We start from the raw sequence: 44,819 nt of genomic DNA on the forward strand, positions 1-44,819 counted from the left end.
ATTATCGCCGGTGATATCCGGACGCACCGGAAAACCGGCCGCCCCCAGAGCATCTCGCAGCCCGTCGGCGGCCGCCAGATCCGCGACGGTGATCTGCACATCGATCACATCCTTGGCGGGCAGTCCCGGTACCGCGGTCGAGCCGATGTGGTCGATCCGCGATGCTGCCGGACCGCACGCCACCTGCAGCCGGGCGATGAGTCGCTGCGCCTGTGCCGCCCACTCCGGATTCGCGGGTACGACGCGCAGTTCCGTGCGCCGCGCCGGTGTCGCGGTGCGCAGATTCTCCTCGAATGGCACCAGCCGTTGCGTCCACAACTGCCGTACCACCGGATCAATGGCCCCCGGCTCGCCGCTATTGTCCAACAACACATCCGCGACCGCGTAGCGTTGTTCATCGGTGGCCTGCGCCGAAATTCGCGCCCGTGCATCCGATTCGGAAACGCCCCGGAATTCCACCAATCGGCGTATCCGAGTTTCCGCGGGCACATCGACGATCAATACGAGATTCATCAGCGGCGCGAGACCGTTTTCCACCAACAGCGGAATATCTTGAACGAGAATCGCATCCGACGGCGCGGCCGAAATCAATTCCGTGGTTCGTTTACCGACCAAGGGATGGACAATGGAATTCAACGTCGCGCGCGCATCGTCGTTTCCGAATGCCTTGGCCGCCAGCGCCGGCCGGTCCAGACTGTCGTCGGCGGCGAGGATGTCGGGGCCGAACGCCGCCACCAACGCCGTGAGACCCTCGGTACCCGGCTCGACGACTTCCCTGGCGATCGCATCGGAATCGATGATCACCGCGCCGAGATCGGCGAGAATCCGCGCTACCGTCGACTTGCCCGCTCCCATGCCTCCGGTGAGGCCGATCCGTAACATTCGACCAGTCTCGCATCCACGATGTCGCGCCGAACGCACCCCCTGTGCCCGCAGTTCACTCAATCGGCTCGAACACCCACTCTCGCCGCACATTCCACCGCCTGAAACACCATTTGCCCGATCCGTGACTAGGCCGAGACCATCTCGCAACATTTTCGTTCGATTCCCGATACTGGACCATGACTTTCCGACACGCCGAGGCAATTACTCGTGCAAAATACTGTGCCGAACACTTTCGTTCGACTAATCTTCGCCGTGGCGATCCAGGCCAACACCAGCAAGCAAAGGAAAACTATTGGGCACCAAAATCAACCAGGCGGGTCGCCACCGCCTCGGTAAGGCAGGGGGCATGCATTGCATCAAGCACCCCGCCGTCGCGGCCGCGCTCGCCGAGCACCGCCGATCGTGGTTCACCGCTTTGATCAGCCCCGCCCGGCACAGCTTCGCGGCCATGCGAAAACGCTCCGTTGCCGCCACCGCGTACTGGGCACCTGCGACCGCCACCTGACTTCGGCTGCCCATTTGGCCATAGACCTCCAATGACCCGGCCCGCTCAGGGCTGGGTCATTTCGTGCGTCCGTCACCATCCGCGGCTTCCTCTTATGCTTGGAGGAGCGGCAGGCGAGGACACCGCCTACCCCCGCACGATGCCGCTCGGCCGGCGTCGGGAGCCGGACTGCTGGGTCGGCATCTGGTTCGGCGGCACCGGATACGGCACACCCGAGGTCGCGGTGCCCAGTGCGATATTCGGACCGCACTGGGCGATCGCGGCATCCATCTTCGGCTTCGGATCACTCAGCACCGGCTTGGCCGCGTTCGGGGTCGAGCCGAAATCGAAGGCCGAGGTCATATCGCCGGTGACGCTGCGGCGCCATCGCGTCAGATTCGGCACCTCGACACCGAAGCGCGTCTCCAGCAGCCGCAGCTGCGAGGTGTGATCGAAGGTCTCCGAGGCGACCAGCCCGCCGCGGCTGTACGGCGAAATCACCAGGCCGGGAACGCGATACCCCAAACCGATCGGACCGGCGTTACCCTTCGACGCCGTCACCCGATCCAGCGGCACGGTGACGAATTCGCCCGGTGTGCCCGCCGGTGCGGTCGGCGGGGTGACGTGATCGAAGAAGCCGCCGTTCTCGTCGTAGCTGACGATCAGCGCCGTCTTCTCCCACACCTTCGGATTGGAGGTGAGGATATCGAGCAACTGCACGATGCCGTACGCGCCGAAGGCGGCGGGCAGCGCGGGATGTTCGCAGTTGATCAGTGACGGAATCACCCATGAGACGGCGGGCAGCGTGTCATTGGCGACATCGGCCTGGAAGTCGTTGGGGTACACCGGCGCAAGGCCGCGCCGAGCCAATTCGGAATTCGGATCCGTGGATTGGGTGAAGCAGCCGAGCATGCCGTCCAGGATCACCGAGGACAGCGGGCCGACATCGCGGTTGTTGTAGATCTTCCAGTTGACGCCCGCCTCGGAGAGGTTCTCCGGGTAGGTCCGCCAGCTGTAGACGTGTTGTGGGATCAGCGTGGGCGTCTCCAGCAGCGGCCCACCCGCCACACCGTCCGGGTCGATGGTGGCGCTGATCCAGTACAGCCGGTTCGGGTCGGTGGGGCCCAGGACCGAACAGTGGTAGTTGTCGCAGATGGTGAACGCATCGGCGAGTTCGTGGTGGATCGGGATGTCCTCGCGCAGGTAATAGCCCATGGCCGCAGGTGCGTTGGCCGGGCCAACACTGTCGATGGACATCGGCATCCACTGGTCGTTGGCGCCGCCGTTCCAGGCCCGGTGCAAACCACCCCAGCTGTGGTCCAGATCGTTGATGCATTCGCCGTCGAGGGTCGCGCCCCGGGTGGTGTCGAGCCGGAACGGGTTCACGAAGCCGTCCGGGGTCGGCCCGACGCCAGGCGTCCATCCGTACTGCTGCCAGGCCTTGGATGCCTCGCCGAACCCGCGCACGCCGGACAAGGTGCCGAAATAGTGGTCGAAGGAACGGTTTTCCTGCATGAGCAGCACGAAATGCTCGATATCGCCGAGGCCGCCGGTGCCGGCCGGATCGGCGGCATAGGCACGTTCGATGATCGGGTTGGCCCAAGACGCCAGTGCGCCCACCGCACCTGCCGCAGCGGCCTTCGCCAGGAACTGCCTACGGTTGAGACCGCTGAACGGACTCGCTGCGCACATGCGTACTGTTCCCTCTCCTCGGGCTGATTCGTCGCCTTGATCTTGCCAGCGCGCTCCCGAGCCGCCTGCACCCTATCGCCGCGTTCCAGATCGAGCAGGTCGCCCTGCAGCACCGTCGGCTACGCCACCGCTTGGTCGAGAAAATCGTTCTTGCCCGGATTGCTCCCCAAGCGCGGGCACACCGCCGCAACACGAAGGCCCCGGTCTGATCGGACCGGGGCCTTCGCTATTTGCTCTACGAATCAGGCGTTGCCGGAGAGCTTCTCGCGCAGGGCCGCGAGCTGGGCGTCGCTGGCAAGCGAGCCGCCAGCGGGCTCGGCCTGGCCGGAGGACGCCTGTGAACCACTCTCGGAGGAGTAGTTGCCCGACGCGCCGCCACCGTTCGCGGCCTCGGCCGCGGCGTCGGCCGCCATCTTCTCCATCTGCGCGGTGTGCATCTTGTGGCGGCGCTCCGCTTCGGCGTAGCGGCCTTCCCACTCTTCGCGCTGCTTGTCGAAGCCCTCGAGCCACTCGTTGGTGTCGGGGTCGAAGCCCTCGGGGAAGATGTAGTTGCCCTGGTCGTCGTAGCTATCGGCCATGCCGTACTTCGACGGGTCGAACTCGGCGTGGTAGTCCTCGTTCGCCTGCTTCAGCGACAGCGAGATCCGACGACGCTCCAGGTCGATGTCGATGACCTTGACCATCGCGTCGTCGCCGACCGCGACGACCTGGTCCGGAACCTCCACGTGGCGCTCGGCCAGCTCGGAGATGTGTACCAGGCCCTCGATGCCCTCTTCGACGCGCACGAACGCACCGAACGGAACCAGCTTGGTGACCTTGCCCGGCACGATCTGGCCGATCGCGTGGGTGCGGGCGAACTGACGCCACGGGTCTTCCTGGGTCGCCTTGAGCGACAGCGAAACCCGCTCGCGGTCCAGGTCGACGTCGAGGACCTCGACGGTGACCTCGTTGCCGACCTCGACAACCTCGGACGGGTGGTCGATGTGCTTCCAGGACAGCTCGGAGACGTGCACCAGACCGTCGACGCCGCCGAGATCGACGAACGCGCCGAAGTTGACGATCGAGGAGACCACACCCTTGCGGACCTGGCCCTTCTGCAGCTGGTGCAGGAACTCGCTGCGGACCTCGGACTGGGTCTGCTCGAGCCAGGCGCGGCGGGACAGGACCACATTGTTGCGGTTCTTGTCCAGCTCGATGATCTTGGCCTCGATCTCCTTGCCGACGTACGGCTGGAGGTCGCGGACCCGGCGCATCTCGACCAGGGAGGCCGGGAGGAAACCGCGCAGGCCGATGTCCAGGATCAAACCGCCCTTGACGACCTCGATGACGGTGCCCTTGACGGCCTCGTCCTTCTCCTTGAGCTCCTCGATGGTGCCCCACGCCCGCTCGTACTGCGCCCGCTTCTTCGACAGGATCAGGCGGCCTTCCTTGTCCTCCTTGGTGAGAACAAGAGCCTCGACCTCATCGCCCACGGAAACGACCTCGTTGGGGTCGACATCGTGCTTGATGGAGAGTTCGCGAGAGGGGATGACGCCTTCGGTCTTGTAACCGATGTCGAGCAGGACCTCGTCGCGATCGACCTTGACGATGGTTCCTTCGACGATGTCGCCGTCGTTGAAGTACTTGATCGTGGCGTCGATGGCGGCGAGGAAGTCCTCGGCGGAGCCGATGTCGTTGACGGCTACCTGCGGCGAGGTGACGGTGGTGGGCATATGTCGGTTTGCTCCGGACGGATTGTGGTCGGTTGCGGACATTGGAACTTTCGGTACGCTGCGATCTCACCGCGATGACGCGACGTGACGGACATAATGAACGTACCGCACGCAAACGCTTGTGAAACTCAGCACGGGTGCCCTATTACTTCAGTACAGCTGCCTTCGCAGACTGTTACTGCAATGACACCCGTACGGCAGACCCAAGACACTCGCGCGTTCAGCGTACGCGACCTTGGTCCAGCCGGGCAAACCGGTCTCCTACGCCACGCCGGGATAGTCTGACGGCGTGTCGGAAGATCGTCATGCGCAGGCAAACGCACTGCTCGGGACCGCCGCGACCGCGCGGACCAGAATCGGCTCGGCCGCCAGCCAGCGGGCCAGTCGGCGCTGGTGGGACGCCGATGCCGACGAATACCACGAAACCCACGCCGAATTTCTCGGCGTGGATTCCCCCGGGGGCGAGTTCATCTGGTGCCCGGAGGGCCTGCACGAGGGCGATATGCATTTCCTCGGCGAGCTCGCGGGTCAGCGGATTCTGGAGATCGGATGCGGATCCGCCCCGTGTTCGCGCTGGCTGGCTGGACAGGGGGCGCAGCCGATCGGGCTCGATCTGTCCATGGGGATGCTCGGGCGCGGACTCGCAGCCATGGCGCGCGGCGGGCCGCAGGTGCCACTGGTACAGGCGGGGGCGGAGGCCTTGCCATTCGCCGACGAATCCTTCGACCTGGCGTGTTCGGCCTTCGGCGCCGTCCCGTTCGTCGCGGACTCCGAACTGGTGATGCGCGAGGTTGCCCGGGTATTGCGACCGGGCGGTCGCTGGGTGTTCTCGGTAAACCATCCGATGCGCTGGATATTTCCCGACGACCCCGGGCCCGCCGGTTTGACCGCCTCGATCCCGTATTTCGACCGCACGCCCTATATAGAGGTCGACAGCGAGGGCACGCCGACCTACGTCGAACACCATCGCACCATCGGCGATCGGGTGCGCGAGATCGTTGCCGCCGGATTGCTGCTCGATGACATCGTCGAACCGGACTGGCCGGAATGGCTGGAGCGAGAGTGGGGTCAATGGAGTCCGCTGCGGGGTGAGTTGTTCCCCGGCACCGCCATCTTCGTCACCCACAAACCGGGGTAACTCGTCAGAACCCCGGGAGGGCGGCGAAGGTCGGATCGAGCCAGGTGGATGTGCCCCAACCGCGGGCGCGCGAGAGCGGATGATCGGGAAGCGCTCATCCCCGGCGCAGCTGTGGCACCTGCGCCGCCGATGCGCGAGCCCAGGTCACCGCCGATGTGCAACCAGATTTCCTAGCCCGACTCGACGAACTCGCGCACTGACACATCGTCGCACCGAACACCGACGATGCCGAACACCCGTCGGAATTCGGCATCGTTGCGGCAGAGCTTATCTCGCTGTCCGGCTACTCGTCGGCCGGTTTCGCCTTCGGGCTGCGACCCGCTTGTTTCAACGCGAGGCGCAGTGCGTACTCGATCTGGGCATTGATACTGCGCAGATCGTCGGCGGCCCACCCGGCGATGGCCTCGTGCACCGCCGGGTCCAGGCGTAGCAGGATCTTCTTGCGCTCGGCCATGCGGCTCAGGAGTAGAGCGAGCCGGTATTGACCACGGGTTGGGTGGCACGGTCACCGCAGAGAACGACCAGCAGGTTCGAGACCATCGCGGCCTTGCGTTCCTCGTCCAGTTCGACCACGCCCTGTTCGGCGAGCCGGTCCAGCGCCAGGCCGACCATGCCGACCGCGCCCTCGACGATGCGGGTACGGGCGGCGACCACCTGGGCTGCCTGCTGCCGCACGAGCATGGCCTGGGCGATCTCCGGTGCGTAGGCGAGGTGGGTGATCCTGGCCTCGATGACCTCGATGCCCGCCATATCGGTGCGGTCGCGCAGTTCGACGGTCAATTCCTCGGCCACCTCGGCGCCATCGCGCAGGCTGGTGGTGTGCTGGTCGTGCGCGTCGTACGGGTGGGTCGTGGCCAGATGCCGCACCGCCGCCTCGGATTGGGTCTGCACATACTCCTCGTAATCGTCGACCGAGAAGGCGGCCTTGAAGCTGTCGACCACTCGGTAGACCACGACGGCCGCGATCTCCACCGGATTGCCGTCGGCGTCGTTGACCTTGAGCTTCTGGGTCTCGAAGTTGCGCACCTTCAGCGAAATGCCGCGGCGGTCGCTGAGCGGCACCACGGAGTAGAAACCGGGTTCGCTCAGCGAGCCGATGTAACGGCCGAAGAACTGAACAACCTTGGCCTCGTTGGGATTCACCACGGTGAGCCCGGTGGCCAGCAGCAGTAGCACCACCACAACAACGGTCGCGATGATCGCGCCGACCAATGCGGGCACATTGTCGTTGTGCGCGGACGCGACGTATCCGGCAATGGCGCCGCCACCGACAAGGAGCGTGAGGACAAACCATGACACCAGCACGAGAAAGCCGTTGACGTGGAACGCCGAACGAAGCTTCATGACATCCTCCGAATATCAAAGTGATATCACAAAGATAGCATGGAACCGCCCCCGACGATAGGCGCCCGGGACGGTCGCCGCGATCAGTTCGCGGGTGCGATATTGCGGTTGAAGCCGAACACGGTATCTGCGACCGCGCCTGTACCGCCGCGAGATTCGAACCCGATATCGCCTTCGAGGCCGCCGCTCCCCCGGCTGTTACTGCGGCTCGCCGCCCGCGGTCTCGGCATTGCGGTGGTGCCCGCGCTGACAGCCGAAGAGGCCGCGGCATCCGGCGTGCGGACGCTGCCGATCACCCAACCGGAACTGCGCGGACAACTCGCGCTGACATGGCGGCGCGATCGCCCGGGCACTCCGGCCGCGAAAGTCCTGCTCGGACAACTCCGTATCGGCTTGGGCGGCCGCTGAATTCAGAGCAGCCGGGACAGAAAAGCCCTGGTACGTTCTTGTTTCGGGGCAGCGAGCACCTCGCGCGGATCACCCGCCTCCACGACCACACCGCCGTCCATGAACACCAGCTGGTCGGCGACCTCACGAGCGAAACCCATTTCGTGGGTGACGACCACCATTGTCATACCGTCGGCGGCGAGCTCGCGCATGACCTCGAGCACCTCACCGACCAATTCCGGATCCAGTGCCGAGGTCGGCTCGTCGAAGAGCATCAGCTTGGGATCCATCGCCAGCGCGCGGGCAATGGCGACGCGCTGCTGCTGGCCGCCGGAAAGCTGGGCGGGATAGGCATTCGCCTTGTCCCCCATGCCGACTCGGTCCAACAACTCGTGCGCACGCGCGACCGCGTCCGCCTTGTGGATGCCCTTCACCTGGATGGGAGCCTCGATAATGTTCTCCAGCGCCGTCCGGTGCGGGAACAGGTTGAAATGCTGGAACACCATGCCGATATCGCGGCGCTGCTTTGCCGCATCGCGCGGGTGCATTTCGTAGAGTTTGCCGCCCTTTTCGCGATAGCCGATGAGATCGCCGTCGACATAGAGCCGACCGGCGTTCACCTGCTCGAGGTGGTTGATACAGCGCAGGAAGGTCGATTTACCCGAGCCCGACGGCCCGATCAGGCACAGCACATCCCCGCGCCCGACCTCGAGCGAAATGCCCTTGAGCACCTGCAGCGCACCGAAGTTCTTGCACACCCGATCCGCGCGAATCATCGGCGCTGCGCCGGCCGGCTCTACCTTGTCTGTCGTCGCGCTCATGCCCGCGCCTCGCTGGCGCTCGGCTCCGGCATGACCGCGAAGGCGGCTGTGTCCATCGTTCGCTCGCTACGCTCGCTCATTTCGCCTTCACAATCGTCTGAGCGTCGGCCAATTCCTGCAACTGCTTGGCGGTCAGCTGCCGCGAGGCACCCCGCGAGTAGTAGCGCTCCAGGTAGAACTGCCCGATCATCAGCACGCTCGTAACCGCGAGATACCACGTGGCGGTGACCAATAGCAACGGAATCGGCTGGAAATTCACGCCGTAGATATCGCGGGCCCGCCCATAGAGGTCGGTGCTCAACGGGATAGCGGTGACCAGCGAGGTGGTCTTCAGCATGCCGATCAGCTCATTGCCGGTCGGCGGGATGATCACCCGCATCGCCTGCGGCAGCACGGTCCTGCGCATGGTTTGCGACCATGACATGCCGAGCGCCGTCGAGGCCTCGCGCTGCCCCTCACCGACGGAATTGATTCCGGCACGGACGATTTCGGCCATATACGCGGCCTCGTTGAGACCGAGACCGATTACCGCGAAAGTGAATGCGGCCTGCAGGCTCTGCACGTCGATCCGAACGAATTCGGGCCCGAACGGCACTCCGAACTGGATCGACTTGTACAGCGACGGGAATAGACCCCAGAACACCAACTGCACGAAAACCGGTGTGCCACGGAAGATCCAGAGATACATCCAGGCCGTCGAGCGCAACACCGGATTCGGCGAAAGGCGCATCACCGCGAGCAACGTACCCAGCGCGACCGCGATCGCCATCGCCAACACGGTCAGTTCGAGGGTGACCACCGCGCCGGAGGCAATCCGGCTGTCGAACAAGTACTTTCGATAGGTCCCCCATCCGTACGCGGGATTGGTGGCCGCGCCGTAGATGAACAACCCGAGCAGGGCGAGGATGATCGCCGCGGCGATCCAGCGGCCCGGCCTGCGAAGTGGAACGGCCTTGATCGGCTGCGGTTCTGCCGTGTCGATCGGCCCGCCGGGCCCGGTGTTGTCGCCGGGCGCCGACGTGATTTCGGATGACGACATGGATCAGCTCTCGGCGCCGTTGATGACCGACTTGGTGATCGCGCCTTCCTGTACACCCCAGTTCTTGGTGATCTCCAGATACTTACCGTTGTCGATCAAGTGCTGGACGGCGGCTTGCAAGGCCTTGCCGAGCGCCGACCCCTTGGGGCTGGCCCAACCGTAGGGCGCGGAGTCGAAGACCTTGCCGGCCGCCTCGATCTTGCCGTCGCTCTTCTTGATCGCGTACGCGGTCACCGGCGAATCCGCCGACATCGCGTCGACCTGGCCGAGCACCAAGGCGTTGGTCGCCGCGCTCTGCTCGTCGAACGGCTTCTTGTCGATGGCGGGCTTGCCCTGCGCCTCGCACTTCTTGTTGCGCGCCGGAATCTCATCGGTGTCCTGAACCGTGGTGGCCTGCACCGCGACCCGCTTACCGCAGGCGTTGTCCGGGTCGACCGGCTTACCCGTCTGCTGCGCCCACTGGCTGCCCGCGTTGAAGTAGGTGGTGAAGTCGACGCTCTGTTCGCGTTCCTTCGAGTCGGTGATGGAGGACATGCCGACGTCGTAGGTGCCCGCCTGGATCGCGGGAATGATCTTCTCGAAGGAGGATTCGAGGTATTCGGCCTGGAGACCGAGGGTCGCCGCGACCGCGTCCATCAGGTCGACATCGAAGCCCACGATCTTGCCGCTCGGATCCTTGTACTCGTTGGGCTGATAGGGGATATTGACTCCGACGACGAGCTTGCCCGACTGCTTGATCTTGTCCGGAAGCAGCGCGGCGGCTGTGTCGACCTTGTCGATACCGGAAACCTTAGCGACCGCGGGCGACTCGTCCTCGGAGTTACTACAGCCCGTCAACACCAGTGCACCACTGGCGAGTACGCACATCGCTTGCAGGGCGCGCCTGCCAAGAACCGATCGAACAGACACAGCAGCCCTCCACATTTCGGATTCGAGAAACCTGGGTGTCACCACCCGTTTGGCAATCTAAGCGATCGTGGCGCTTCGTGCTGGACAGTAGCGGAGAATTATCCGTTCTGTACGAAACACTCCGAGCACAGCAAACGCTCAGCCACCGGCGGTGGGCCCCACCGGACGGTCCGATTTTCGAACGAGTCGAGTCCCTGGTCGACCCCACCGATGTGTTCAACGCCGGTGCACTCTGGCGCAGACCTGCTCGGTGAATTCACTGGTCGAGGCGAGGCCGCCCAGGTCGCCGGTGGCCACTCCGGCGGCGAAAGTCCCCGCGACGGCGCGTTCGATGCGTTCACCCGCGCGCGACAACAGACGGTTGTTGTCGCGAATACTCAGCCAGTGCAACAACATTGCCGCCGAGAGTTGCAGCGCCACCGGATTTGCGCGGTTGTGTCCGGCCAGTGCCGGCGCCGCGCCGTGCACCGCCTGGGCCATCGCCTTGGTCGCCGAGCAATTCAGCGATGCGGCGATGCCGAGCGAGCCGCTCAGCTCCCCCGCGAGATCGGACAGGATATCGCCGAAGAGGTTCTCGGTAACCAACACGTCGTAGTCGTGCGCAGCCCGGACCAGATGGGCGGCGACCGCGTCGACGTGTTCGTCGTCTACCTGGACCCCTGGGTAGGCGTGGGCGACGTCATAGCAGACATCGCGGAATAGGCCCATGGTCATGGGCAGCACATTGGCCTTGTGCACGACGGTGACCCGTTGGCGACGTGCCGCCGCGAGCCGCAACGCCTCATGCGCGATCCGCTCGCAGGCCCGCCGGGTGATCAAGCCGACCGCCATCGCCACGTCGGGGGTGGGCCGGAACTCGCCCGACCCGGCGAACATATTGCGGTCGGCGTAGAAACCCTCGCTGTTCTCGCGGACGATCACCAGGTCGATATCGGGAGCGCTCGCCGTGATACCGGCGAAGGCACGCGCGGGGCGGATATTCGCGTACAGGTCGAAGCGTTTGCGGATGACACCACCGGGGGCGATCCGATGTTCGGGCGGGTAGGCGGCATTGTCGTGCGGGCCGAGGATCCAGGCGTCGAGTCCGTCGAGGGCCACGAGGGTCTGATCCGGCAGCGGATTGCCGAATTCTTCGATGGCGCGCTGCCCCATCGGCAACTCAACCCAGTCGACCGCGGCCGCACCGGCCGCAGCGAGTGCTTCGTCGACCACCGCGCGGGTGGCGCGGACCACCTCGGGGCCGATGCCGTCACCCTCGATGAGGCCCAGTCGCATGGTCGACATATCACGATTCACCGGGCCATCCTCCCGCGATGCGGTTCGATCTCCGACAACTGGGCCGTGTGTTCACCGCGCATCGGGCCGCGCGGACGGCTAACCTCTCGTGAACTATGGTGCAGTCGGTCGAATTGTTATTGGACGACGTGGCCGATGGGGAGATCCGGCGGCAGTGGCAGTTGCTCGCGGATGCGGGCATTCCCAGTTTGGCCGGTAAAAATGTCGAATCCAACCGGCCGCATATCACCGTCGCGGTGGCCAGACAGATCTGGCCGCGCATCGATCACGTGCTGGACCAGCTGACCTTCCGGCCGATTCCGATACGACTCGGCGGCGTGCTCGTCTTCGGTGCGCGTCATCCGATCCTGGTCCGGATGGTGGTGCCCTCGGAACAGTTGCTCGCACTGCAACGCCGTATTTTCGCCGTCGTATCGCCGTGCCCGGGCATACCGGCGAATGTACGACCCGACGAATGGACGCCACATATCACGCTGGCCAGGCGGGTGCCGACGCAGCATTTGGGCGAAGCGATCCACGCCGTCGCCAGAGATCGTGATTTCTCGGCGACCGTGGTGGGTATCCGGCGGTGGGACGGCGACCAGCGGCGCGAGTGGCCGGTCGCCCGAGGCGGATAGCGGCACGGTCGGAAGATAAATAACGCGCCGGACGTTATAGCTGGCGACTACGACACGAGAGGACGTCATGGCCACCCAGACGCTGAACCAACAGAATTTCGATGAGATCGTCACCGGAAACGACGTGGTACTCGTCGATTTCTGGGCCGAATGGTGCGGTCCGTGCAAGAGTTTCGCCCCCACCTTCGAGGCCTCCTCAGACAAGCATCCGGATGTCGTGCACGGCAAGGTCGACACCGAAACCGAACAGGGCCTGGCCGCCGCCGCCAATATCCGCTCGATTCCGACCATCATGGCGTTCCGCGAAGGCGTGCTGGTCTTCGCCCAGCCGGGTGCCCTGCCGCCCGCCGCGCTGGAGGATCTGGTCACCCAGGTGAAAGCGCTGGATATGGACGAGGTACGCAAGCAGCTCGCCGAGCAGCAGGCCGGTCAGTAAGCTCCGGTTCGCGCCACCGCCGGGCCGTTCACATTCTGTGGAATGTGAACGGCCCATTGTGTTTTCGGCTCGCTCAGGCGCCTAGTTTGTTGACGCCCGCGATCATGGCACGGACCGTCGATTCCGCGCCGTCTTCAGCCAGCGCGGCGCCCCAGCCCCGCCTGCCGTCGCATTCGCACTGTACGAACGTGGCGGTGCCGACAGCAGTGCGGCGCTGGTGGAATTGCAGGATCTCGACCGGATAGCCCTCCTCGTAGAGGGCCGAGGTCATCGCGGCGACCGGGCTGCCCGCGGCGATCACCGTGCGCAGGTGGTCGGCGAATTCCAGGGTGGCGGTGAACTCAGCGCTGCGCCTGCCCGCGGGCGACCAGTCACCGACCCGAATCGGGCCGGAGTGCTCGCAATAGCGGTGGTGGAACTGCGCCGGGGTCAGATCGGCGCATTCGGCGCGCAGTGCCTTGGGGGCAGCGGCGATGAACGTGTGGGTGTCAGGAGCCAGGATGGTCATGGTGCGTAGGTCTTCCCGATTATTGTCTTCTCAATTGACAGAGGGGACCAGCAGTAAGTAATCAGTAGCCCGCAGCGAGGGGGCCGGTCCGAATCAGACCCCGCTACGGCGGGTTACTACGAGAAGTCGCCGAGTCGCCACCATCGCGGTAAGCGGAATTAGCACTGCGCTGTCGCGGTCTGCGACATGGAGCGCGGCGCTGCGGCGGTCGGCAGGATTCGGCACGCGGACCAGAATAGGGCGATTTTCACTCGATAGCAACCACATCTGTCACCCGGTCGCGCCTACTCGCGAGTATCATTCGCGCAGCTCAGAGGTGTAGTAGCGAGGGTGGATGGCAAGCCGCGGTAACGGCGGTACTTTCGATCACCTAGGGTCAGTGCGCGGCGGAGTCCCAGCTGCGTCCGGTTCCGACCGAGACGTCCAACGACACCGAAAGGGTGATCGCCGAGGACATCTGTTCGCGGGCGAGTGCGTCCAGGGTGTCCCGCTCCCCGTCGGCGACCTCGAAGACCAGTTCGTCGTGGATCTGCAGCAGCATGCGCGAGCGCAGGCCCGCTTTTTTGATCGCCTTGTGCACATTGATCATCGCGACCTTGATGATGTCGGCGGCGGTGCCCTGAATGGGTGCGTTGAGGGCCATGCGTTCGGCGGCCTCGCGGCGCTGACGGTTGCTGGAATCCAGATCCGGCAGATAGCGGCGGCGACCGAAGAGGGTCTCGGTGTAGCCGACCTTGCGTGCCTGCTCGACGACCTCGTAGAGGTAGTCGCGAATGCCGCCGAAGCGGTCGAAGTAGACCTCCATCTGCTCCTTGGCCTCCTGCGTGCTGATCTTCAGCTGCGTCGAAAGGCCGTAGGAGCTCAGACCGTAGGCGAGGCCGTAGGACATCGCCTTGATCCGGCGGCGCATCTCCGGTGTCACCGCCGACAGCGGGATATCGAAGGCCTTGGAGGCGACGAAGGTGTGCAGATCCTCGCCGGAGTTGAAGGCCTCGATCAGGCCCGCGTCACCGGAAAGGTGAGCCATGATGCGCATTTCGATCTGGCTGTAATCCGCCGTCATCAGTGACTGGTAGCCAGGGCCGACGACGAAGGTGTCGCGGATCTGGCGGCCGGTGTCGGTGCGGATCGGGATGTTCTGCAGATTCGGCTCGGTCGAGGACAGCCGGCCGGTGGCGGCGATGGTCTGGTTGAAGGTGGTGTGGATGCGGCCGTCGTCGGCGACGGATTTGAGCAGGCCGTCCACGGTGACCTTGAGCCGGGTGGCGTCGCGGTGCTCGAGCAGATGCCGCAGGAACGGGTGCTCGGTCTTCTCGAACAGCGATTCCAATGCGTCGGCGTCGGTGGTGTAGCCGGTCTTGGTGCGCTTGGTCTTCGGCATATCGAGTTCGTCGAAAAGCACCACCTGCAACTGCTTGGGCGAGCCGAGGTTGATCTGCTTGCCGATCACGCCATAGGCGGCATTGGCCGCATCGGTGACCTTATCGGCGAATTGGCGCTGCAGGGTCTCGAGCTGGTCGATATCGACCGCTATGCCTGCATTTTCCAGTTCGGCGAGCACGCCGAGCAGCGGCAGTTCCATATCGTCGAGCAGTGCGCTGGATTCGATCTGGCGCAGTTCGCCGTCGAGCGCCTCGGCCAGGTCGAGAACGGCTCTGGCGCGCAGCATTTCGGACTGCGCCAGCTCGGCGTCGACGGTGTCGGCATCGTCGAGCAGGGACAGCTGCGGGGTTTCGTCGGTTTCGGCGCGCAGTTCGCGGTGCAGGTAGCGTAGCGAGAGATCGTCGAGGTTGAAGCTGCGCTGGCCGGGGCGTACCAGGTAGGCCGCCAACGCGGTATCGCTGGTGAGACCCGCGAGGGTCCAGCCGCGACCGCGCAGCGCGTGCATCGCGGCCTTGGCCTCGTGCAGCGCCTTCGGTACGGCCGGATCGGCCAGCCAAGCGCCGAGTGCGGCTTCGTCTTCCGGGGTCAGCACGGCGACATCGATATAGCCGCTCTCGCCGTCCGCGGCGGCGATGGCGAGAGCGCGCGCGTCACCGTTGCCGGGCGTATTGGTGCCGACCACCGAAATACCGTGGCGGACACCGACTTTCGCATGTTCAGTGAGCCACGCGCGGACCGCGCCGACCTCGAGCGCGCCACCGCTGATCTCGAAGCCGGATTCGGCCTCCGGCTCCGGCGGCGCGAGGGTTTCGAAGAGCCGATCGCGCAGTACCCGAAACTCCAGGTCGTCGAATAGCTGGTGGATCTTGTTGCGATCCCAGGGCTGCTGGGCCAGTTGTTCGGGGGTGTAGGGCAGCGGGACGTCGCGGACCATCTCGGTGAGCTGGCGGTTGAGCACCACACTGCTGAGGTTGGCACGCAGCGCGTCGCCGACCTTGCCCTTCACCTCGTCCACCTTGTCGACGAGGGTGGCCAGATCGCCGTATTCGCGAATCCACTTGGCGGCGGTCTTCTCCCCGACGCCCGGAATGCCGGGCAAGTTATCGCTCGGGTCGCCGCGCAGGGCCGCGTAATCCGGATACTGGGCCGGAGTGAGCTGGTATTTGGTCATCACCTCATCCGGGGTGAACCGGGTGAGATCGGAGACGCCCTTGCGCGGGTAGAGCAGCGTGACCTCATCGCTGACCAACTGGATGGCATCACGGTCGCCGGAGACGATCAGGACCCGGAACCCCTCGTTCACGGCCTGGGTCGCGATGGTGGCGATCAGATCGTCGGCCTCGAAGCCGTCGATCGCCATCACCGGGATGCCCATGGCACCGAGCACATCCTTCGTGAGTTCCACCTGACCACGGAACTCATCGGGCGTGGCATTGCGCCCCGCCTTGTACTCCGGATACGCCTCGGTGCGGAAGGTCTTGCGACTGACATCGAAGGCCGCCGCGATATGCGTCGGCTTCTCATCCCGCAGCAGATTGATCAGCATCGCGGTGAATCCGTACACCGCATTCGTGGTCTGCCCGGTGACCGTCTTGAAATTCTCCGCGGGCAATGCGAAGAACGCGCGATAGGCAATCGAATGCCCATCCAACAGCAACAACGTCGGCTGCTCACCGGATGCCACGGCTGCGCCCGCCGCCTTGGAGGCGCTGGAACGCTGATCAGTAGTCGCTGGGGTCACGTGCAAGAGTCTAGGGAGCCCCACCGACAATCCACAGCGGCGCCACCCCCTCGTGACGAGAGCCCACCGAGCCGTCCGTTCTCCGCCAGAAGCGGTACGCCCCGGCGGCAATGAGCCGGACCTGGGCATCCTTGGATTTCATCACCTCGCGAGGAAGCGCTCAGCGGTCACAGTCCGGACACGAGTTCGCGCAGCACCGGCAGGCTGACCGAGCCGGACCCGAGCACCACATCATGGAATGTCTTGATATCGAAGGCGGCACCGAGCCGTTCGGCGGCCTGCCGGCGCTGCCTGCGAATCTCGAGCTGACCAATCTTATAGGCCACCGCCTGACCCGGAATCGCTATATAGCGGTCGATCTCGACCTCGATCTCGCTCAGCCCGACCGGTGCGTTGGCCACCATGAAGTCGATGGCCTGCCGGCGGCTCCAGCCCTTGGCGTGGATTCCGGTATCGACGACAAGTCGGCACGAGCGCCAGGAATCGGCGGCCAACATGCCGATGCGTGCCAAATCGTCTTCGTACAAGCCCATTTCATCGGCCAGACGTTCGGTATAGAGCGCCCACCCCTCGACGAAGGCGGTATTGGCGAAGGACTGTCGTTGGAATCGCGGTAGCTCATCGAGTTCATTTGCGATGGTGAGCTGCAGGTGGTGGCCCGGAATCGCCTCGTGGTAGGCCACCGCCGCCGTCTCGTAGCGGCTGCGGTCCGCCGGTTCGTGCTGGTTGACGAAGTAGGTGCCGGGCCGGGAGCCGTCCGCTGCGGGCGGAAAGTAGTACGCGGCGGGCGCATCCGCGGCCAGGAATTCCGGGACCGCGACGATATCGCAGGATTGCTTGGGCAGGCGGCCGAACCAGTTGCCCATCTCCGCGACCGCCGCACCGAGCGCGCGTTGCGCATCGGCCATGATCTCCTCGCCGCTGACATAACGCAGTTCGCGATCCTCGCGCAGGCGGGTGAAGATTTCGGAGGTCTCGGTGGTACCGAAAAGCCGGGCACCGACCGCGGCGTATTCCGCACGCAGCAGCGCCAATTCGGACAGCCCGAGTTCGTGGATCTCGTCCGCGCCGAGATCGGGCAGGGTGGTGTGGCGGCGCAACTGCCGCCGGTAGATGTCCTCGCCGTCGGCACCCAGCCAGCACAGACCGCATTTATCATCCGGGCGGGCGGCGGGCCGCAATTCGTCGGCCAGTACGTCCCGATAGCGTTGGAAAGCCGGGCGTATCACGTCGCGGGCGACCTCGGTGAGTTCGGCGCGCCAGGCGGCTTCCCCGTCCCAGTCCACCGGTCCGGCGAAGGTGACGAACGGATCGGTGGCGATATCGGAGGCCAGGTAGCCATCCAACTGGTTGAGCGAACGCTCGATGGTGATGCGCGCGGGCGCTCGGCCCGCGGCCAGGCCGTTGCGGAACTGCTGGACGGCCTGATCGAACAGCGTGCCGAACTGGCGATACCGCCGGATCAGGGCAAGCGCGTGTTCGGGCTGTGGCGCGTTGGTCTGGGTGGCCATCATCAACATGCCCGCGTGTACCCCGTCCATCTGGTCCGATGCCAGTTCGGTCGGCCGCCACGCCACATTGTCGATGGCCGTATCCAATTCGGTGCGCAATAGACCGCGCGTGACCCGGTCGGTCGCGTTCAGCTTTTCAGCGTCGAGACCGGCGATCTGATCGCGCAGCTCGCGCAAGGTCGACAGGAGCCGCTGCTCGGCCTCCGGCGACAGATTCTCGACGTGGTCGTCGAAGCGGTGGTCGCCGAGCAGGGTGGCCGTACTCGGCGCGGCCGCCAGCACACTGTCCCAATAGCGGTCGGCCAGATTCGTCAGTTCGTCGTGCCCGTCCACAGCGCCATTCCTCCAGTAGTGGTCGTTGGGCTCGCCGGCGCCCAACACTGGCCAGCGTTCGATGTGCACGGCGAAGACCGAGCGCCAGCTCGGCCTGCCGTGCACATCCCGCCATCATGCCTCGAGGCAGCCACGGACGGTCCGACCGTGTCGGTCAGCCCACGCCCAGGTAGGCCGACTTCACGGCGGGATCGGTGAGCAGATCCCCGCCGATACCGCTCTTGGTGACCGCACCGGTCTCCAGAATGTAGGCGCGATCGCTGCGGGTCAGCGCCTGCTGGGCATTCTGCTCGACCAGCAGCACCGTGGTGCCCTGCTGGTTGATCTCGCTGATGATCCGGAAGATCTGCTGAATCACCATGGGCGCCAAGCCCATCGACGGTTCATCGAGCAGCAGCAGGCGCGGGCGGGCCATGAGCGAGCGGCCGATGGCCAGCATCTGCTGCTCACCGCCGGAGAGCGTGCCGCCGACCTGCTTGCGTCGCTCGGACAGCCGCGGAAACAGCTCGAAAACCCATTCCAGCGTCCGGCCGTACTCCGCCTTCTGCTTGAAAGCCCTTCCGTAGCAACCCATATCGAGATTTTCCTGGACCGTCATACCGGGGAAGACACCCCGGCCCTCGGGCGCCTGGATCAACCCGTGCGTCACCCGCGCATGCGCCTTCATCTGAGTGATATCGCGACCCTCGAACTTGATCTTGCCGCGAGTCAGCGGCAGCAGGCCGGACAGCGCACGCATGGTGGTGGTCTTACCCGCGCCGTTGGCACCGAGCAGGGTCACCAGCTCACCTTCGGCGACCCGGAGCGAAACCCCGTGCAGCGCTTGGATTCTGCCGTAATTGACGACCATATCGTCGACCTCGAGCAGCGGCGGCGCCGCAGTGAAGTCGCGCCGCCGCGGCCCACGGTGCTCCCCCCCAGCCGCCGGATCCGCGGTGGGCGGTTCCGGTTCGACCACTTCGGTTACCGCGGTGGCCTTTTCGGCCGCCGCCACCTCGGTGTCGGGGACACCCAGATACGCCGCGATGACATCCTGGTTGTCGCGGATCTCGGCGGGCAGTCCGTCGGCGATCTTACGGCCGAACTCCAGCACCACGATCCGGTCCGTAACACCCATGACCAGGCGCATATCGTGCTCGATCAGCAGCACGGTGAACCCGTCGTCGCGGATCTTGCGGATCAGATCCATCAGTGCCGATTTCTCACTCGGATTGAACCCGGCCGCGGGTTCGTCCAGGCAGAGCAGTTTCGGCTCGGTGGCCAGAGCGCGGGCGATCTCCAAGCGACGCTGATCGCCGTAGGAGAGATTGCGCGCCTTTTCCACCGCGCGCGATGCGATGCCGACGAATTCGAGCAGGGCCATGCCGCGCTCGATCGCGTCCTTCTCCTCACGGCGGTGGCGCGGGGTCCGGAAGATGGCGCCGGGTACCGAGGTCTTATGCCTGGCGTCGGTGCCGACCACCACATTCTCCAGCGCGGTCATCTCGCCGAAGAGCCGCACATTCTGGAAGGTGCGGGCGATGCCGAGCCGGGTGATCTCGTTGCGCTTGGTCTTCGTCAGCGGTTTGCCATCGAAATACACCAGACCCGAGGCCGGTTTGTAGACACCGGTAATGGCGTTGAAACAGGTGGTTTTGCCGGCTCCATTGGGTCCGATCAGCCCGAGGATCTCGCCGCGGCGGATCTCGAAGCTGACCTTGTCCAATGCGGTCAGACCGCCGAACTTCACCGTGAGCTCATCGGTCCGCAGCAGCGGCGCACCGACCGCGGTCTCGATGTCGCGGTGCGGCGCTACCACATCCGCGACGACCCCGGCATCGGCGAGCACCGGGATCACGGCGGTGACATCGACCTCGCCCACGCTCTCGACCTCGGGCGGCGCCGCATAGCCCGCCGCCATATCCTCGTTGTCGAACAGGGCGTCGCCCGCGCCTGGCCCGGTCATCGTCGCGCTCCGATCAGTTCACGCTCACCCGGTTTGCGCACGGCCTGATACACCTGCCTACCGAAGGTCAGCAGTTTCTGCCGCACCGGGAACAGTCCCTGTGGCCGCAGAATCATCATGACCACCAAGGTAATTCCGAAATACATGTACTTGAGGTCACCGAGGGACTGCGCACCACCGACGCGGAACAGCAGCACACTGCCGAGCAGCAGTGCCCCCATGACTCCGGTGACCACCATGCCGGTAATGCACGCGCGCCGTGGCCATGCGCTCAGGCTGTCGCCCTTGTACTTCCATACGAGGACCAAACCAACGAAAACGAGCACGTCGATCGCCAGCAAGAGGTACCCGGTGGACTCATTGCTCACCAATTTCACCGACTGCAGTCGCGCGGGCAGATAGGCGATGATGAACGCGCCGAAAATGACGCCGAGCTTATTGCCCTGACCACCGATGACGACCGCGCACAGGAACAACATCGAATTGATGATGTTGAACCCGGTCGGATTGATGAACTGCACCTGACCGGCGTAGATCGCACCGGACATACCGCCGACGGCAGCGCCGATCAGGAAGGCCCACAGCTTGAATTTGAAGGTCGGCACACCCATGATCTCGGCGGCGTCCTCGTCCTCGCGGATGGCCACCCAGGCGCGGCCGACGCGGCTGCGTTCCAGATTGCCGACGATCAGCAGCACGATGACCACCAGCACCATCGCGAACCAATACCACCAGGTGCCGTAACTGGCCCGGTCGAGCAGATTCGCGCTAACGGGATTGCCGCTGTTACCGCCGGAGAACACGCCCTCCGGTTTGCTGCCGGATTCGCCGATGTGCGGGAAGGCGACACCGGACAACCCGAGGCTGCCATTGGTGATATCGGTGAGGTTGTCGGCGAGCAGACGCACGATCTCACCGAAGCCGAGCGTGACGATCGCCAGATAGTCACCACGCAGCCGCAGTGTCGGGGTGCCGAGAATGATGCCGGAGACGGCCGTCACCGCGACCGCGATCGGCAGACACGCCATCCAGGCCCAGGTCGGATTCAGCCAGCCGCCGTCGGTCTGATTCCACGGACTGTTGGGGCTGGTGAGCAGACCGACCGTGTACGCGCCGATAGCGTAGAAGCCGACGTAGCCGAGGTCGAGCAGACCCGCCTGTCCGACAACGACATTCAGGCCGATGGCGATCAGCGCGTACATCGCGACCTGCGCCATGACCAGACCGAAGTTGTAGCCGGGAGTATCCAGCAGCGGTGGCGGGAACAGCGGAAGCAGTGCGAGCAGAATGAGGATCGGCACGCCGAGACCCCATTGCGCCGGGCGGCTCAGGCCGTCCCACCAGTTCCGAATCGCATCTCCGACACCGTATCCGGTCGGGGCCGCCTTGCTCGTCTCGGATACGGGGTCCGGGGTTTTGGTCGAGTCGGTCATGCGCGGGCCCTCCCGAGGCTCTCACCGAGGATGCCGGTCGGGCGCACCATCAGCACCAGCACCAGCACGACGAACGCGACGACATCGCGCCACTCCGAACCGAGCAGCGACTGGCCGTACTGTTCCATCACGCCCAGCAGGATGCCGCCGAGCAAGGCGCCGCGCAGATTACCGATGCCGCCGAGCACCGCTGCGCTGAATGCTTTGATGCCCAGGATGAATCCGCCGGAGTAGATGATGCCCTGTGGAATCTTGATCGCGTACAGCAGCGCAGCCGCACCGGCGAGTACACCGCCGATGAAGAAGGTCAACATGATGACCCGCTCCCGCGAAACGCCCATCAGCGTCGCGGTATCGGGATCCTGGGCGACGGCGCGGATGCCGCGCCCGAATTTGGTCCGGTTGATGAGCACCTCGGTCACGATCGCCAGCGCGATTGCCGCGAGCACGATCAGCAATTTGATGTTGTCGACCTCGGCGCCGAAGAAGCTGAACTGCACGCTCGGCTCGACCAGCTTGATCGGCTGCTGGGCATTGGTGCCACCGAGTTCGGGGTTGATCTTCGGCAGGATGAAGTGCACGAATTCCTGGATCACGAACGACATACCGATCGCGGTGATCAGGAAGCTGAGTGGTTTGGCCCCGCGTTTTCGCAATGGTCGATAGGCCACCCGCTCCAATCCGACTGCGGCACCACCGGATACCAGCATGCCGATGATCATCGCCAATGCGAGATAGGTGACGGTCAGGATGATGCCCTGGGTGTACACATCGGGGTTCGCCACGAATCCGAACAGCATGAGCCCGATCAATTGACCGAACATGCCGAGCATGAATATTTCCGAATGGGCGAAATTGATCAGCCGCAATACGCCGTAGACCAGGGTATAGCCCACGGCGACCAGGGCATAGATGGAGCCGTAGGTCACCCCGTCGACGGTCAGTCGCCAGAAGTTATCGATCACTCCGTGGTAATTGAAGTCGATCGAACTGCCGGCGAGTTGTGCTACACCGGCCAATGCCGTTGATGTCATTCGTCTTTTGCCCTCATTTATTCGCCCATCCGACACGGCGGCACGTATAGGGATTCGCACGAACCCCTATACGTGCCGCTGTGCTGGTTGTCCCGGGCTACTTGACCTCGTAGATCCAGATCAGTGCGTTGGACAGTTCACCGGTCGCGTTCCACTTGTACTGACGCGCAAGGCCGGTGCCGTCGTAGGACCGCACGTACTCCAGCAGATCGGGACGGGTCAACTTGCCGCCATCGATGCCCTTGGCCAAGATCGTGGTCAGATCATAGCCCTCGACGGAGTAAACACCCGGCTCCGAGCCGTTGAGTGCCTTGTAGTCGGCCGTGAACTTGTCCGGCGCCGGACCACATGGGCAGGACAGCACCGCACCCTTGGACGAGCTACCGGCTTGCGCGACGAACTGTGGGTCATTGGTGCCGTCGGCGGAGACGAAGACCGCCTTGACACCACCGGACTTCAACTGCTGGGCCAGAGGCGCGCCCTCGGAGTAGTAGCCGGAGTAGAACACGGCGTCGGGGGCGGCGCTCGCGATCTTGGTGACCGTGGCGGAGAAGTCCTTATCGCCCTTCTTGATGCTGGCATTGCACGACGCGTCGTTCGCGGAGCCGAGGCCCTCGATGATCGACTTGGCCAGACCGGTGCCGTAGTCGGTGTTGTCCTGGATGACGCAGACCTTCTTGTAGCCCGCGGTGTTGACCAGGTACTTGCCGACCGACGGACCCTGCACGCCGTCATTGGCCAGGCCGCGGAAGAAGCTGGTCCAGCCGTTCTGGGTCAACGTCTCGTTGGTGGCCGAGGCGGTCACCGAGACCAGACCGGCCTGGCTGAGCTTCCCGCCGGTCGCCTTGGTCTCACCGGAGAACGCTGGACCGACCAGACCGATGATCGACTTGTCGTCGATGATCTGCGCGATGACCTGGGTGGCCTTCTGCGGATCGCCCTCGGTGTCGAACTGCTTGAGCTCGATCTTGCAGCCTGGGTTGGCCTTGTTGTGCTGGTCCAGCGCGAGCTTCACGCCGTCGACGATATTGATGCCGAGGGCCGCGTCCGGACCGGTGAGCGCGCCCGCCATGGCGATCGCGGTGCCCGCCGGGCAAGTCGCCTTGCCGTCGCCCGCCGGGTCGGCGGCGGCGGCGCTGTCCGACTTCGGCACCTGCTTGCCGTTCGCGTCGATCTGCATGACCGGCTGGATCTTCAGACCGCCCGCGCCACTGGTGCCGGAGGTGCCCGAGCCACCGCTGGTCGATTTATCGCTACACCCCGTCAGCGCGAGCGCGGCGGCGGCACCGATGGCCAATGCCCCCCGCATCGAACGACTGCGCCATGTCGAACTAAGCACGTTTCACCTCTACGTCCTGTGCTCCCCCGGCCTCTCCTCCGAGGAGGCCGACCACGTCAGCCCGGTCAGAACATAGCGTTGGCGCGTTAGCTGCGCATCACATTCGGATCATCCGATCGACATTGTTTCGAATTTTTCATCGCGATCAGGTTTCCGGGAAGTAAAATCTACGGCCTTGAACAGCCGCGCCGCAAGACAGGCTTACTTGGGCGCCAGATTTTCCAGCACGACCTCGGCTACCGCCTTCATGGTAGTGCGGCGGTCCATCGCCGTACGTTGAATCCACTTGAATGCCTGCGGCTCCGACAATCCCTGGGTCTGCATGAGCACGCCTTTGGCGCGCTCGACCAGTTTGCGCGTCTCGAGGCGGTCGGCCAGATTCGCTACCTCGCTCTCGAGCGCGGTGATTTCGTGGAAGCGGCTGGCCGCCAATTCGATGGCGGGTACCAGATCCGATTTCGTGAACGGCTTGACCAGATATGCCATCGCACCGGCGTCGCGCGCCCGCTCCACCAGATCGCGCTGACTGAACGCGGTCAAAATCACAACCGGCGCCACGCGTTTCGACGCGATCTCGGCCGCGGCGTCGATACCGTCGCGGCGCGGCATCTTCACGTCCATGATGACCAGGTCCGGCCGATGCTCCACCGCCAGATCCACCGCCTGCTGGCCGTCGCCCGCCTCACCGACAACGTGATAGCCCTCTTCGGTCAGCATCTCCACCAGATCCATGCGGATGAGCGCTTCGTCCTCCGCGACGACGACCCGCTTCGCCCCGGCGTCCCGCTTCGTGCCGGCGCCCCCTGCTGTGTTGCTCATAGGTAGACCCCTCTGGTTCCGATGCCGTGTCCCCGACATGCGAATGAGGGACGTGGTCCGGGCCCCGGCCCACCGCCCCACTGTCGCCGTCGAGTGATGTAAAGAGTACCTTTCAGTTCCGCATACACCCCATATACCCTGCGCAAACCGGGTGACGATCACTTTCTACCCAGCCCATTCGTGGTTTTCGACAGTCACCCGCTATGCTTTCCCACCGGTGCGCCGATTTGGCGGAACTGGCAGACGCGACGGTCTCAAAAACCGTTGTCCGAAAGGACGTGTGGGTTCGAGTCCCACAATCGGCACCAGCTCGTAGTTCGGCCCATGCCCATGAAGGGCATGGGCCGAACACGTTGGTTGTGTTTTTGGGCGGTATAGGCCCTGAGCGCCGCCCGGCGGGCCCGCCCCGGATCCCTGCTCTGGTCACGGTACCGACGGACCCGCGGATTCGCGCTGTCGACGCATGCGGAGGGGGCAATCGAACTAAGGCGCGGGCTGTGTCGTTATTTCCACGTAGGGTCGCAATACGCAGCCCGATGTGGAGGTGCCTCGATGCGGGTGAACAGGACCACTGTCGATCTGTCCGGGTATCCAGATCTGGTCGTCATCTATCTCGGGATGCGAGTGCGCAAGCCGCGCGGGATCCTGCGGTTACTCGGTCTGGGCCCGAAACTGTATCGGTCGCACAAGGATCGGCCGGACGGGCTATTGTCGCACGAGGATGTGATCTGGTCGCTGTTTCCACCGCATTGGGGAGCGCGCCAGTATTGGCGGGATCTGGATTCACTGGAACAGTGGACACGTTCTGCGCCACATCGGGATTGGTGGCAGAAGTTCCTGCGCGACTCCGGCGGGACCGGGTTCTGGCACGAGGCCTACTTCATGCGCGGCGGTATCGATGCGATGTACGACGATATGGGGGCGGGTTCCGGACTGCCACGGTTCGCACCCGTCGTGGCCTCGCGTGGCCGGATGTTCACGACGCGGGAGCGCGTGTACGGCGAGGCGGCCGACGTGGCACCCGTGGTCGCCGAATCCGCTTACTACCGTGGGGAGTCCGAGTGAATTCGATCCCCAACCGTGGCAATACTGTGATGGTTGAAACCGTCGGCGCCGGGGTACTTTCAGCTGGACGCCCAGACCTCGATTACCGATCGACCGCCAAGTGGCAACAGGTATCGAGCGTCTCTCTGAATACCGGGGCGTACTTCGTGTACGGCACTTGACCAGCAGATGAATATGTGTTCGGAGGGCTGTGATTCGATGTCGACGGCCTTCTGGTCGACCCCTGCGCGGCTTACCGTATCCGCATGCACGTCCTGTTCGTCTGCAATGGCAATGTCTGCCGCTCGGTAATCGCCGAACGGCTCACCCGCGCCGTAGCGGCCGAATACAACCTGCCCCGACTAACCGCGGAGAGTGCAGGAACCCGTGCGCTGGTTGGCTTTCCGATCGAGCCGCTCGCCGCGCGGACCATCGAGGGACTCGGCGCCGACGCCGACCATTTCCGGGCCCGCAAACTCAAGCCCGAGCTGATCGACCGCGCGGATCTGGTACTCGCGATGACCGAGCAGCTCCGCGACCAGGCAGCACAGATGGCGCTCGGTGCCGGACCACGCACGTTCACCCTCCTGGAGGCGCATCGCATCGCCAAGGTCACCGGCGCCGATACCATCGCCGATCTGCATCACGCCCGCCACGATCTGGCCCTGGTCGGCCGGGAGAACATCGCCGATCCGGTCGGCCTGTCGGAGGCCGCCTTCTGCGAGGTCGGTGACCGGATCGCCGAGGCATTGGTGCCGCTACTACTGGCCTTGGCGCCGCACGAGCAGCAAAGGCCGATCGACGACGACCGCCCCGGCCTCGTAGTGGCTCCGGGAGCGCGTCCCGCGCCGCTGGCCACCTTCCTTGCCGCCCAGCGGATCCGGTGACAGGCAGGGCCCGGTGTCCAATTAGCGGGTAAAGGGATTACACTCGCGCGCGGAATAACTCCGCCGTTGATGGTTCGACACACGACAGGAATCAGACATGCCGAAACGAATTTCGGATGTTTCGCTCCATGTTTATGTGACACCGGAAGCCCTCGATCGCGTCGTCGATTCGGTACGCGAGGTGGTCGACGACCACCTCCAGGACCGCGATGTCTTCGCGTGGCGTTTCACATCGCCCGTCGAGGCCGACGCACCGGAGCACCTCCTACTCGAAACCCAGTGGCGGGTAGCGCACCCCGGCCAGGAGCAGGGGGCCCGGCGCACCTATGAGATCGCACTCAGCCTGGTCGGCGCGCCGCGCGATCTGGCCGCACCGAGCCTGAGCGCGCTGGAGAAGCGCCTGATGTTGGAAACCGCAAGCTGCCCAATGGATCTGGAGATCCCGCGGACTATCCGAGTGCGGCGCCGCGACAGCTTCGACTTCGAAACCGAACGCGAACGGTTCCGCCTCCCCGGATATTGAGGCTCGCCCGCTTCTTTTGCCGGTCGTCAGTGCTTGGCCGATCGCGGGCCGCCGGTTGGCCGTCGAATCCAGTTCTGGGCAGTCCCGACGAGTTGCCCATGTGTTTGCGAATCAGTTGTCATTGCTCGCAATACACATGGGCACCCAGTTCAGCGGCGCTCCGGGAAGTGGCGGATGACGCCCTCCTGGACCGTGGTGGCAAGCAATTCGCCACTGCGGGAGAAGAATCGGCCCGTGGCAAGGCCACGCGAACCGGCAGCCACCGGGGACTCGGTGGCGTAGAGCGCCCAATCGTCGAAGCGGAACGGGCGGTGGAACCAAATCGAATGGTTGATCGTCGCGGCCACGATGCGGTCCAGCCCCCAGGACAGACCATGTGTGGTGATAATCGAATCCAGCACGGTGGTATCAGACGAATAGCCAAGTGTCGCAACGTGAATCAGCGGATCGTCGGGCAGTCGGCCATCGGCCCGCATCCACACGCGGTTGTGATTGAGCCGCTCGCCCGTGCCCTTCAGGATCCAGGCCGGATCGTTGGTGTAACGCATATCGATCGGATGCGGCGCCTTGACGAACATCTCCAGCTTGTCCTCCAAGCCTTCGAAGCTCTCCTCGACGCGCGGCAGGGTCTCCGGATCCGGCACCTCCGGTTGGGCGTGTGCGTGCTCGAGCCCCTTGCCCCAATCCTGGAACGCGGCGAGCATGACGAACAGCTCGTGACCGTCCTGGGTCGCGGTGACCGTGCGGTTGGCCAGTGAGCGCCCGTCGCGGTGGCGGTCGACCTGATACTCGATCGGCTTCTTCACATCGCCACCACGCACGAAATGCGCGTTGACGGCGTGCAGCGGACGGTCACCATCGACCGTCCGCCCCGCCGCCATGATCGCCTGCGAAACCAGCTGACCGCCGAAGGTGCGGCTCCAGACCTTCTCCGGATGCTGACCGACGAAGACATCCTCGTCGACCTGTTCCAGATCGAGCAGTCCGAGCAGCACATCGAGGTCGGTACCCTCCGGTGCGGCCCCGAGGCCGACAGCGCCACCCAACGAAGAGCTCACGACTAATGGTCCTCCTCACCGATACGGTGCACGTGGATCAGATTGGTCGAGCCGACAGTACCGGGCGGGGAGCCTGCCACGATTACCACCAGATCACCTTTTTGGTATCGCTGCATCGACAGCAGTGCTACATCCACCTGGTGGATCATGGCATCGGTGCTGTCCACCGTCGGGACGATGAAGGTTTCGGTACCCCAGGTGAGCGCCAGCTGGCTGCGGACTTCGGGAAGGGGGGTAAACGCCAGCAGCGGCAGCGGGGTGTGCAGTCGGGCCAGGCGGCGAACCGTATCGCCGGACTGGGTGAAGGCGACCAGCGCCTTGGCATTGAGCCGCTCGCCGATATCGCGGGCCGCGTAGGAGATGACGCCGCGCTTGGTGCGTGGCACGTGGGTCAGCGGTGGCACCCGGGTGGATTCGGTCTCTACCGCGTGCACGATCCGCGCCATGGTGCGGACCGTCTCGATCGGATATGCGCCGACCGAGGTCTCACCCGACAGCATCACCGCATCGGCGCCGTCGAGCACCGCATTGGCCACATCGGAGGCCTCGGCGCGGGTCGGGCGCGAGTTCTCGATCATCGACTCCAGCATCTGGGTCGCGACAATGACCGGCTTGGCATTCTCGCGGGCCATTTGGATGGCCCGCTTCTGCACGATCGGCACCTGCTCGAGCGGCAGTTCGACGCCGAGGTCACCGCGGGCGACCATGACCGCGTCGAAGGCGAGCACGATGGCCTCGAGATTGTCGATGGCCTCGGGCTTCTCCAACTTGCCGATCACCGGAACGCGCCGACCGACCCGGTCCATCACGTCGTGCACCAGCTCGACATCCGAGGGGGAACGCACGAAGGACAGCGCGATGAAGTCGACGCCGAGCTTGAGCGCGAATTCGAGGTCCTCGATGTCCTTTTCCGACAGCGCGGGCACCGAGACATCCATACCCGGCAACGAAACGCCCTTGTTATTGCTGACCGGTCCGCCCTCGGTCACCCGGCAGACGACATCGTTGCCCTCGACCCGAGTGACCGTGACGCCGACCTTGCCGTCGTCGATGAGCAGGCGATCGCCCGGTTTGGCGTCCTTGGCCAGCTCTTTGTAGGTGGTGGAGACGCGATCGTGGGTGCCCTCGATCTCGTCGACAGTTATGCGGACCTCTTCACCGTTGGCCCAGACGGTCTTGCCCTCGGCGAAGCGTCCCAGCCGGATCTTCGGTCCCTGCAGGTCGGCGAGAATGCCGACCGCCCGGCCGATATGGTCCGAGGCCTGCCGCACCTTCTTGTAGTTTTCGGCATGGTCGGAGTGCTCGCCATGACTGAAATTCAGCCGCGCCACATCCATGCCACTCTCGACGAGTTCCCGAATACGTTCCTCGGTAGCGGTCGCTGGGCCGAGAGTGCACACAATCTTCGTCCGTCGCATCACGAGTAGAGCCTAATCCCGCGCAGTACCCCTAGCCTGCTGCGGCCCTGGTGAAAGCTAGGTGAAAAATATGCACGAAGGCTTAGCGGAAAGAGCAAAAGGGCCGCTTCAGCGCGCGACATGGTGGGACAGCCGAGTTTCCGGGCGGGTCTGACCGAAGCCGAGAACCAGACAGATCACCCAGTAATAGAGGGCGGCGACGCCGTACAAGGCGAAAAGTCGAAGGTCCGGGCGGCGGCCAGCCAGGCGGTGCGCAGGATTTCGGTCACCAGGATGGTCGAGGCCGGCGAGATGTTTTTCACCCGGGAGATGAGGGTGTTGGACAACGGCGGCACCGCGGGCCGCCTGCGGCACCATGATCAGCCGCAACTCCTGGGCATACGACATGCGAGCGCCTTGGCCGACTCTCACTGCCGTAGGATTGCCGCGCGCACGACCTCGGCCGCGTAACCGCCACCATCGAGGCTGAAGGCGATCACTGCCGCCGAAAACGAAGCGATACCGATGTTGAACTGTGGCAGCGCGTAGAACGCGATGAACGGCTGCACCAGCAGCGGTGTACCCCGAATGATCGAGATATAGAACCGAGCGGAACCACAGCGGTGACATCCGCGCCAGCGCTACGAACAACGCGATGACCTGGCAACGGGCCCCGCCGCATCGTCTTACGATGCGGCGGGGCCCGTCGGTCGATTATTGGCGGCGGTCAGTCGCGCAACGGCCGCCCGAGGCTGTCGGGCACCTTGCCGGTGAGCATCATGATGCCGTCGATGAACGGCCAGAGACCGCCGAAACCGCAGGTCAGCCAGGTGACCGCGATCTGAGCCACGGCGATGCCGGTGTGGCCGGTGTAGAAACGGCCGACACCGAAGCCGCCGAGGAAGATCTGCAGCAGACCCGCGGTCAGCTTCTGCTTATCCGAGAACGGCACACCGAACGGGTCGCGACCGTAGGGCGCTTCCGGATCGTTGGGGTTGTAGCCGCCGCCCTGGTACGGCGGCGGGTAGCCGCCCGGCTGCTGAGCGTAAGGATCGGGCTGGCCGTATTGCGGCTGACCGTACTGCGGCTGGCCGTACTGCGGCTGCTGCTGGTTGTACGGATTCGACGGGTACTGCTGTCCCGGTGCCTCGGGCTGCTTGTTCAGGTCCGGCCCCGTCCCGGGCGGACCGTACTGGGGACCGCCGAAGCCTGGCTGATTCTGGTAGGGGTCGGTCACTAAATGTCCTCCATCATTTGTGCATTTCGACGGGCGCTCACCCGCCTCCCCGCGTGTTTTGCCGGGCAATTGGGCACCCGAGGGTATCGTCGCGGACCCGCGCTCACGTGTCTACTCGGTGCCCCGACGAGTTACCCAAGTTGTTATGAGATCAGTCGTCTTTTTTCGAGATTCCGACCTTGCCCGGCTCGGCGTCCGCGGTATCGGACTCCGTTGAGTTATCGCCGGCGGTTTGCGATTCGTTGCCGGAGTTCTCGGATTTCGTCGGATCCGGCTGCTCGCCAACGCTTTCGCCGTTGTCCTCGATCTGCTTCGCCGCGTCGTCCTTGTCGGTTTCGGCGTCTTCATCCGCGCTGGGCGCCGCGTCCTTCTTCCCGGCACCATGCTTCGGCGGCACCGCTTCCGCCGCGGCGGCGGCCTTCGAGGCGGCCTCGGATTCGGCGCCCGCCGCGCGCTGTGCCCCGATCTGCCACGGCCATGGCCGCGCAACCGTCGACGGTTGCAGTTGATCGGCGGTTTCCCTACCCTTCGTCGCGAAGATGAAATAGGCGACGGCGGCCAGGAATACGATTGCCGAGGTGAATGAGTTGATGCGGATGCCCGCGATCTTGGTCGCCTCGTCATCACGCAGCAGTTCGACGAAGAAGCGGCCGAGGCAGTACCCGGCGACATAGAGCGCGAACAGCCGGCCGTGCCCGATCCGGAAGCGCTTATCGAGCAGTACCAGCAGCACCACGATCAGCAGGTTCCAGATCATCTCGTACAGGAACGTCGGCTGCACGACCTTGTCCACGACGCCGGTCGAGACGCCGTTCATCATGTCGAGCTTGCCCTGATCGTCGAAGCGCAGATAGATCTCCAGACCCCACGGCACGTCGGTCTTGCGCCCGTAGAGCTCCTGATTGAAGTAATTACCGAACCGGCCGATGGCCTGGGCCAGCAGAATCGGCGGCGCGATCGCATCGCCCAACGCGGGCAACGGGATTCGGTAGACCCGGCAGCCGATCCAGGCACCGACACCGCCGAGGAAGACCGCGCCCCAGATGCCGAGGCCGCCCTGATAGATCTTCAGCGCATCGATCGGATGGCCGTCGGCACCGAAGTACTTCTGCCAGTCGGTGGCAACGTGATAGAGCCGCCCGCCGACCAGACCGAAGGGCACCGCGAACATCGCGACGTCGAGAATCGCCCCCTTCTGGCCGCCGCGCTGCTGCCAGCGCCGCTCACCCCACCAGATGGCGACGACGATGCCGATGATGATGCACAGGGCATAGGCCCGCAGCGGAAACGGACCGATATGCCATACGCCCTGCGGCGGACTGGGAATGTAGGCCAGCACATCAGCGGTGACGGCACGGCTGCTCAGGACGCTGTCTGCGAGGACTCGTAAGGTCACGGCCCCAACCGTAGCGGAGCACGACCACATCGCGGGATCCGCGGTCGGCGTGCCCCGCTCGGGCGGCTAGGAGGCGACGGCCGCGGAGCGAACACCGTCAGCCAGTTCGGCCGTGAGAGTACGCACCGCCTCCAGTCCCTGAGCTGCGGCGGTCACCAGTGCCGAGCCGACGATGACTCCATCTGCATAGGAGGCGATTTCGGCCGCCTGCGCACCATTGCGTACACCGAGGCCGACACCGATCGGGATATCGGAGTGGGCGCGGACGCGTGCGCACAGCGCCGGAGCCGCAGAGGAAACCGCGTCGCGAGCGCCCGTGACACCCATGGTCGAGGCCGCGTAGACGAAGCCGCGGCTAGCCTCCAGCGTCTTCACCAGACGCTCCTCGGTGGACGACGGCGCGACCAGGAAGATGCGGTCCAGATCGTGTGCGGCCGAGGCGACGAACCAGCTGTCGGCCTCCTCCGGGATGAGGTTCGGGGTGATCATGCCGGAACCACCCGCGGCGGACAGATCGCGCGCGAAGCGGTCGACGCCGTACTGCAGCACCGGATTCCAGTAACTCATGACGACGGCCTTACCGCCCGCCGCGGTGATCGCCTCGACCACCGAGAACACATCACGTACCCGGACACCGCCGCGCAGCGCCTGATCGGCGGCCGCCTGGATGGTGGGTCCGTCCATGACCGGATCAGAGTAGGCGACGCCGACTTCGACTATGTCGCAACCGGATTCGACCATCGTGCGGCACACCTCGATCGAACCGGCTAGGTCCGGATAGCCCGCGGGTAGGTAGCCGATCAGCGCGGCCCGGCCCTCCGAGCGGCAGGCGGCGAAGGTGTTCGCGAGGCGCGACTGTTGACTCATGACTGCGCCTCGCAGACGTTCGGCTCCGTCGACGTCGTGGACGCTGTATTCATTGTTCGCTCGCTGCGCTCGCTCACTGGTGGCTCTCCTTGTCGGCGCCGTGGTCATCGAACAGCCCGAACCAGTGGGCCGCCGTGTCCATATCCTTGTCGCCGCGCCCGGACAGGTTCACCAGGATGATCGCGCCCTTGCCCAGTTCCTTGCCGAGCTTCATCGCGCCGGCCACCGCATGTGCGGATTCGATCGCCGGGATGATCCCCTCGGCACGGCTGAGCAGCAGCAGCGCGTCCATCGCCTCGGTATCGGTGATCGGATGGTATTCGGCGCGACCGATGTCCTTGAGGTAGGCATGCTCCGGACCGACACCCGGATAGTCCAAACCGGCCGAGATCGAATGCGATTCGATGGTCTGGCCGTCCTCGTCCTGCAGTAGATACGAGTACGCACCCTGGAACGCGCCGGGTGTGCCACCGGTGAAAGTCGCGGCATGCCTTCCGGTTTCGACGCCGTCACCGGCCGCCTCGTAGCCGATCAGCCGCACGCCCGGATCGTCGAGGAAGGGATGGAAGATGCCGATGGCGTTGGAGCCGCCGCCGACGCAGGCGGTGACCGCGTCGGGCAGCCGACCGGTGAGCGCCTGCACCTGGGCGCGAGCCTCCAGACCGACGATGCGCTGGAGATCACGCACCATCATCGGGAACGGATGCGGGCCCGCGGCAGTGCCGAAGCAGTAGTAGGTGGCGTCGGCATTGGTGACCCAGTCGCGCAGCGCCTCGTTGATCGCATCCTTGAGGGTCTGCGAACCGGTCCGCACCGAGATCACCTCGGCGCCGAGCAGCCGCATACGGGCCACATTCAGCGCCTGACGGGCGGTGTCGACCGCACCCATATAGACGACGCAGTCCAGGCCGAGCAGTGCGCACGCGGTCGCGGTGGCGACGCCGTGCTGACCTGCGCCGGTCTCCGCGATGACACGGGTCTTGCCCATGCGCTTGGCCAACAACGCCTGGCCGAGCACATTATTGATCTTGTGCGAACCGGTGTGGTTCAGATCCTCGCGCTTGAGGATGATGCGGGCGCCACCGGCGTGCTCGGCCAGCCGCCGGCACTCGAAGATCGGCGACGGGCGACCGGTGTAGTCGCGCTGCAGCCGGTCCAGTTCGTCGAGGAAGGCGGGATCGAGGCGACACTTCTCGTATTCGGCGGTGACCTCTTCGATCACCGCCATCAGCGCCTCCGGCACATGCCTGCCGCCGTAGACGCCGAAGTGGCCGCCCGAATCGGGCTCGTGTTCGCTGCGCTCGTGGACGCCGTCGGAGGCCTTGGGCAAAGTCGTCACTTTTGTCACCGGCCCCGCCGTGCGGGCTTCGGGCAGGACGGGTGGGTGCCCGCGGTCACCAGTTCGGAGACGGCCGCGCGCGGGTCACCGCTGGTGACCAGCCCCTCGCCGACGAGCACGGCGTCCGCACCCGCACCGGCATACGCCAGCAGATCGGCGGTGCCGCGGATACCGGATTCGGCAATGCGGATGACCTCGGTGGGCAGACCGGGAGCGATGCGTGCGAAGACATCGCGGTCGACCTCGAGGGTCTTGAGGTTGCGGGCGTTCACGCCGATCACGGAGGCACCGGCCTCCAGGGCGCGGTCCGCCTCTTCCTCGGTGTGCACCTCAACCAGCGCGGTCATGCCGAGCGATTCGGTGCGGTCGATCAGCGAACTCAGCACGTCCTGCTCCAGGGCGGCCACGATGAGCAGGATGACGTCCGCGCCGTGCGCTCGGGCCTCGTGGATCTGGTAGGGCCCGACCACGAAATCCTTGCGCAGGATCGGGATGTTCACGGTGGCGCGGACGGCGTCCAGATCGTCGAGCGACCCGTGGAAGCGGCGGCCCTCGGTGAGCACGCTGATGATGCGCGCGCCGCCGTCCTCATAGGCCTTGGCCAGACTCGCCGGGTCCGAGATATCCGCGAGCTCCCCCTTGGACGGGCTGGCCCGCTTGACCTCGGCGATGACGCCGATGCCGTCTTCGAGGAGCGCGGCGCGGGCGTCCAGCGGCGCGGGCGCCGTGGCTGCGGCCGCCTTGATCGTCTGGAAGTCCAGAAGGGCTTCCCGAGCGGCCACATCCGCGCGGACCCCGTCGAGAATCGAGTCGAGTACCGTCATCTGGCTCGAATCCTTTCTGGGGAGACGGACTTGCTGCCTGAGAATCCCCCCAGGCACTGTCTCACCGATGCTGACAAAGAATAAATGGCTGCTTGTAGCGCAACTGCGCCGGGGTTTGTAGTCACCTGCTCAGACACTTCGATGCCTCTGTTCCTCCTGATCATGCTCGGCGCAATCGTCTGCGGCGGAAGCGGGTCGACCTGCTTCCTCCGTTGGGTCCGCACCTGCGTCCAACGCATCCCAGAGCACCCGCTCGGAAAGCCGACCGGTATCGCCGGCCGCCTCGTCGGTGCGCTGACGTGTCACCTGTTCGGAGGCGGCGGCCCTGCGGAAGACCGGATTGTCGTACTTGCCGGACAATCGGGCGGCATGCTCGGGCATGCGGGCCAGCAGGACACCGGCCGCGAAGGCTGCCAGCGCTCCCAGCAGCGAAAGCACGGCGGGGAACTGGGACGTGACCACCTCGGTCACGGTCGCGCGACCAGGCAGCTCCGCCAGGGTGGCGGCCCGGGCCGCGGTCGCGCCGGATCCGGTCAGTAGCGCGAACGCGGGGACCGCTGTCACCGCGGCGACCAGACCGATCAGGACACCGAACATGCGTCGCAGCCAACCGCGGGTCGCCAGCACCGCGGCGATGGCCGCCAGCAGGACCAGGGCCAGTGGCGTGAGTGCACCGAACCAGACACCGCCGTTGAGCTTGTCGGTGCGCGGTTCGGTCAGGCCGTCGGTGGATGAGACAGTTACCCACGTCATCCGGGAGGAGCCCCACAACGCCGCCGCGGCGATGGCGAGCAGGACGATCGCGCCGACCGGATATTTGCGCTTGCTGGTCTGCGCGTCCGCCTGGGGGGTCGGATCGGTATCGACGGGTTCCGGATCGGTCATTCCGCACTGCCGTCCGCAGGTATCGACACGCTGTACGCCCGAACAGTTTTCGCGGCCGCTACCGCCCGCAGGACCGCCATGGCCTTATTGCGCGATTCGACGTCCTCGTAGTCCGGATCCGAATCCGCGACGATGCCCGCACCCGCCTGCACATAGGCGGTACCGTCTTTCAACAGTGCGGTGCGGATGGCGATCGCGGTATCCGCATCGCCCGCGAAGTCGAGATAGCCGACGACACCGCCGTAGACGCCGCGGCGAGTAGGCTCGAGTTCCTCGATGAGTTCCATCGCGCGGACCTTCGGCGCACCGGACAGCGTGCCCGCGGGGAAGCAGGCACTGACCGCGTCCAGCGCGATCTTGCCCGGCGCGAGACGACCCGAGACCGTCGAGACCAGATGCATGACGTGGCTGTAGCGCTCGATGTGGCGATACTCGGTGACCCGCACCGTGCCCGGCTGGCAGACCCGGCCGAGATCATTGCGGCCGAGGTCGACGAGCATCAGATGCTCGGCATTCTCCTTTTCGTCGGCGAGCAGCCCCTTCTCCAGCAGCAGATCGTCCTCCTCGGTGGCGCCACGCCACCGAGTGCCCGCGATCGGATGTGTCGTCGCCACGCCCTCCTTCACCGTCACCAGCGATTCCGGGCTGGAGCCGACAATGGAGAATGCCGTGCCGCCGTTGCCGTCCGGAATGTGGATCAGATACATGTACGGGCTCGGATTGGCGGCGCGCAGCATCCGGTAGAGGTCAAGGGGCGCACCGTCGTAGTCCATTTCGAAGCGCTGCGAGAGCACCACCTGGAAGGCCTCGCCCGCCTCGATCTCCTTGACCAGGCGGCGCACACCCGCGCCGAATTCTTCGGTGGTGCGGCGACGGAGGTACTCCGGCTCGGGCTGATCGAAGACCGACACAGTGGACTCCGCGGGCACCTCCAGCGCGGCGGTCATCCGATCCAGCCGAGCGACCGCATCGTCATAGGCCTCGTCGACCCGTTCGGCGGTGCCGTTCCAGTTGACGGCGTTCGCGATGAGCGTGATCGCACCCTCGTGGTGGTCGAAGGCGGCGAGATCGGTGGCAAGCATCAGCACCATCTCGGGCAGCCGCAGATCGTCGATGGCGAGGGTAGGCAGCCGCTCGATCCGGCGCACCGCGTCGTAGCCGAGGTAGCCGACCATGCCGCCGGTCAGCGGGGGCAGGCCGGGCAACCGCTCGGTACGCAGCAACTGCAGGGTTTCGCGCAGGGCCACCAGCGGATCGCCACCGGACGGAGCATCAGCGGGGGTGTGCCCGAGCCAGGCCGCTTCCCCATCGACGACTGTCAGCGCGGAGGGGCTGCCCGCGCCGATGAACGACCACCGCGACCACGACCGCCCATTCTCCGCGGACTCGAACAGGAACGTTCCGGCCCGATCCGCGGCCAACTTGCGGTAGGCCGACAGCGGGGTTTCGGAATCCGCCAACACCTTTCGGGTCACGGGGACCACCCGATGCGCCGCGGCCAGTAGGCGGAACTGTTCGCGGGTCGTGGTGGTAGGAGTGGACGCGCCAGGCATGAGTCCATCATCCCAGGTGGCACCGACAGCCTTGTCGGCGCGTCCCAACCTCTACAACCGACTGTCCGGTTCTGACGTGCCGCAGGGGCGGGTGACAGCCGTCACTACGCTCGCCCCGTTCGATCTCACACGCGGTATCCATTTCGAGAGGAGACAACCGATGTACCCCTCGCCACCAGGTGCGCCGGACGGTCGGCATGCCGCCGGCTCCGCCCTGCCCGGCAAGCCCCCGCGAATCGTCGGCCTGAATTCCATGGGCGGATCACCTAGCGCCAACCAGGTGAACGCCCTGGCTTCCTTCGTCACTTACGTGAAGGCGCTGGAAGCCCTGGACAAGCGCCACTTTCCGGACGAGTACGCCACCCACAGCGACCGGATCAGGGAACTCAGGCCACTGCTGCGCGCGCACGGAATTCTCGATGTCATGGAGATCAAAAATCCCGAAGTCGCCGCGCTCATCGGCGCTTAGTCCTGATATGAACCCGTCACTGCGCTCTCCGGCATGACGGGACCGAGCGCGGGGCGGCGAACCGACCTCGCGCCCGGTACTGTCCCCAGTATGCAGACAGGTCAGCTCGCTCCCGAGTTCGAGCTTCCCGATCAATCCGGCACACTGCGTTCGCTCGATGCGCTACTCGCGAACGGTCCGCTGGTGCTGTTCTTCTACCCTGCCGCGAATACGCCGGTCTGCACGGCGGAGGCGTGCCACTTCCGTGATCTGTCCGCCGAATTCGCCGCGCTGGGCGCATCATGCGTCGGTATCAGCACCGATGGCGTCGACACTCAGGCCGGATTCGCTGCCAAGCAGAACCTCGGTTACCCCTTGCTGTCGGATGCCGACGGCAAGATCGCCTCGGCGTTCGATGTGAAGCGCGGACTGCTCGGCAAGCTCGCACCGGTCAAACGCCAGACGTTCGTGATCGATCGGGATCGCAAGGTCGCCAAGGTGATCACCGGGGAGTTGCGGGCCAATGTGCACGCGGACGAGGCGCTGAAGTTCCTACGCGAGCGCGCGCTGCAGTAGCCCTGCTCCCGAATCTCACGCCGACCGACACGAAAAACACCAGGTCCATCGCCGTCGATCTCCTGGTTGCCAGGCATACGCTGGATTCATGACTTCGAGCGAGGCTCGGCCAGATGGGCAGAAATCCACGCTGGCCACGTGGCGCACGCGGATCATCGGCGCGCTGGCGGTCATCGCCGTATTGATCATCGCCTACTTCATTCTTGCGGCCTTCATTCCACGCTGGTGGGCGCAGCGCGTCGCCGACCTGGTGAGTGGCAGTTTCAGCAAGGGCATCGGCTGGGGCCTGGCATACGGTGTCTTCAGCACCGCGATCCCGTTGTTCCTGTTCCTGGTCGCCGCGCTGATCTGGAAGCGGCGAGCCGGAAGGTTCATCGCGGGTGCTGCCGCATTGCTCGCGGTGATCGTCGCGATTCCGAATCTGATGACACTGTCGATCGTGCTCGGCAACAGTAGTGCCGCGCACGCCGGCGAGCGGATTCTGGACGTAGACGCGCCCGCCTTCCGTGGCGCCTCACTGGTCGGCGCCATCGTCGCGGTCGCGATTTTCCTCACCGCGGTGGCCCTGATCGGCCGACGACGGTGGCGGCGCCGGCATCCGGGCAAGCGACCGGCGCCGACACCGCCCGCCACCACTCCCCAAGCGCCGACGGTTACCTAGGACGCGTAGCCGACACCGCTATCCGTCCCTGTGAGTGACCTCACGCCACGAACCAAGCCCATGACGGTCGAGCGAAGTCGTGGCAAACTCATTTGCGCGAGTGACCGTGAATATGCTTTTCATTAATCGCTAGGTTCGCTAACAAACAGACGTCACTTGGCTCGAAAGAAGGCACCAGTGACGAAGTGGCTCGACCCGAACGAACAACGAGCTTGGCGAGCGACCGTAGCGCTGATGACACGTCTACCAGGCGCTTTGGACACCCAGTTGCAGCGCGAATCCGGGGTGACGCATTTCGAATACTGGGTGCTCACACTGTTATCCGAGGAACCCGGCCATCGGCTGCAGATGAGTGATCTTGCCCATAAAGCAAATGCATCGCTATCGCGACTGTCCCATGTGGTGTCGAAGCTGGAGCGCATGGGCTGGGCACAGCGGTCGGCGACTACCGGTCGCCGCGGCGTGCACGCGGTGCTCACCGACGATGGCTACTCGAAGGTCGTCGAGGCGGCACCCGGCTATCTGGATGCAGTGCGGCAGTTGGTATTCGACGGTCTCGATGCCGCGCAAACGGCGCAGCTCGCCGATCTCAGCGAACTGCTGGTCAGACAGCTCGGCGACACACTGAGCCAGTCCAACGGCAGGTCAGCGGCGGTCGAGGAGCGCGACTAGCAGCCGAATCCCTAGCAGGCGCGCGAGGTTCCGCTCAGTTATCGGCGAGCAGCAGGTCGGAGTCGAAGCAGGTGTGCGTGCCGGTGTGGCATGCGGCGCCATCCTGATCGACGACGAGCAGGATCGTGTCGCCGTCGCAGTCGAGGCGCACCTCGCGCACGTATTGAGTGTGGCCGGATGTTTCGCCCTTGACCCAGTACTGCCGGCGGGACCGCGAATAGTAGGTCGCCTTGCGGGTTTCCAGCGTACGGGCCAGCGCCTCGTCGTCCATCCAGGCAACCATCAGCACATCGCCGGTGCCGCGCTCCTGCGCGACCGCGGCGACGAGTCCGGCGTCATTGCGCTTGAGCCGGGCGGCGATGGCAGGGTCGAGAGTCATATCACCGTTATACAGGGAGCACCCCGACCGAACACATCCTGTACTGCCGAAACACCACCTGGTGCGATCGGTCCTACTCGTCCGGCGGCGGGATCAGTTCCAGATGTTCGGCCACAGGCTTTTTGGTGCGCGCGGCTCTGCCGGTCACCAATTTCACTCCGCCCCGGTGGGCAACCAGCCATTTGCCACAGACACACCGCAGATAGCGAACCGAACCATGTGTCGACACCAGCAACGGCGATGGCCAAGAGCATGCGGGGCACGTGGCGGACATGGTCGCTAAGCCTGGGTAACTATCGGGCAGATAGCAATCACCGCCGCGGCGTGGCGGCCGAACTATCCTGAAGAATCTCGCGCTGTGCGAGTGCGATTCAGCTCACCCAGGACCTGCCAGGTGCGTCGCCGATCCGCCTCGGAGGCTAAATCTGTTTGGGCGACAACGACATCGGTGGCGCCCGCTTCGAAGTAAGCGTTGACCTGGTCGGCGAGGGTCTGTTCATCACCGATCACAGCGAGTTCGGCGGCGTGGGATACACCGGAGAGCTCGATCATGCGCCGATAGGACGGAATCTCGTTGTAGAAGGCCAATTGTTCGGTCGCCGTCGCGCGAGTGCTGTCGACATCAGCGGTGACCACGCCAGCAACCATCGCGACAATGCGGGGACGCGGGCGTCCGACTCGTTCGGCGGCCACCGTGATGGGTTCGACGATGTACTCACCCAATGCCTTCGGACCGACCAGAAATGGCATTGTGCCGTCGGCCAATTCGGCGGTCACCCGCAGCGCCTGCGGTCCCATCGCCGCGACAACGACCGGCACCGTCGGGTCGGCACCCGCGACCGCGGCAGGCATCGGCGTTACGGCGCTGAGGGTTTCGCCGTGGAAATCCACCGAGCCGTGATCGAGAACGCCGCGCAATGCGATCAGGAATTCGCGGAGCCGAGTAATCGGCCGGTCGAAGTTCGCGCCGAAGGCCGACTCGGTGATCGAGCGCGCACCGAGCCCGAGGCCCGCCCATTCCCGCACGTCCCCTTGGTTGGGGCACGACTCAGGCTGTCGCATATCTGCGGAGAACCTCGCAGAACATACACCTGGTGCGAGGCAATCACCGGCTATGCGCCGCCTTCGTTTGGGGGCTAGCGGACAGTGATGTGTTCGGCGCGCATGGCGGCTTTGACTTGGGGGATGGTGAGGTCGCCGAAGTGGAAGACGCTGGCGGCCAGGACCGCGTCCGCACCGGCCTGAACGGCGGGGGCGAAGTGTTCGACGGCACCGGCTCCGCCGCTGGCGATCACCGGCACCGAGACCGCTTCACGTACGGCCTTGATCATGGGCAGGTCGAAGCCGGTCTTGGTGCCGTCGGCGTCCATCGAGTTGAGCAGGATCTCGCCGACGCCGAGTTCGGCTCCGCGCACGGCCCATTCGATGGCGTCGATACCGGTGCCGCGCTTGCCACCGTGCGTGGTGACCTCCCAGCCGGACGGAGTGTCGGGCTGACCGTCCGCAACCGTGCGCGCGTCCACCGACAACACAATGCACTGCGAGCCGAAGCGCTCCGACATTTCTCGCAAGACCTCGGGACGCGCGATGGCGGCGGTGTTCACCGACACCTTGTCCGCGCCCGCACGCAGCAGTCGGTCGACATCCTCGACCGTGCGCACACCGCCACCGACGGTGAGCGGGATAAAGATCTGCTCGGCCGTGCGCGTCACCACATCGATCATGGTGCCGCGGTCGCCGGTCGAGGCGGTGACGTCGAGGAAGGTCAGCTCGTCGGCACCCTGCAGGTCGTAGGCGGCGGCGAGTTCGACGGGATCGCCCGCGTCCCGCAGATTTTCGAAGTTGACGCCCTTGACCACTCGGCCCGCGTCGACATCCAGGCACGGAATCACACGTACCGCCAACGTCATCGGCTCACCCTTCTGCGAATCATATTGTGCCCACCTACGCCGCCAACTTCGCCAGTTGCCATGTGGCATTCATGCGTCGACTCACGCATCGTCGGCGACCGTGCAAATCATTTCCAACAGCTCCTCGTGCACTCCCGGCGCGGCGGCCAGCACCGAACCCGAGGTGATGGTCCACGGCTCCCCCGCCAGGTCGGTGACCACCCCGCCCGCCGCGCGCACCAGCGCAACACCCGCTGCGTTGTCCCACGGATGGTGTCCGAAGACGATCGCGCCGCCGAGCACACCCGACGCGGTGAACGCGAGGTCGATGCCGGTGGAGCCGTGCATGCGCACCCGTGAAGACAGCCTGCTCAGCGGACCGAGCAGGTCGAAACGGAACCGGCCGGGAATGCGCCCGGCGGAGTCCACATTGAACGCGCCGAAGCCGATCATCGCCTCGGCCAGCTTCCCGTGCGGCAGGCGCGGCAGCGGTACGCCGTTGAGCACCACCGGACCGTCGACGGCAGCCGCATACCGCTGGCCGAGCAATGGCAGCCAGGTCAGTCCGAGCAGTGGCTCCCCGTTGTGCACCAGCGCGAGCAGCATGCCCGAAAGGGGATGTCCCGATGAGTAATTGAAGGTGCCGTCGATCGGATCCAGCACCCACGCGGTCCCCGACGTCAGTTGCGGACCGCCGAATTCCTCGCCGTGCACCTCGATTCCGGTGCGCTGCTCGAGTTGCGCGGAGATGGTGCGCTCCAACTCCAGATCGAGTTCGGTCGCGAAGTCGTTGCGGCCCTTGGCCACAGCGCTCGGCGCACCGACCCCGTCGACGAACCGTGGGCTGGCTGCGTCGAGGATTTTGCCGGCGACGTCGAGCAAGGCCGGTAGTTCGGTATCGAGACGGTTGGCGGTCATCGAATCGTCAGCGGACCGCGGCCAACGCCTCGGGCAGCGTGAAGCGGCCCGCGTAGAGCGCCTTGCCGACGATCGAACCCTCGACACCCTCGGGTACCAGTTCGGCGATGGCGATCAGATCCTCGACGGTGGAGACGCCGCCGGAGGCGATGACCGGCGCATCGGTGGCGGCGCAGACTTCGCGCAGCAGATCCAGGTTGGGGCCGGTGAGGGTGCCATCCTTGGTCACATCGGTGACCACGTAGCGCGAGCAACCGTCGCGCTCGAGGCGTTCGAGTACGTCCCACAGATCGCCGCCGTCGCTGACCCAGCCGCGGCCGCGCAGCCGGTACTCGCCGTCGATGATCCGCACATCCAGACCGACGGCGATGCGCTCGCCGTGCTTGGCGATGGCGCGGGCACACCACTGCGGATCCTCCAGCGCGGCCGTACCGAGATTCACCCGGGCACAGCCGGTACCCAGCGCGGCCTCCAGGGATTCGTCGTCGCGGATGCCGCCGGACAACTCCACCTGGACATCGAGTTCACCGACGACCTTGGCCAGCAATTCACGGTTGGAACCGCGGCCGAATGCGGCGTCCAGATCGACCAGATGCACCCACTCCGCACCGGCTTCCTGCCAGGCGAGTGCCGCGTCGCGCGGAGAGCCGTAGTTGGTTTCGCTGCCCGCCTCCCCCTGAACCAGGCGCACGGCCTCTCCATTGGCGACATCGACAGCAGGTAGCAGCACAAGACTCACGGATGCAGTTTAGTTGCTCGCTCTGCGCACCCTACCCCCGGCCTGCGGAAATACGGGCCCGCTCACCCTTGCACATGATCATCGAGGATCCTGGTGAGCAGCCGGACGAGTTCGCCGCGTTCGGTGGCGGTGAGGGCGGCGGTCAGTTCGTCCTGGGCGCCTTCGATCCGTCGCTCCAGTTCGTCCAGGTGGCGGGTGCCCGCCTTGGTGATGGTGACGATATTGCGGCGACGGTCGCTGGGATCCGGGGTGCGTTCGATCAAACCGCGTTCGGCCAGATCGTTCAGCGTGGCAACGATATCGCTGCGATCTACGCCGGTATGATGACCAAGATCGGCCTGGCTGGCCGGGCCGACTACACCGCCGACGCGACCGCGAAAACACCCGGTGTCCGGGCCGTGGGTCGTGCTGCGCTCATCGCGCGGGCGAGCCGGAATCACTCTGAATGACAAGCGCATTCAGCACTTCATTACCAATGTGATGATCGATCTGCACGGCGACACGGCCATGGTGCGGGCGAATCTCATCGCCACCTTCGCAGCGGCCACGACCGCCGTGGCGCATCCACTATCCCCGGAAGCGTCCGATCGAAACGTCGCGGCGGGTGGGGCGGATAACCGGGAGTTCCGGATGGAGGAAATCCCTGCGGTTGCAACGAATATCCACAGTGCGGTCAGTACCCCGATGCGGGGAAACATGCGTCGGGGTGGGATGGCTGGTA

At 65.1% G+C, this 44,819-nt stretch carries 45 protein-coding genes, 1 tRNA gene and 2 pseudogenes (1 of these 48 running past the window's edge); 14 read left to right on the forward strand and 34 right to left on the reverse strand.

Going from position 1 to position 44,819, the window contains the following annotated elements; genetic code table 11:
* Window positions 1-882, reverse strand: partial view of a dephospho-CoA kinase gene (gene coaE, locus ACW2Q0_RS24245; RefSeq protein WP_457193204.1) — the 5' portion only. It extends 330 nt beyond the left edge of the window; the window shows 882 of its 1,212 coding nt (coding positions 1-882); it begins with the start codon at window positions 880-882; its stop codon lies beyond the left edge, outside the window.
* Between the two features lie 295 nt (window positions 883-1,177).
* On the opposite strand from coaE, the gene ACW2Q0_RS24250 reads away from it, so the two are divergent.
* The gene (locus ACW2Q0_RS24250; protein ID WP_457193249.1) at window positions 1,178-1,390 is read left to right on the forward strand and encodes a hypothetical protein; all 213 of its coding nucleotides are present in this window, start codon (window positions 1,178-1,180) and stop codon (window positions 1,388-1,390) included.
* Window positions 1,391-1,516: 126 nt separating this feature from the next.
* Here ACW2Q0_RS24250 and ACW2Q0_RS24255 read toward each other — a convergent pair whose 3' ends face one another.
* The gene (locus tag ACW2Q0_RS24255) at window positions 1,517-3,061 is read right to left on the reverse strand and encodes a phospholipase C (protein ID WP_457193205.1); all 1,545 of its coding nucleotides are present in this window, start codon (window positions 3,059-3,061) and stop codon (window positions 1,517-1,519) included.
* Between the two features lie 242 nt (window positions 3,062-3,303).
* Window positions 3,304-4,773: a 30S ribosomal protein S1 gene (gene rpsA / locus ACW2Q0_RS24260; RefSeq protein WP_040689126.1), complete on the reverse strand. Its 1,470-nt coding sequence runs from the start codon at window positions 4,771-4,773 to the stop codon at window positions 3,304-3,306.
* A 289-nt stretch (window positions 4,774-5,062) separates the two neighbouring features.
* Between rpsA and ACW2Q0_RS24265 the strand changes: the two genes are divergently transcribed.
* Window positions 5,063-5,911, forward strand: a complete 849-nt coding sequence (locus ACW2Q0_RS24265; RefSeq protein WP_457193206.1) for a class I SAM-dependent methyltransferase — start codon at window positions 5,063-5,065, stop codon at window positions 5,909-5,911.
* Between the two features lie 283 nt (window positions 5,912-6,194).
* On the opposite strand, the gene ACW2Q0_RS24270 is transcribed toward ACW2Q0_RS24265, so the two are convergent.
* Window positions 6,195-6,365, reverse strand: coding sequence for a toxin-antitoxin system HicB family antitoxin (locus tag ACW2Q0_RS24270; protein WP_457193207.1), 171 nt, complete (start codon window positions 6,363-6,365; stop codon window positions 6,195-6,197).
* Window positions 6,366-6,370: 5 nt separating this feature from the next.
* Window positions 6,371-7,255 carry an SPFH domain-containing protein gene (locus ACW2Q0_RS24275; protein ID WP_457193208.1) on the reverse strand — a complete coding sequence of 295 codons (885 nt, stop codon included), beginning with the start codon at window positions 7,253-7,255 and terminating at the stop codon, window positions 6,371-6,373.
* A 237-nt stretch (window positions 7,256-7,492) separates the two neighbouring features.
* Here ACW2Q0_RS24275 and ACW2Q0_RS24280 point away from each other — a divergent pair, with 237 nt between their 5' ends.
* Window positions 7,493-7,663, forward strand: a complete 171-nt coding sequence (locus ACW2Q0_RS24280; RefSeq protein WP_457193209.1) for a hypothetical protein — start codon at window positions 7,493-7,495, stop codon at window positions 7,661-7,663.
* Window positions 7,664-7,665: 2 nt separating this feature from the next.
* On the opposite strand, the gene ACW2Q0_RS24285 is transcribed toward ACW2Q0_RS24280, so the two are convergent.
* The 4 genes from ACW2Q0_RS24285 to ACW2Q0_RS24300 form a co-directional block, all read right to left on the reverse strand.
* Window positions 7,666-8,418: an amino acid ABC transporter ATP-binding protein gene (locus tag ACW2Q0_RS24285; RefSeq protein ID WP_457193244.1), complete on the reverse strand. Its 753-nt coding sequence runs from the start codon at window positions 8,416-8,418 to the stop codon at window positions 7,666-7,668.
* A 121-nt stretch (window positions 8,419-8,539) separates the two neighbouring features.
* Window positions 8,540-9,502: an amino acid ABC transporter permease gene (locus ACW2Q0_RS24290; protein ID WP_457193210.1), complete on the reverse strand. Its 963-nt coding sequence runs from the start codon at window positions 9,500-9,502 to the stop codon at window positions 8,540-8,542.
* A gap of 3 nt (window positions 9,503-9,505) precedes the next feature.
* Window positions 9,506-10,369 carry an ABC transporter substrate-binding protein gene (locus ACW2Q0_RS24295; RefSeq protein WP_457193245.1) on the reverse strand — a complete coding sequence of 288 codons (864 nt, stop codon included), beginning with the start codon at window positions 10,367-10,369 and terminating at the stop codon, window positions 9,506-9,508.
* Between the two features lie 258 nt (window positions 10,370-10,627).
* Entirely contained in the window at window positions 10,628-11,695 is a 1,068-nt protein-coding gene (locus ACW2Q0_RS24300) for an isocitrate/isopropylmalate dehydrogenase family protein (RefSeq protein ID WP_457193246.1), read from the reverse strand.
* Window positions 11,696-11,802: 107 nt separating this feature from the next.
* Here ACW2Q0_RS24300 and ACW2Q0_RS24305 point away from each other — a divergent pair, with 107 nt between their 5' ends.
* Window positions 11,803-12,324 carry a 2'-5' RNA ligase family protein gene (locus ACW2Q0_RS24305; protein WP_457193211.1) on the forward strand — a complete coding sequence of 174 codons (522 nt, stop codon included), beginning with the start codon at window positions 11,803-11,805 and terminating at the stop codon, window positions 12,322-12,324.
* Between the two features lie 67 nt (window positions 12,325-12,391).
* Window positions 12,392-12,760 (forward strand): thioredoxin, encoded by a 369-nt coding sequence (gene trxA, locus ACW2Q0_RS24310; protein WP_457193212.1) that lies wholly within the window; start codon window positions 12,392-12,394, stop codon window positions 12,758-12,760.
* Between the two features lie 73 nt (window positions 12,761-12,833).
* Here trxA and ACW2Q0_RS24315 read toward each other — a convergent pair whose 3' ends face one another.
* From ACW2Q0_RS24315 to ACW2Q0_RS24355, 9 genes and pseudogenes are all read right to left on the reverse strand, one after another.
* Window positions 12,834-13,268 carry a 2-keto-3-deoxygluconate kinase gene (locus ACW2Q0_RS24315; protein WP_457193213.1) on the reverse strand — a complete coding sequence of 145 codons (435 nt, stop codon included), beginning with the start codon at window positions 13,266-13,268 and terminating at the stop codon, window positions 12,834-12,836.
* 376 nt (window positions 13,269-13,644) lie between these two features.
* Window positions 13,645-16,392 (reverse strand): DNA polymerase I, encoded by a 2,748-nt coding sequence (gene polA, locus ACW2Q0_RS24320; RefSeq protein WP_457193214.1) that lies wholly within the window; start codon window positions 16,390-16,392, stop codon window positions 13,645-13,647.
* A gap of 167 nt (window positions 16,393-16,559) precedes the next feature.
* Window positions 16,560-18,236 carry a DUF885 domain-containing protein gene (locus ACW2Q0_RS24325; protein ID WP_457193215.1) on the reverse strand — a complete coding sequence of 559 codons (1,677 nt, stop codon included), beginning with the start codon at window positions 18,234-18,236 and terminating at the stop codon, window positions 16,560-16,562.
* Between the two features lie 154 nt (window positions 18,237-18,390).
* A complete protein-coding gene (locus ACW2Q0_RS24330) occupies window positions 18,391-19,086 on the reverse strand; it encodes an ABC transporter ATP-binding protein (RefSeq protein ID WP_457193247.1) in 696 nt (231 codons plus the stop codon).
* Window positions 19,087-19,224: 138 nt separating this feature from the next.
* Window positions 19,225-20,181 (reverse strand): annotated as a pseudogene (locus ACW2Q0_RS24335) (ABC transporter ATP-binding protein); the annotation flags it as partial.
* Complete coding sequence (locus ACW2Q0_RS24340; RefSeq protein WP_457193216.1) at window positions 20,178-21,614, reverse strand: branched-chain amino acid ABC transporter permease; 1,437 nt, start codon at window positions 21,612-21,614, stop codon at window positions 20,178-20,180. The pseudogene ACW2Q0_RS24335 and the gene ACW2Q0_RS24340, both read right to left, overlap by 4 nt.
* A complete protein-coding gene (locus ACW2Q0_RS24345) occupies window positions 21,611-22,648 on the reverse strand; it encodes a branched-chain amino acid ABC transporter permease (RefSeq protein WP_457193217.1) in 1,038 nt (345 codons plus the stop codon). The genes ACW2Q0_RS24340 and ACW2Q0_RS24345 overlap by 4 nt, the downstream gene beginning before the upstream one ends.
* A gap of 97 nt (window positions 22,649-22,745) precedes the next feature.
* On the reverse strand, window positions 22,746-23,957 hold the full coding sequence (locus ACW2Q0_RS24350; RefSeq protein ID WP_457193218.1) for a branched-chain amino acid ABC transporter substrate-binding protein: 1,212 nt from the start codon (window positions 23,955-23,957) through the stop codon (window positions 22,746-22,748).
* Window positions 23,958-24,188: 231 nt separating this feature from the next.
* Window positions 24,189-24,806 (reverse strand): ANTAR domain-containing response regulator, encoded by a 618-nt coding sequence (locus tag ACW2Q0_RS24355; protein WP_457193219.1) that lies wholly within the window; start codon window positions 24,804-24,806, stop codon window positions 24,189-24,191.
* A 221-nt stretch (window positions 24,807-25,027) separates the two neighbouring features.
* On the opposite strand from ACW2Q0_RS24355, the gene ACW2Q0_RS24360 reads away from it, so the two are divergent.
* The 4 genes from ACW2Q0_RS24360 to ACW2Q0_RS24375 all read left to right on the forward strand — a co-directional run bounded on the left by ACW2Q0_RS24360 (window position 25,028) and on the right by ACW2Q0_RS24375 (window position 27,260).
* Window positions 25,028-25,114, forward strand: a tRNA-Leu gene (locus ACW2Q0_RS24360).
* 244 nt (window positions 25,115-25,358) lie between these two features.
* A complete protein-coding gene (locus ACW2Q0_RS24365; RefSeq protein ID WP_457193220.1) occupies window positions 25,359-25,871 on the forward strand; it encodes a monooxygenase family protein in 513 nt (170 codons plus the stop codon).
* Window positions 25,872-26,116: 245 nt separating this feature from the next.
* The gene (locus tag ACW2Q0_RS24370) at window positions 26,117-26,737 is read left to right on the forward strand and encodes an arsenate reductase/protein-tyrosine-phosphatase family protein (RefSeq protein ID WP_457193221.1); all 621 of its coding nucleotides are present in this window, start codon (window positions 26,117-26,119) and stop codon (window positions 26,735-26,737) included.
* Window positions 26,738-26,834: 97 nt separating this feature from the next.
* Window positions 26,835-27,260 carry a hypothetical protein gene (locus tag ACW2Q0_RS24375; RefSeq protein ID WP_457193222.1) on the forward strand — a complete coding sequence of 142 codons (426 nt, stop codon included), beginning with the start codon at window positions 26,835-26,837 and terminating at the stop codon, window positions 27,258-27,260.
* A gap of 149 nt (window positions 27,261-27,409) precedes the next feature.
* Here ACW2Q0_RS24375 and ACW2Q0_RS24380 read toward each other — a convergent pair whose 3' ends face one another.
* The 10 genes and pseudogenes from ACW2Q0_RS24380 to ACW2Q0_RS24425 all read right to left on the reverse strand — a co-directional run bounded on the left by ACW2Q0_RS24380 (window position 27,410) and on the right by ACW2Q0_RS24425 (window position 37,816).
* Window positions 27,410-28,318, reverse strand: a complete 909-nt coding sequence (locus ACW2Q0_RS24380; RefSeq protein WP_457193223.1) for an acyl-CoA thioesterase — start codon at window positions 28,316-28,318, stop codon at window positions 27,410-27,412.
* 2 nt (window positions 28,319-28,320) lie between these two features.
* Window positions 28,321-29,739 carry a pyruvate kinase gene (pyk, locus tag ACW2Q0_RS24385; RefSeq protein ID WP_457193224.1) on the reverse strand — a complete coding sequence of 473 codons (1,419 nt, stop codon included), beginning with the start codon at window positions 29,737-29,739 and terminating at the stop codon, window positions 28,321-28,323.
* Between the two features lie 105 nt (window positions 29,740-29,844).
* Window positions 29,845-30,375, reverse strand: a pseudogene (locus tag ACW2Q0_RS24390) (amino acid ABC transporter permease); the annotation flags it as partial.
* 67 nt (window positions 30,376-30,442) lie between these two features.
* Window positions 30,443-30,952 carry a TM2 domain-containing protein gene (locus ACW2Q0_RS24395; protein ID WP_457193225.1) on the reverse strand — a complete coding sequence of 170 codons (510 nt, stop codon included), beginning with the start codon at window positions 30,950-30,952 and terminating at the stop codon, window positions 30,443-30,445.
* A 151-nt stretch (window positions 30,953-31,103) separates the two neighbouring features.
* Complete coding sequence (gene lgt / locus ACW2Q0_RS24400) at window positions 31,104-32,318, reverse strand: prolipoprotein diacylglyceryl transferase (RefSeq protein ID WP_457193248.1); 1,215 nt, start codon at window positions 32,316-32,318, stop codon at window positions 31,104-31,106.
* A 96-nt stretch (window positions 32,319-32,414) separates the two neighbouring features.
* Window positions 32,415-33,215 (reverse strand): tryptophan synthase subunit alpha, encoded by an 801-nt coding sequence (gene trpA, locus ACW2Q0_RS24405; RefSeq protein WP_457193226.1) that lies wholly within the window; start codon window positions 33,213-33,215, stop codon window positions 32,415-32,417.
* Window positions 33,216-33,288: 73 nt separating this feature from the next.
* Entirely contained in the window at window positions 33,289-34,563 is a 1,275-nt protein-coding gene (gene trpB / locus ACW2Q0_RS24410) for a tryptophan synthase subunit beta (RefSeq protein WP_457193227.1), read from the reverse strand.
* A complete protein-coding gene (gene trpC, locus ACW2Q0_RS24415) occupies window positions 34,560-35,378 on the reverse strand; it encodes an indole-3-glycerol phosphate synthase TrpC (protein ID WP_457193228.1) in 819 nt (272 codons plus the stop codon). The genes trpB and trpC overlap by 4 nt, the downstream gene beginning before the upstream one ends.
* A gap of 129 nt (window positions 35,379-35,507) precedes the next feature.
* A complete protein-coding gene (locus ACW2Q0_RS24420; protein WP_457193229.1) occupies window positions 35,508-36,263 on the reverse strand; it encodes a TIGR02234 family membrane protein in 756 nt (251 codons plus the stop codon).
* On the reverse strand, window positions 36,260-37,816 hold the full coding sequence (locus ACW2Q0_RS24425; protein WP_457193230.1) for an anthranilate synthase component I: 1,557 nt from the start codon (window positions 37,814-37,816) through the stop codon (window positions 36,260-36,262). The genes ACW2Q0_RS24420 and ACW2Q0_RS24425 overlap by 4 nt, the downstream gene beginning before the upstream one ends.
* Here ACW2Q0_RS24425 and ACW2Q0_RS24430 point away from each other — a divergent pair.
* The 4 genes from ACW2Q0_RS24430 (at window position 37,815) to ACW2Q0_RS24445 (ending at window position 40,173) form a co-directional block, all read left to right on the forward strand.
* Window positions 37,815-38,285: a hypothetical protein gene (locus ACW2Q0_RS24430; RefSeq protein WP_457193231.1), complete on the forward strand. Its 471-nt coding sequence runs from the start codon at window positions 37,815-37,817 to the stop codon at window positions 38,283-38,285. The genes ACW2Q0_RS24425 and ACW2Q0_RS24430 overlap by 2 nt on opposite strands.
* Window positions 38,286-38,375: 90 nt before the next feature.
* Window positions 38,376-38,840: a peroxiredoxin gene (locus tag ACW2Q0_RS24435; protein ID WP_457193232.1), complete on the forward strand. Its 465-nt coding sequence runs from the start codon at window positions 38,376-38,378 to the stop codon at window positions 38,838-38,840.
* Between the two features lie 88 nt (window positions 38,841-38,928).
* Window positions 38,929-39,501: a permease gene (locus ACW2Q0_RS24440; RefSeq protein ID WP_457193233.1), complete on the forward strand. Its 573-nt coding sequence runs from the start codon at window positions 38,929-38,931 to the stop codon at window positions 39,499-39,501.
* A gap of 234 nt (window positions 39,502-39,735) precedes the next feature.
* Window positions 39,736-40,173 carry a MarR family winged helix-turn-helix transcriptional regulator gene (locus tag ACW2Q0_RS24445; protein WP_457193234.1) on the forward strand — a complete coding sequence of 146 codons (438 nt, stop codon included), beginning with the start codon at window positions 39,736-39,738 and terminating at the stop codon, window positions 40,171-40,173.
* A gap of 34 nt (window positions 40,174-40,207) precedes the next feature.
* Here ACW2Q0_RS24445 and hisI read toward each other — a convergent pair whose 3' ends face one another.
* The 6 genes from hisI to ACW2Q0_RS24475 all read right to left on the reverse strand — a co-directional run bounded on the left by hisI (window position 40,208) and on the right by ACW2Q0_RS24475 (window position 44,556).
* Window positions 40,208-40,552 carry a phosphoribosyl-AMP cyclohydrolase gene (gene hisI, locus ACW2Q0_RS24450; RefSeq protein ID WP_457193235.1) on the reverse strand — a complete coding sequence of 115 codons (345 nt, stop codon included), beginning with the start codon at window positions 40,550-40,552 and terminating at the stop codon, window positions 40,208-40,210.
* 336 nt (window positions 40,553-40,888) lie between these two features.
* Complete coding sequence (locus ACW2Q0_RS24455; protein WP_457193236.1) at window positions 40,889-41,614, reverse strand: TIGR03564 family F420-dependent LLM class oxidoreductase; 726 nt, start codon at window positions 41,612-41,614, stop codon at window positions 40,889-40,891.
* Window positions 41,615-41,688: 74 nt separating this feature from the next.
* Entirely contained in the window at window positions 41,689-42,462 is a 774-nt protein-coding gene (gene hisF, locus ACW2Q0_RS24460) for an imidazole glycerol phosphate synthase subunit HisF (protein WP_457193237.1), read from the reverse strand.
* A gap of 81 nt (window positions 42,463-42,543) precedes the next feature.
* Window positions 42,544-43,359 (reverse strand): inositol monophosphatase family protein, encoded by an 816-nt coding sequence (locus ACW2Q0_RS24465; RefSeq protein WP_457193238.1) that lies wholly within the window; start codon window positions 43,357-43,359, stop codon window positions 42,544-42,546.
* Between the two features lie 7 nt (window positions 43,360-43,366).
* A complete protein-coding gene (gene priA, locus ACW2Q0_RS24470; protein ID WP_457193239.1) occupies window positions 43,367-44,098 on the reverse strand; it encodes a bifunctional 1-(5-phosphoribosyl)-5-((5-phosphoribosylamino)methylideneamino)imidazole-4-carboxamide isomerase/phosphoribosylanthranilate isomerase PriA in 732 nt (243 codons plus the stop codon).
* Window positions 44,099-44,160: 62 nt separating this feature from the next.
* A complete protein-coding gene (locus tag ACW2Q0_RS24475; RefSeq protein WP_457193240.1) occupies window positions 44,161-44,556 on the reverse strand; it encodes a MarR family winged helix-turn-helix transcriptional regulator in 396 nt (131 codons plus the stop codon).
* Window positions 44,557-44,578: 22 nt separating this feature from the next.
* Between ACW2Q0_RS24475 and ACW2Q0_RS24480 the strand changes: the two genes are divergently transcribed.
* Window positions 44,579-44,819, forward strand: a 241-nt coding sequence (locus tag ACW2Q0_RS24480; protein WP_457193241.1) for a hypothetical protein, incomplete at its 3' end; no start/stop codon positions are given.

Source organism: Nocardia citri (genome assembly GCF_054065835.1).

What these genes read in the sequence shown, in the direction of transcription:
- ACW2Q0_RS24255 (WP_457193205.1), bottom strand. Translation starts at nt 3,061, where the DNA reads ATGTGCGCAGCGAGTCCGTTCAGCGGTCTCAACCGTAGGCAGTTCCTG.
- rpsA (WP_040689126.1), bottom strand. Translation starts at nt 4,773, where the DNA reads ATGCCCACCACCGTCACCTCGCCGCAGGTAGCCGTCAACGACATCGGC.
- ACW2Q0_RS24270 (WP_457193207.1), bottom strand. Translation starts at nt 6,365, where the DNA reads ATGGCCGAGCGCAAGAAGATCCTGCTACGCCTGGACCCGGCGGTGCAC.
- ACW2Q0_RS24275 (WP_457193208.1), bottom strand. Translation starts at nt 7,255, where the DNA reads ATGAAGCTTCGTTCGGCGTTCCACGTCAACGGCTTTCTCGTGCTGGTG.
- ACW2Q0_RS24285 (WP_457193244.1), bottom strand. Translation starts at nt 8,418, where the DNA reads ATGATTCGCGCGGATCGGGTGTGCAAGAACTTCGGTGCGCTGCAGGTG.
- ACW2Q0_RS24290 (WP_457193210.1), bottom strand. Translation starts at nt 9,502, where the DNA reads ATGTCGTCATCCGAAATCACGTCGGCGCCCGGCGACAACACCGGGCCC.
- ACW2Q0_RS24295 (WP_457193245.1), bottom strand. Translation starts at nt 10,369, where the DNA reads ATGTGCGTACTCGCCAGTGGTGCACTGGTGTTGACGGGCTGTAGTAAC.
- ACW2Q0_RS24300 (WP_457193246.1), bottom strand. Translation starts at nt 11,695, where the DNA reads ATGTCGACCATGCGACTGGGCCTCATCGAGGGTGACGGCATCGGCCCC.
- ACW2Q0_RS24305 (WP_457193211.1), top strand. Translation starts at nt 11,803, where the DNA reads ATGGTGCAGTCGGTCGAATTGTTATTGGACGACGTGGCCGATGGGGAG.
- trxA (WP_457193212.1), top strand. Translation starts at nt 12,392, where the DNA reads ATGGCCACCCAGACGCTGAACCAACAGAATTTCGATGAGATCGTCACC.
- ACW2Q0_RS24315 (WP_457193213.1), bottom strand. Translation starts at nt 13,268, where the DNA reads ATGACCATCCTGGCTCCTGACACCCACACGTTCATCGCCGCTGCCCCC.
- ACW2Q0_RS24330 (WP_457193247.1), bottom strand. Translation starts at nt 19,086, where the DNA reads ATGGTCGTCAATTACGGCAGAATCCAAGCGCTGCACGGGGTTTCGCTC.
- ACW2Q0_RS24340 (WP_457193216.1), bottom strand. Translation starts at nt 21,614, where the DNA reads ATGACCGACTCGACCAAAACCCCGGACCCCGTATCCGAGACGAGCAAG.
- ACW2Q0_RS24345 (WP_457193217.1), bottom strand. Translation starts at nt 22,648, where the DNA reads ATGACATCAACGGCATTGGCCGGTGTAGCACAACTCGCCGGCAGTTCG.
- ACW2Q0_RS24350 (WP_457193218.1), bottom strand. Translation starts at nt 23,957, where the DNA reads ATGCGGGGGGCATTGGCCATCGGTGCCGCCGCCGCGCTCGCGCTGACG.
- ACW2Q0_RS24355 (WP_457193219.1), bottom strand. Translation starts at nt 24,806, where the DNA reads ATGAGCAACACAGCAGGGGGCGCCGGCACGAAGCGGGACGCCGGGGCG.
- ACW2Q0_RS24365 (WP_457193220.1), top strand. Translation starts at nt 25,359, where the DNA reads ATGCGGGTGAACAGGACCACTGTCGATCTGTCCGGGTATCCAGATCTG.
- ACW2Q0_RS24370 (WP_457193221.1), top strand. Translation starts at nt 26,117, where the DNA reads ATGCACGTCCTGTTCGTCTGCAATGGCAATGTCTGCCGCTCGGTAATC.
- ACW2Q0_RS24375 (WP_457193222.1), top strand. Translation starts at nt 26,835, where the DNA reads ATGCCGAAACGAATTTCGGATGTTTCGCTCCATGTTTATGTGACACCG.
- trpA (WP_457193226.1), bottom strand. Translation starts at nt 33,215, where the DNA reads ATGAGTCAACAGTCGCGCCTCGCGAACACCTTCGCCGCCTGCCGCTCG.
- trpC (WP_457193228.1), bottom strand. Translation starts at nt 35,378, where the DNA reads ATGACGGTACTCGACTCGATTCTCGACGGGGTCCGCGCGGATGTGGCC.
- ACW2Q0_RS24420 (WP_457193229.1), bottom strand. Translation starts at nt 36,263, where the DNA reads ATGACCGATCCGGAACCCGTCGATACCGATCCGACCCCCCAGGCGGAC.
- ACW2Q0_RS24430 (WP_457193231.1), top strand. Translation starts at nt 37,815, where the DNA reads ATGAGTCCATCATCCCAGGTGGCACCGACAGCCTTGTCGGCGCGTCCC.
- ACW2Q0_RS24425 (WP_457193230.1), bottom strand. Translation starts at nt 37,816, where the DNA reads ATGCCTGGCGCGTCCACTCCTACCACCACGACCCGCGAACAGTTCCGC.
- ACW2Q0_RS24435 (WP_457193232.1), top strand. Translation starts at nt 38,376, where the DNA reads ATGCAGACAGGTCAGCTCGCTCCCGAGTTCGAGCTTCCCGATCAATCC.
- ACW2Q0_RS24440 (WP_457193233.1), top strand. Translation starts at nt 38,929, where the DNA reads ATGACTTCGAGCGAGGCTCGGCCAGATGGGCAGAAATCCACGCTGGCC.
- ACW2Q0_RS24445 (WP_457193234.1), top strand. Translation starts at nt 39,736, where the DNA reads ATGACACGTCTACCAGGCGCTTTGGACACCCAGTTGCAGCGCGAATCC.
- hisI (WP_457193235.1), bottom strand. Translation starts at nt 40,552, where the DNA reads ATGACTCTCGACCCTGCCATCGCCGCCCGGCTCAAGCGCAATGACGCC.
- ACW2Q0_RS24455 (WP_457193236.1), bottom strand. Translation starts at nt 41,614, where the DNA reads ATGCGACAGCCTGAGTCGTGCCCCAACCAAGGGGACGTGCGGGAATGG.
- hisF (WP_457193237.1), bottom strand. Translation starts at nt 42,462, where the DNA reads ATGACGTTGGCGGTACGTGTGATTCCGTGCCTGGATGTCGACGCGGGC.
- ACW2Q0_RS24465 (WP_457193238.1), bottom strand. Translation starts at nt 43,359, where the DNA reads ATGACCGCCAACCGTCTCGATACCGAACTACCGGCCTTGCTCGACGTC.
- ACW2Q0_RS24475 (WP_457193240.1), bottom strand. Translation starts at nt 44,556, where the DNA reads ATGCGCTTGTCATTCAGAGTGATTCCGGCTCGCCCGCGCGATGAGCGC.